The following is a 48,588-nucleotide window of genomic DNA, read 5'->3' as shown; positions in this document are numbered from 1 at the left end:
AGCCGAGCCCCGTCAGCATCAGCGCGAATGGGCCAATGTGCCGTTGAATAGAACTTTTCACGTCTTCTCCTATATCTGAAAGCACGCCGCTGCCGCGGCCGTTAAAGACACGGCTTGAAGTCATAGGAAAGACCAGGGCATACGGCGAGCGATCGCGAACGCGATTGCGAGTTCTGTTTCACAGGTGCAACCGGCCGCGCGCGGGGCGTAGTTTAACGGTTGCACCGCGCTATTGCAGTCAAAATACGATTGAGCCCTACAAAAAAACCGCGAAAATAGCAAGCTTTGTAAGCAATTTAGTACCCAATATCCCCGATCCATATGAGGATTTAAAGATTACGGTTGACCTTCTCTCGAAATGCCCGTATAAAGGACGGGCAGGATTTCAAGCGGCGAGTGAATTGGTTCTTTCGTAGTTCGCCCATCAACGGTACTCCGGTTGGTCCTATTACCCTTCCTTGATTTTCATGCACCCTCGGGCTTCGGCCTTATTCACCATTTTTAGGAAACAGTAATATGGAAACCGGTACCGTCAAGTGGTTCAATGACGCAAAGGGCTTTGGTTTTATCACGCCGGACGCCGGCGGCGAAGATCTGTTCGCGCATTTCTCGGAAATCCGCGTAGAAGGCTTCAAGACGCTGCAGGAAAACCAAAAGGTTACCTACGACGTCAAGACGGGCCCGAAGGGCAAGCAGGCCGCTAACATCAAGCCGGTCTAAGCTTAGCTTCCTTCCGGACGCAGAAAAACCCCGCCAAGGCGGGGTTTTTTCTTTTCTGCGGTTAATCGGGATTTCGGCGCGAAATCCAAAATCTTTACTGGAATACGCGCTGGGCGTGAATACCCAGCCCGGTTGCAACACTGGCAAGACGGTCGCCGAATACGGGACGCGCATCAGGAAACGCCGCAGCCAGCGCGCCCGACAAGAACGCCAGTCCCGTCGATCCCCCCGTGAAGTACAGCGCATCGACATCGCGCGGCGCGACGCCCGCACGCTGCACGGTATCGCGCGCGGCCTGGACGATGCGCTGCGTCTCGTCCTTGCCCGCCGCGATCAGTTGCGCTTCGTCGAATGCGAGGCGCAAATCCTCCTCGACGATTTCCAGATCGATCAGCGTCTCGCCGCCCGCCGCCACGCCAATCTTCGCTTCTTCAGCGTGCGCCGCGAGCGCATGGCCGAAACGCTGCTCCACGACGCGCATCAGCCGGTCGTGATGCCGTGTGTCCGAATACAGATGCCGCATCAACCCGAGTTCGGACACGCGTTTTGGCGTGTAGATCGTGTTGATCAGATGCCAGGTGGCGAGGTCGAAGTAAATACGGTTCGGCACTTCGCGCCCTTCCGGGTCGAGCGATTGATAGCCGAGTTCGCGCAGGATCGTCGCCAGCTCGACGCGCCGGTCGAAGTCCGTTCCGGCGACGTGCACACCGTGATGCGCGAGCACGTCGTCCTTGCGCTCGATACGCTTCATCCGCTCCGGGCCGACGCGCACCAGCGAGAAGTCCGACGTGCCGCCGCCGATATCGGCCACCAGCACCAGCCCTTCCTGCGTCAGATGCGCTTCGTAATCGAAGGCGGCCGCGATCGGCTCGTACTGGAAGTGAATCTCGCTGAGACCGATCGAGCGCGCCGCCGCTTCGAGCTGCTGCTGCGCGAGCTGATCGGCACGCGGATCGTCGTCGACGAAAAACACCGGGCGCCCGAGCACCGCGCGGCTGATCGGCGTACCCGCCGTCTGTTCGGCGCAGCGCTTCAGATGCGTGACGAAGATCGCGATCACGTCGGTGTATTTGATCGCGGAGCCGTCGCCGAGGTCCGTATTGTTGTCGGCGAGTGCCGAGCCGAGGATGCTCTTCATCGAGCGCATCAGCCGGCCGTCGAAGCCGTCGACATACGCTTCCAGCGCCGCGCGGCCGTACTCGCGCCGGTTTTCGTCGGTGTTGAAGAAGACGGCCGTGGGCAGCGTCGTGTAGGCGCCTTCGACAGGCGCCAGCTTCAGCGCCGCCTGACCGGCTGGCGAAGCGCCGACCGGGACGGCAACTGCCGAATTCGACGTGCCGAAGTCAATCGCGCAATAGGTCATGGCAGGATTCGCCGCTCACGCAGGCGCGCACAGAAAAAGGGACGGGCTTTGTAACATGAAAGCTGTGACACCATCAACCGTCGGCGCACCGTGCACGCAGTGGCGATGGGGAATGCGAATTGCTTCATCGAAAGGTCGCGCCGGGCTCGAATGAATCCGACAGGATACGCTGTTCGAAGCCCGCTTACAGAATCCTCAGAAATCTTGCCTGAGCATCGGCTCGCTCATTTGGCTCATTTGGCTCGCTCATTCAGGAGACTCGATGCAGGAACCTTCCGCCGCCACGGTTCGCGCCGAACCGGCCAGCATCGTCGAAACCGATCTGCCTTCGCGGCTCGACCGCCTGCCGTGGGGCCGCTTCCATTCGCTGATCGTCGTCGCGCTCGGGGTGACGTGGCTGCTCGACGGGCTGGAGGTGACGCTCGCGGGTTCCGTCGCGAGCGCGTTGAAGTCGAGCGCGGTGTTGCGCTTCTCGAACGCGGACGTGGGATTGGCCGGCAGCGCGTATATCGCCGGCGCCGTGCTGGGCGCGCTCGGCTTTGGCTGGCTGACTGACCGGCTCGGCAGGCGCAAGCTGTTCTTCGTCACGCTCGCGCTGTATCTCGCGGCGACGGCGGCGACCGCGTTCTCGTGGAATCTCACGAGCTTTTTGCTGTTTCGCTTCCTGACGGGCGCGGGCATCGGCGGCGAGTACACCGCCATCAATTCGACGATCCAGGAATTCACGCCCGCGCGCGTGCGCGGACACACCGATCTCGCGATCAACGGCACATTCTGGATCGGCGCGGCGCTTGGCGCGGTCGGTTCGCTGGTGATGCTCGACCCGCATCTGCTGCCCGGCGACTGGGGCTGGCGCGCGTGCTTCTTTATCGGCGCGGCGCTCGCCCTGGCAATCCTGCCGATGCGCGCATGGATACCCGAAAGTCCGCGCTGGCTGCTCACGCACGGTGACGAAAGGCAAGCGCGCGAAATAGTCGAAGGGATCGAGGCGCGCTTTCGCGCGGAAAATCACGCGCTCGCCGACGATGCACTCATGCGCCTGCGCCTGCGCGCCCGCGAACACACCACGCTGCGCGAGGTCTTCCATACGCTGTTCATGGTGCACCGGCGCCGGGCGCTGGTCGGGCTGTCGCTGATGACGGCGCAAGCGTTCTTCTACAACGCGATTTTCTTCACCTACGCGCTGGTGTTGACCGATTTCTATCACGTGCCCGGCGACCATGTCGGCTGGTACATCCTGCCGTTCGCGCTCGGCAATTTCGCGGGTCCGCTGCTGATCGGCAGGCTGTTCGACGTGATCGGGCGCCGCAAGATGATCACCGCGACTTACGCGATTTCGGCGTTGCTGCTGACCGTGAGCGGTTACCTGTTCGAACAGCAATTGCTCACCGTGACGACGCAGACCATCGCGTGGATGGTGATTTTCTTCTTCGCGTCGGCGGCGGCGAGTTCGGCGTATCTGACCGTCAGCGAATCGTTTCCACTTGAAATCCGTGCGCTCGCGATTGCGGTGTTCTACGCGTTCGGTACCGCGCTCGGCGGTATCGCGGGGCCGGCGTTTTTCGGCCGGCTGATCGACACGCAGCAGCGCAGCGAAGTGTTTTCGGGTTATCTGGTCGGCTCGGCGCTGATGCTGGCCGCCGCGGTGATCGCGGCAATCTGGGGCGTGGACGCGGAACGGCGGCCGCTCGAAAGCGTCGCCGCGCCGCTATCCGTGATCGATGACGAATGAGCCCTGGAGAGCGCCGCGCAATAAAAAACGCGGCCGTCGGCCGCGTTCCATGTCGAACCATTCACGCGCTGACAACCACTCAGAACGCCTTGTTCCATCCGCCCGCAAAAGCGATGTCGCCGAGCGGCACACGCGTGCGCGCCGCCTTTTCGCGCTCGCGCAGCACCGGGTCGAGTTTGTCGACGTCGCCGTAATGGCCGAGTGAAATCATCGCGATCACCTCGATGTCATCGGGCACCGCGAACGCCTTGCGGAATGCGTTGACGTCGAAGCCGCTCATCTGATGCGCAGCGAGCCCGAGTGCATGCGCCTGCAACACCAGCGACAGCGCCGCCGCGCCCGCGTCGTAAGGCGCGCAACGATTGACTTCGCCCTTCGCCGTCAGCGTGTGCGCCGTCACGCAGATCAGCACCGGCGCCTTTGCATTCCAGCCCTGATTGAAGGGCACGAGCGTGTCGAAAGCTTTCTTGAAGGAGACGTCGTCCGTGGTGCGATCGAACACCACGAAGCGCCAAGGCTGCAGGTTGTACGACGAAGGCGCCCAGCGCGCCGCCTCGAGCACCGTGCGCAGCTGCTCGCGCGTCACGGGCTCGCTCGAATACGCGCGCGGGCTCCAGCGGCCGGCGATCAGGTCATGAATGGGAACGTCGGTGCGTGCGGGTTTGGTGGTCATGCGCATTTCTCGGTCGAAATTCATGATCGGCGGGCAGTGGCCCGAGGGCCCACTAGCATAACCCGAGCCGTCCGGTTCGCGCCCCGCTGGTCGCGCACATTTAAAACGCGAAAAGACATAAGAAAAGCGCGCCGCGGCCTTCGACCGCGACGCGCTCTTTCGCACTTCGAAGCGGGTTACCGCATCAAACGGCCTGCGCCGCTACGCTCCGCTCACCACGGTTGATCCGCAGCACGATGATCGACGCGATGATGCACAGTCCGCCGGAAATCATCGACGCCACCGTGTACGTGCCGAGACTCGCGCGCAGCATGCCCGCGCCGAGCGCCGCGAAGGCCGCGCCGAGCTGATGACCCGCAACCACCCAACCGAACACCACGGGCGCCGAGTCCTTGCCGTACACATCGGTGGCGAGACGGACCGTCGGCGGCACGGTCGCGATCCAGTCGAGACCGTAGAACACCGCGAACAGCGGCAAGCCGAAGAAGTCGATGCCGAACGCGTGCGGCAGATACATCAGCGACAGGCCGCGTAGCCCGTAGTACCAGAACAGCAGCACGCGCGCGTTGAACCGGTCCGACAGCCAGCCCGACAGCGTCGTGCCGAACAGATCGAAAATGCCCATGGCCGCGAGCAGGGAAGCGCCCTGCACTTCCGTCATGCCGTAGTCGCCGCACATCGCGATCAAATGAGTGCCGACGTAGCCGTTCGTGCTCGCGCCGCAAATGAAGAAGCTGAAGAACAGCAGCCAGAAGTCGCGCGTCTTGCTCGCCATTGCCAGCGTGCCGAACGCGATTGCGAGCGGATTCTGCTTGCTCATATCGGATTTGACGGGCGAGTCGGCAGGTTCGCCGAACGGACGCAGTGCCATGTCGGCCGGACGCTCCGGCAGCAGGAACGCCACCAGCGGCAGCACGAGGGCCGCCGCGATCGCGACCGTCCACACGACGGGCCGCCAGCCGTGATGCTGCGCGATCGCCGCGAGCAACGGCAGAAACACCAGTTGGCCCGTCGCCGAGCTAGCCGTGAGAATGCCCATCACGAGACCGCGATGCGTGCTGAACCAACGGTTCACGACCGTTGCCGACAGCGTCAGCGCCGCCACGCCCGTCGCGCCGCCGACCATCACGCCCCACACGAGAATCATCTGCCACGGATGCGTCATCAGCGACGACAGACCGACGCCCGCCGCCATCGTGCCGAGCGCCGTCAGAATGGTCGGACGCACGCCGAAACGCTGCATCGCGGCCGCCGCGAACGGCCCCATCAGACCGTACAGCGCGATGTTCACGGAAATGGCCAGCGAGATCGTCGCGCGACTCCAGCCGAAGTCATGTTCGAGCGGCACCATCATCACGCTCGGCGTCGCCCGTGTGCCCGCCGCCGCCAGCAGCACCAGAAACACCACGGCCACGGCTAGCCAGCCGTAGTGGAAACGCCCACCAATTATTCTTGCTGCCCAGTTCATCGGTTCTCCAAGGTTGCCGTCACGGCTCACAGTGCTGCGATGCCAGCCGCATCTGATCTTTACCGCTTTCGTAAAGGATTTGTGACTGACCTGTCACAATCGGTGTTGCGATGTTAGTTACCGATCGGTAACATGTCAAGACGTCGACTCGAGGACCACAACACCATCATGGCTAATTCCGATACCGCCAAACGCGCGCTGAGCCGTCGTTCGCAAACGGCCGGTTCCGAAGCCCAGCAGCATCTCTTACGCGCCGCCGCCGATCTGTTCTACAGGGAAGGCGTGCGCGCGGTGGGCGTCGATGCCGTCGTCGAGCGGGCGGGCGTCAACAAGATGAGTCTGTACCGTCAGTTCTCCTCGAAAGACGATCTGGTGGTTGCGTATCTGGAGCAGTCGGACGAGCAGTTCTTCAGACGTTTCGACGAAAGTCTCGCCAAACATCCCGGTGAACCGAAAAAGCAGATCGCCCAGTATTTCGAGGATCTGGCGCTCCGCGCGTCGAAAGAAGACTATCGCGGCTGTCCGTTCGTCAATGTATCGGCGGAATTTCCGGACCCCGCCCATCCGGCGCGGCTCTGCGTGCTGAACAACAAGACGAAGCTGATGGAGCGGCTCAACGCGCTCTGCACGGAGGCTGGCGCATGCGATCCGGGCGAGCTGGCAAACGCGCTCGCATTGCTGATCGAAGGGATCTACGCGTCCAGCCAGACATACGGCCCGGGTTGTGGACCCATTACGGTCGCGCCGCGAGTGGCGGCGCAACTTGTCGCGCTGGCGTGTGGAGAGGCGTCGGTAGAATAGCGGTTTTGCTTTTCCCGCTGCGCCGCCATGTCTTCAACGTCCCCTGATTCGCACAATGCCATTCTCGACGCCACGCGGCACTGGCTGACGCGAGCCGTGATCGGGCTGAACCTGTGCCCATTCGCGAAGGCCGTGCATGTGAAGAAGCAGATTCGCTACGCGATCAGCGAAGCGACCGGCATGGAAGGCGTATTGGCGGATCTGGAATCCGAACTGCGCACTTTGGCGGATGCCGATCCCGCCGCCATCGACACGACGCTGCTGATCATTCCGCACGCGCTCGGCGAATTCCTCGAATACAACGACTGCCTGTTCTTCGCGGAGCGGATGCTGAAGCAACTGCGCCTCGAAGGCACGCTGCAGATCGCCAGCTTTCACCCTCAGTATCAATTCGAAGGCCACGAGCCGGACGATATCGAAAACTTCACGAATCGCGCGCCCTATCCGATTCTGCATTTGCTGCGGGAAGCCAGTATCGATCGCGCGGTCGACGCCTTTCCGGACGCCGCCGACATCTACGAGCGCAACATGGAAACGTTGCGCCGTCTCGGCCGTGAAGGCTGGCACACATGGATGAGCGAGCCGGCCAAAGACTGACTGGCTACGGCTCGCCCGATCTCAAGCCTCGACGTAAAACCGCTCGCGCAATTCCGCAATGCCGAGCGTGTCCATCACTTCATTGAGCCGCTCGGTGGGCCGCCGGCGCGGCAAATCCTTATAGGTCGCGACGATGAGCTCGTTCTTCATCGAATGCTCCCAGCCGACCAGCTCCGTCACGTTGACCTGATAGCCGTGCGCTTCCAGTTGCAGACAACGCAGCACGTTGGTGATCTGGCTGCCGAACTCACGCGTATGCAGCGGGTGCCGCCAGATCTCCGTCAATGCGTTCGCCAGCGACTTGCCCTTGTTCCTGCGCAGCACGCCCGCCACTTCCGCCTGGCAGCACGGCACGACGACGATGTATTTCGCATGTTTTTCGAGCGCGAAGCGGATGGCGTCGTCGGTGGCGGTATCGCACGCGTGCAAGGCAGTGACGATGTCCACGTTCGGCGGAAGTTTGTCCGATGTGATCGATTCGGCTACGGAAAGATTAAGAAACGACATACCCTTGAAGCCGAGGCGTGCCGCAAGCGCTTCTGACTTCGAGACGAGTTCCTCGCGCGTCTCAATGCCGTAGATATGCGAGTTATCCCGCAGTTCCTTGACGAACAGGTCGTAGAGAATAAAGCCGAGGTAGGACTTGCCCGCGCCGTGATCAACAAGGGACAGTTCGCCTTTCGTCTCTTTCACGTCTTGGAGCAGTGGCTCGATGAACTGAAACAGGTGGTAGACCTGCTTGAGCTTGCGGCGGCTGTCCTGATTCATCTTGCCGTCGCGCGTGAGGATATGGAGTTCCTTCAGTAGCTCGACGGACTGGTTAGGACGGACTTCGTAGGATTTGCTGGACATCGAATGAGCGTGCCACCGATTGCATCGCGAACGTGCGTCAGGTGACGGAAAAAGGGAGAAGTGTCTGTCAGTTTACCCAAAGCGCGAAGGACGGTCCCGATTCTTGCGCGCGGACAGCGACACCGCACCCCGCCTGGAATAGTTCGTGCGTGAGCATTGCCCGGGTTCGAGCATGCTGAGCATGTGTGTCGCAAGGCAGTCGTCAGATGCGAGCCAGATAGCGCATCGCGGCTTGCAGAACGCATAAAGAAAGACAAGCTACCGGTTACTGCAACGTCGAAGAACCGCCGGTACGCCTGGGGGAGGTCGAGCCGGAACAAAGGTTCGAACGTTACGTAACCTGAAGTGCGCCGGGACTGCTACGAAGCGCGCTCGGATCTGATGAGGCGGTAAATGGATACGACACCCAACGGAAACGCCGAGCAGAAGTTTCAGGAGCTCATGGCGAAGCTGCTGGCCACGCCCGAGTGGACAGAAAAGCAGCAACTGGAACTCGAAATGGCGCGCGACATCTCGGTCGAGATGCTGCGGCTCGCGGAAGTCATGCGCGACGGCAGCGTCGATATGGAGACGTGCCTGACCCTGCTCAAATACGCGAAAGTGCTGGACTTCGTGATGACGACGCTCGCGTCGCGCCGCGACATCAAGCCTCAGACGCTGCGCGTAATCTTCAAACTGGCCGGACTCAAAGTCGACGAAGCCTATCCGGGCTGAGTCCGCCGACGGCTGCGCGGCCTGCTCGCGCAGCCGTCTTTCCACTTTTCCACGTCTGCTGCAGCTCGGCGCCGCTTGCGACGGCCTTTGGCCAAGGTTTTGCGCCTCGGCGCACGCGACACTTGCGCGTCACTTCCCTTTCCCCTCGCGTCTCAAATGCTGAGGCCGCTGCGTCGCAGCATGCGCCTGCACGCGATGACTCCTATCATGCCCAACTGGTTCGGCCCAAATTCAATAAGCGCATAAGACGCAAGCCGCCTGTCCGTCCGAATCAGGCACTACGACAGTCCCGCCGCCAGAGCGGGACGCGCACACACAGCATCCGCCACACGCTCGCAGCACGCCCGTAGGAAAGCGGCCACCGGACCGGCATCGCCGAGGGGCGCCAACCATACGACAGATGCCGCCAATGGAGGAGACGTCGTCATGAGGAAAATGCGGTGGGTGGTGATCTTGCTGTGCTTTCTCGCTATCGCGGTGAACTACATCGACCGCGCGAACCTGGCCGTCGCCGCGCCTGAAATCCAGAAGGCGCTCGGCATCGGACCCGCGCAGATGGGCTTCATCCTGAGCGGCTTTTTCTGGACTTACGCGCTGATGCAGATGCCGTTCGGCTGGTTTGTCGATCGCGTCGGTGCGCGCATCGCGTTGCCGCTCGCGGTCGGCTGGTGGTCGTTGTTCACGGCGGCGACGGCGGGCGCGAGCAGCGTCGCGGGGATGTTCGGCTGCCGGCTCATGCTCGGCGTCGGCGAAGCGGGCGCGTATCCGTCGTGCGCGAAGCTCGTCAGCCAGTGGTTCAAGCCGTCGCAGCGCGCGCTCGCGACGAGCATCTTCGATAGCGGTTCGCGCGTCGGCTCGGCGCTGTCGATACCCGTCGTCGCGCTGATCATCGGCACGCTTGGCTGGAAGGCGTCGTTCGTCGTCACCGGGATCATCGGCGCGGTGTGGATTCTGGGCTGGCTCGCGATCTACCGCAGCCCGGCGCATGGCGACATGACGGGCGAACACGACGTCGTGCCCGATACCCGCGCCGCGCGCGCCGCCGACAAGGTCACGTGGGCGTCGCTGTTCCGCCATCGCACGCTGTGGGGCATGATGCTCGGCTTCTTTTGCCTGAACTTCGTGATCTATTTCTTCATCACGTGGTTTCCGAGCTATCTCGTGCAGACGCGCGGCTTTTCGCTGAAGTCGCTCGGCACGCTCGGCATGATTCCCGCGCTGATGTCGATTCCGGGCGGCTGGATCGGCGGGCTGGTGTCGGATGCGCTGTTCCGGCGCGGCTGGAGCCTCACGGCCGCGCGCAAGACGTGCATGGTCGGCGGCATGCTGCTGTCGTCAGTGATCACGCTGTCGGCGTTCACGTCGAATGTTTATCTGATGCTCGCGTTTTTCGGCATTGCGTACGGCAGCCTCGCGTTCGCCGCCGCCAGCATCTGGTCGCTGCCCGCCGACGTCGCGCCCACGCCGCGTCACGTCGCGTCGATCAGCGGCATCCAGAATTTCGCGTCGAACCTGGCGGGAATCGTCATCACCACGTTCACCGGCATCATGGTCGCGTTGACCAAAGGCTCGTTCACGATTCCGCTGGTCGTCGCGGGCGGCTTCTGCTTTCTGGGCGCGTTCAGCTATCTTGTGATCGTCGGCCGCATCGAGCCGTTGCCCGCCGATCCCGAGCGCCCCTACGTGCCGGAAGGCGCGCAACGCTCGCACGTTTGATCTTTCAATAAGGCACCGAATCATGTCGACAGCCATCGCCGCGCACGCCGCCATCCGTCTTCATCCAAACGACGACGTGATCATCGCGACGCGCCAGCTCGTATCGGGCACACGCATCGAATCCGAGGATCTGGTCGTGACGGGTCTGATTCCGCCTGGCCACAAGATCGCGACGCGCGCGATCGCGAAGGGCGAGCCCGTCAAGCGCTACAACCAGATCATCGGTGTCGCGCGCGACGCGATCGCACGCGGTCAGCATGTGCACACGCACAACCTGAGCATGGCCGAATTCGCCCGCGAGCACGAATTCGGCGTCGACACGCATCCGACTGCCACGGCCCGCGAGCCGGCGCATTTCATGGGCATCCGTCGCGCGGACGGCCGCGTCGCGACGCGCAACTACATCGGCATTCTGACGAGCGTGAACTGTTCGGCAACCGTCGCGCGCGCGATCGCCGATCATTTCCGGCGCGACGTGCATCCGGAAGAACTCGCGGCTTTCCCAAACGTCGACGGTGTGATCGCGTTGACACATGGACTTGGCTGCGGCGTCGATCTGCGCGGCGAAGGCATGGCGATCCTGCAGCGCACGCTCGCGGGCTACGCCGCGCATCCGAACTTCGCTTCCGTGCTGTTCGTCGGGCTGGGCTGCGAGACGAACCAGATTGGCGGCGTGCTCGAATCGGGCGGTCTCGCCGACAACACCGCGCAACTGCGCAGCTTCACGATTCAGGACAGCGGCGGCACGCGCAAGACCATCGAACGCGGCATCGCGATGGTGCGCGAGATGCTCGCCGATGCAAACCGCGCGGTGCGAGAAAAGGTGAGCGCGTCGCATCTGACGGTCGGCTTGCAGTGCGGCGGCTCGGATGGCTATTCGGGCATCTCGGCGAATCCGGCGCTGGGCGCGGCCGTCGACCGGCTCGTGCAGCATGGCGGCACGGCAATACTGTCGGAGACGCCCGAAGTCTACGGCGCCGAGCATCTGCTCACGCGCCGCGCGGTAAGCCGCGAAGTCGGCGAGAAGCTGCTGGCGCGCATCGCGTGGTGGCAGGACTACTGCGCGCGCAACGGCGCGGCGCTCGACAACAATCCGTCGGCGGGTAACAAGGTCGGCGGCTTGACGACTATCCTCGAAAAGTCGCTCGGCGCGGTGGCGAAGGGCGGCACGACCAATCTCGTCGATGTGTACGAGTACGCGCAGCCGATTCACGCGAAGGGCTTCGTGTTCATGGATTCGCCCGGCTACGACCCGATGTCCGCGACGGGCCAGGTCGCGTCGGGCGCGAACCTGATCTGCTTCACCACCGGGCGCGGCTCCGCTTATGGCTGCGCGCCGTCGCCCTCGTTGAAGCTCGCGACCAACACCGCGCTGTGGGAACGCCAGGAAGAAGACATCGACATCAACTGCGGCGGCGTGATCGACGGCACGACATCCATCGATCAGCTCGGCGCGGACATCTTTCAGATGATGCTCGACTGCGCGTCAGGTACGCGCTCGAAAAGCGAACTGCACGGCTATGGACAGAACGAGTTCGTGCCGTGGCAAGTCGGCGTGGTGACCTGAGCGCGGACTGACGGGACTGACGTCATGCGGCGGCAGGCGCGCCGAGCGGCGGGGTGCCGTCGTGGAACATGGACTTCAGTTGCGCGCGCAGTTCGGGCGAGTCGCTGTGCTTGTGCGCCTGCATCGCATGCGCGACGGCGGCTTCGAGCAGTTCGGTTTCCGAATCTGCGCACAGGGCGACCGTGCAGTTGATGTCGCTCGGGCATTCGCGGCAATCGATGTATTTGCGGCCCATGACAGACTCCTCAGATCAAAGTGACCGCGCGCAACGCGTGCGTCGGCGTCGCCCCGGCGTCTTTGACGCGAGGCTTCGGGCAGCGGCGAAAATGCGTGAGTCGTGCGCGGCGGGGCGGCGCGGCGTGCGCCGGCAAGGAAGGTGCGTGAGAAAAGTATAGGTCGCGCTGTGTGCCAGCCTGCACCGGGTTTGCCCCGCTTCCAGGCGGGTGGGACAATACCGGCCTTCGCGCCGAGCGCATGTCACCGCCATTCACGTCACTTTCCATCGATGCCGAATTCGTCCGATCACCCCACGCATCACGCCCGCGTTGCCGTCATCGGCGGCGGCCCTGCGGGGCTGATGGCCGCCGAAGCGCTGGCGCGCGGCGGCGCTCGCGTCGACGTGTATGACGCGATGCCGTCCGTCGGACGCAAGTTTCTGATGGCGGGCAAAGGCGGTATGAACATCACGCACTCCGAGCCGATCGAGCCGTTTCTCGGCCGCTACGGCAAGCGCAGCGCCGACATCGCGCCGTTGCTCGATGTGTTCGGCCCGCACGCGCTGCGCGCGTGGCTCGACGAACTGGGCGTCGCGACCTTCGTCGGCAGTTCGGGCCGCGTGTTTCCGACTGACATGAAAGCGGCGCCGATGCTGCGCGCGTGGCTGCATCGGTTGCGGGAAGCGGGCGTGCAATTTCACATGCGGCATAAATGGATCGGCTGGCTTGCGCCCGCTTCGTCCGGCATGCACGGCTTGCGTTTCGCGACGCCCGACGGCGAGCGCGAAGTGAGCGTCGATGCCGTTGTGTTCGCACTGGGCGGCGGCAGCTGGGCGCGGCTCGGCTCCGATGCCGCGTGGGTCACGTTGATGCAGCAACGCGAGATTCCCGTCGCGCCGCTCTTGCCCGCGAACTGCGGCTTCGACGCGAACTGGACCGGGTACTTCCGCGAACGCTACGCGGGCCAGCCGGTGAAGCCGGTTTCGATCGCCGTCGAAAGCGTGGACGGCACGGTCCAGCATCGACAAGGTGAGTTCGTCGTGACCTCGACGGGGATCGAAGGGAGCCTCGTGTATGCGTTGTCTTCAGTGATTCGCGACCGCCTGCTTGCCGATGGCGAAGCGACGATAACGCTCGATCTCGCGCCGGGCCTGAGCGCGCAGCGCGTGATCGACGAAGTGACGCGGCCGCGCGGCTCGCGTTCGATGTCGAGTCATTTGCATAGCCGTATCGGCATTACGGGCGTGAAGCTCGGCTTGCTGCACGAGTGTCTGTCGAAGGAAGACTTCGCCGATGCCGCGAAGCTCGCGCAAGCCATCAAGTCATTGCCGCTGCGGCTGACTCACGCACGGCCCATCGACGAAGCGATCAGCAGTGCGGGCGGCATTCCCTTCGAGGCGCTCGATGACGCGTTGATGCTCCGCCAACTGCCCGGCGCGTTCTGCGCGGGCGAGATGCTCGACTGGGAAGCGCCGACGGGCGGCTATCTGTTGACTGCGTGCTTCGCCAGCGGCCTTGTCGCTGGACAAGGCGCGCTGGCTTATATCGTTCGGCGCTAGATCGCCGGATCAACAGATCACAAGGTCACGGCTTCGTAGTGGCTCTTTTGGCCTTGAGCCGCCACAACGACGTGACTTCGGCTTTACGCGCGGCGTGCAGCGGATCGGCGGCATCCGTTGCTTTCGGATGACGCGGCTTGATGTCCTCGCGTCCGGCGACGACCAGACCCGCATTGTCGATTGCACTCAGCAGCCAGTCGCGTGTGCGCATGCCCAGATGTTCCGCGAAGTCCGACAGGATCAGCCAGCCCTCGCCGCCCGGTGAAAGATGAGCGCTGAGTCCGTTCAGAAAGCCAAGCAGCATCCGGCTTTCGTAGTCGTACACGGCATTCTCGACGGGCGACGCCGGACGCGCCGGCACCCACGGCGGATTGCAGACGACCAGCGGTGCGCGGCCTTCGGGGAACAGATCGGCCGCGATCACCTCGACCTGGCTGTCGTAGCCGAGCCGCGTCAGGTTCTCTTTTGCACAAGCGAGCGCGCGTGGGTCCTGATCGGTCGCGACGATACGCTTGACGCCCCGCTTCGCGAGCACCGCCGACAGCACGCCCGTGCCGACACCGATATCGAACGCCTTTTCGACGGAAGGCAATGGCGTTCGCGCGACCAGATCGACATATTCGCCGCGCACGGGCGAAAACACGCCGTAGTACGGATGGATGCGCTCCTGCAAAGCGGGAATCTCGACGCCCTTCTTGCGCCACTCGTGCGCGCCGATCATACCCAGCAGTTCGCGCAACGAGACCACGGACGGTTCCTGCGCAGGCGGGCCGTAGACTTCTTCGCAGGCCTGCTGGACATTCGGCGCGCGGCGCAATGGAATGGTGTAGTCGGCTTCGAGCGGAATCAGCAGCATGCCGAGCGTGCGCGCGCGTTGCGACTGCGCTTGCCGGTGCAGGTTGAAGGCGTCGAGCGGGGTTTCAGCAACCTGTTTGCGCGGCTTGCGTTCGAGCCGGCGGGTCATCGCTTGCAGCAACTGACGCGCGTTCTGGAAGTCGCCGCGCCAGAGCAGCGCCGTGCCCTCGCAGGCGAGGCGATAGGCGGCGTCGGCTGTCGTGCGGTCGTCTGCGATCACGACGCGCTTCGCGGGCGGAACGGCGGCTTCCGAGCGCCAGCGCGCGGATTGCGGGCCGTCGGCTTCGGGCCAGGTCAGGGTGGGGAAATTGGTCATGTCCGTATTCTATTGAACCGTTGGGCCTCGTCGACATCGTGTCCGTTTTGGAGGGATGAGACGTTTGAGGACGACTGAACGGGAGACTGTGGAGTGGACCAAAGAAAAACGGGTTACACGGAATGCCCGTGTAACCCGTTTTTTGATACTGGTGCCGGCTGCAGGACTCGAACCCGCCACCTCATGATTACAAGTCAAGCGCTCTACCTGATGAGCTAAGCCGGCGTAAGACTTGAGACCGCGATTCTACTTCATTTCACGACTTTGAGGTGGCCTCTTCCGCCACCTTTCGATCCGTCGTCGTCGGGACGCGGATCTTCATCGGTTTCGCTGACTTTCTCAGCAGCCGCAGCCTGTGGCGCCGCTTCCGGCGCTTCGGCGATCACGGCTTCTTCGTCCTCGGAATCCGTCGCCTCGCCGCCCGCCGATTCGACCGGGAACGCCATGCCCTGCCCGTTCTCGCGCGCGTAAATGGCGAGCACGTTGGCAACGGGCACCTCGATCTTGTGCGACTTGCCCGAGAACCGCGCGTTGAACTCGATCCATTCGTTGCCCATCTGCAGCTGGCTCGTCGCCTCGAAGCTGATGTTCAACACGATCTCGTTGTCGCGCACGAACTGGCGCGGCACCCGCGTCTGGTTGTCGACACGCACCGCGATATGCGGCGTATAGCCGTTATCGGTACACCATTCGTACAGCGCGCGCAGCAGGTACGGCTTCGTGGAAATCTCTTGCATCAACGGTCCTTGTGCCGGGCAGGCGCGCGAACCGCAATGGAACGCCGCGCGCCACACCCGATGCCAATCTCAAACTCAGCGGCGCATCACCTTTTCCGACGGCGTCAGCGCTTCGATATAGGCCGGACGGCTGAAAATACGCTCGGCGTACTTCATCAGCGGCGCGGCGTTCTTCGACAGTTCGATGCCGTAGTGATCCAGACGCCACAACAGCGGCGCGATCGCGACGTCGAGCATCGAGAATTCTTCGCCGAGCATGTACTTGTTCTTCAGGAAGATCGGTGCGAGCTGCGTCAGGCGGTCGCGAATAGCCAGGCGCGCCTTTTCGTGGTTCTTCTCAGCCGCCTTGCCCTTCTCGTTTTCGAGCGTGCCGACGTGGACGAACAGCTCTTTCTCGAAATTGAGCAGGAACAGACGCGCGCGAGCACGCTGGACGGGATCGGCGGGCATCAGTTGCGGATGCGGGAAGCGTTCGTCGATGTACTCGTTGATGATGTTCGATTCGTACAGGATCAGATCCCGTTCGACGAGAATCGGCACCTGACCATACGGATTCATCACGGCGATGTCTTCCGGTTTGTTGAACAGGTCGACGTCGCGGATTTCGAAGTCCATGCCCTTTTCGAACAACACCAGCCGGCAGCGCTGGGAGAACGGGCAAGTAGTGCCGGAATACAGAACCATCATGTTTGCGTTTCCTCAAAAAACTTAAAGGGCCAGCGAGCGGGAAAACCGTCATGCAGGTCTTCCCTTGCGCCGGCCCCACACCCGTTACGGTGTGACTATTTGATATCTTTCCAGTACGCGGCGTTCAGTCGCCAGGCGAAAAAGCTCAGAACGCCCAGGAACAGCAGCACCCACACGCCAAGCTGGCGACGGGTCTTCTGCGTCGGTTCGGACATCCATGACAGGTACGACACGAGGTCGGCCACAGCAGAATCATAATCTACCGGCGACATCGCCCCCGGCGTGACCTGCTGGTATCCCACGAATTTCTTGACCTTTTCCTTCGTGTGTTCGTCGATTTCGTCTTCGAACTTCGCCGTTCTTTGCCCCTGAAGCTCCCACAGCACGTGAGGCATGCTCACGTTCTCGTACACCATATTGTTCCAGCCGGTCGGCCGTGTGTCATCGCGGTAGAAACTGCGCAAATACGTATACAGCCAGTCGCGGTTTCTTGCCCGCGCTTCCACCGACAGATCCGGCGGCGTCGCACCGAACCACGCTTTCGCGTCGTCGGGGCGCATGGCGACCGTCATCGTGTTACCGACTTTATCTGTCGTGAACAGCAGGTTTTTTTCAATTTCCTTCTGCGAAATACCGATATCTTGCAATCGGCTGTAGCGCATCAGGTTCGCACTATGACAATTCAGGCAGTAGTTTACAAACAATTGGGCGCCGTGCTGCAACGAAGCAATATTGTCCGCGTTGTCGGGCGCACGGTCGAGCGGGAATTCGCCTTCCGCGCGAACGGACGCCGCGGATAGCGCCAGCACGGTTGCACCGAGCAGCGCGAGCGTCGAAAGCAGTTTTCTCATTTTCGTTTTCTCCTGGCTCGCGGTTAGTGGGGTTTGAACCGCACTCGTTCGGGCGGCTGCTTGAACTTGCCAAGCGGCGTCCAGAACGGCATGCCGAGGAAAAACGCGAAATAGATCAGCGCGCAGATCTGCGCAATCAGCGTCGCTGCCGGAGACGGCGGCTTGGTTCCGAGGAACGCGAGCGTCAGGAAGGCCAGCACGAAGATCCCGTAAAACACCTTGTGGAAGAACGGCCGGTAGCGGATCGATTTCACCGGCGACCGGTCGAGCCACGGCAGGAAGAACAGCGACACCACCGCGCTGCCCATCACCACGACGCCCCAGAACTTGGATTCCGTGAACGCCATCGCGAGGATTACCAGAACGGCGAGCACGGGAAGGCCGAGCTTCCACTTGCCGCGCGCCCGGATCAGCGCGAACAGCCCGAGCAGGCCGATCACGATCATCAGCACGATCTTGAACGGGTCGGTCGTGGCGCGCAGCATCGCGTAGAACGCGGTGAAGTACCAGACAGGCGCGATTTCCGGCGGCGTTTGCAGCGGGTTCGCCGGGACGAAATTGTTCGACTCGAGGAAATAGCCGCCCATTTCCGGCGCGAAGAAGATGATCGCCGCGAACACCATCAGGAACACGCACACGCCCATGAAGTCGTGCACCGAGTAGTACGGGTGGAACGGAATGCCATCCAGCGGAATGCCGTTCGCGTCCTTCTTCGCCTTGATCTCGATGCCGTCCGGGTTGTTCGACCCCACTTCATGCAGCGCGACGATGTGCGCCACCACCAGCCCGAGCAGCACCAGCGGAATCGCGATCACATGGAACGCGAAGAAGCGGTTCAGCGTGACGTCGGACACGACGTAGTCGCCGCGAATCCACAGCGACAGGTCCGGGCCGATAAACGGAATTGCCGAGAACAGGTTGACGATGACCTGTGCGCCCCAGTACGACATCTGGCCCCACGGCAGCAGATAGCCGAAGAACGCTTCGGCCATCAGGCACAGGAAAATCGCGCAGCCGAAGATCCACACCAGTTCGCGCGGTTTACGGTACGACCCATACAGCAGCCCGCGGAACATATGCAGATACACGACCACGAAGAACATCGACGCGCCCGTGGAGTGCATGTAGCGGATCAGCCAGCCCCACGGCACCTCGCGCATGATGTACTCGACCGATGCGAACGCGAGCAGCGAATCGGGCTTGTAGTTCATCGTCAGGAAGATGCCCGTGACGATCTGATTGACCAGCACCAGCAGCGCCAGCGAGCCGAAGAAGTACCAGAAGTTGAAGTTCTTCGGCGCGTAGTACTCGGAGACGTGCGCTTTCCAGGTCGCCGTCATCGGAAAGCGGCGATCGATCCAGCCCGCGAGTCCCGTTGTTTCTACCTCTTTTTCGGTCGTCGCCATTACGCTTCTCCTTTCTCGTCCTTGCCGATCACGAGCGTGTTGCCGGTGATCATGTAAGGCGGGATGTCGAGGTTTTGCGGCGCAGGTTTGTTCTTGAAGACGCGGCCGGCCATGTCGTAGGTCGAGCCGTGGCAGGGACAGAGAAAACCGCCCGGCCAGTCATCGGGAAGATTGGGCTGCGCGCCTTCCTGAAAGCGTGGAGTCGGCGTGCAGCCCAGATGGGTGCACACCGCGACAGCAACGAAAAGATTCTTGTGCTCGGGACGCGAGCGAAACTCGTTCTTGGTGTAGTCCGGCTCCGGCATCGAAAACGGGTTCTTGCTTTCCGGATCGGCGACTTCCTTGTCGGCCTTCTGGACGTCGGCCAACTGCTTGTCGGTGCGATTGATGATCCAGACGGGCTTGCCTCGCCATGCGACCGTCATCATGTCGCCGGGCTTGAGGTTGGAGATATCGACTTCGACGGGGGCTCCCGCCGCTTTGGCTTTTTCGGATGGTGCAAACGAACTAACAAAGGGTACGACGGTGGCGACTCCTCCGATGCCACCTGCTACGGTCGTCGCAATCAGCCAGGAACGGCGGCCGCCATCGACGCGTTCATCTTCCTTGTCTCGCATCACACGCCCCACTTCTGAGTTGGATTTTTCCTTCACGTCGGGTCTACCGCCGCTAGTTTGCTCGAATGGAGTCGGCATTTACAAGGGCCGATTGCCAAAAACCGTGCGAAGTCATTGATAAATCAGGGTTTCCCCGCACGGATCGCAAACATTTTCACGGCTTTTATTAAGCATTTCCTCCGTTTTTCAATCCTTTTCTGCGCCTAATCCGGCCAGCATTCAAACTGGATTATGAATATCGATAAAAAGGTGTTCGAGCTCGAACTGCTCGGACAGATGCGCGCCCAGCGCCTGCACGCCGTAGCGCTCGGTCGCGTGATGACCGGCCGAGATGAACGCTACACCGCTTTCCGCCGCCGTGTGCACGGTCGGCTCGGAGATTTCCCCCGTCAGATAGACGTCCGCGCCGGCGTCGATCGCCGCGTCGAAATAGCCCTGTGCCGCGCCCGTGCACCACGCGACGCGGCGCAAGCTCTTGTCCGGGTCGCCGAATACGAGCGGCGTGCGGCCGAGGGTCTGCTCGACCTCTGCGGTGAAATGCGCGAGCGTGATCGGCATCGGCAACGTGCTCATCCAGCCGATGTCGTTGTCGCCGAAACGGCCGTCGGCGATCAGACCGAACTTCGCGCCGAGCTGCGCGTTGTTGCCGTACAGCGGATGATCGTCCAGCGGCAGATGAAAAGCGAACAGATTCAGGTCGTTCGCGAGCAGCGCCTTGAGCCGCTGATATTTGCGGCCGGTGATCTGCGGCGCCTCGTTGCGCCAGAAGTAGCCGTGATGGACCAGCACGGCGTCCGCGCCCCACTCCAGCGCGGCCTCCAGAAAGGCCAGCGACGCGGTCACGCCCGTCGCGATTTTCTCGACCTTGCGCCGCCCTTCGACCTGCAGACCATTGGGGCAATAGTCCTTGAACCGCGAAGTTTCAAGGAGATTGTTCAAGTACAATTCGAGTTCGATCCGATCCATATCACCCTCTAATTTTTCAGATGCTCAGACGCTTTTGGCTGTTCTTCGCCCAGGCGGTGACCGTGCTGCTGGCGCTGATGTTCATCATTGCGACCCTCAAACCGCAATGGCTGCAGCGTCAAGGGCAGTTCGGTAAGCAACTGGCCGAGCCGATCGTCGCGCTCCGAGAAGTGGCACCCGGGATCGGCAGCGGGGGCAATGTCCAGAATTCCTACGCGGACGCGGCGCAAAAGGCGATGCCTGCCGTCGTCAACGTGTTCTCCAGCAAGGACGGCTCGCTTCCGCCCGACCCGCGCGCCAAAGATCCGCTGTTCCGCTACTTCTTCGGCGACAAGAACAAAAAGCAGCAAGAGCAACCCGCAGCCAATCTCGGCTCGGGCGTTATCGTGAGTTCGGAAGGTTACATTCTAACGAACCAGCACGTCGTGGACGGCGCCGATCAGATCGAAATCGCGCTCGCCGACGGACGCACGACGAACGCGAAGGTGATCGGCGTCGATCCCGAGACCGATCTTGCCGTGCTGAAGGTCAACATGACCAACCTTCCCACCATCACGCTCGGCCGCATGGACCAGACGCGCGTCGGCGATGTGGTGCTCGCGATCGGCAATCCGTTCGGCGTCGGGCAGACGGTGACGATGGGCATCGTCAGCGCGCTCGGCCGCAATCACCTCGGCATCAATACATTCGAAAACTTCATCCAGACCGACGCGCCGATCAATCCCGGCAACTCGGGTGGCGCGCTCGTCGACGTGAACGGTAACCTGCTCGGCATCAATACGGCGATCTACTCGCGCTCGGGCGGCTCGCTCGGCATCGGTTTCGCGATTCCCGTTTCAACGGCGCGCAGCGTGCTCGAAAGCATCATCACGACGGGCACCGTGACGCGCGGCTGGATCGGCGTCGAGCCGCAGGACGTGACGCCGGAGATCGCAGAATCGTTCGGGCTCGATCAGAAGTCGGGCGCGATCGTCGCGGGCGTACTCAAGGGCGGCCCCGCCGACAAGGCAGGCATCAAGCCCGGCGACATTCTGGTGTCGGTCAACGGCCTGGACATCACCGACACCACGCGTCTCCTGAACGTAATCGCGCAGATCAAGCCCGGCACCGACGCGAAGGTGCATCTGGTGCGCAAGAACAAGGAAATGGATCTGAACGTGATGATCGGCAAGCGCCCGCCGCCGCCGAAGCAGCCTTCGGACGAAGGCGATGACGACGATGGTGGTTGAGCGATCAATCGGTCGGCCGCTCAGTTAGCGAATTAGCGAATTAGCGAATTAGCGAAGTCAAACAAAAAGGGCAGTCTCCAACGGAGCACTGCCCTTTTTGCTGTCGGGCGCGGCCCGAGCGGCACGAGGTTCGCTCAGCTTGCCGCCCCGCCCTCGTTTTCAGCCGTGGCAACCGGCTTGCTGACGAAGAGCCGCGCCGCGATGATGCCCGCTTCGTACAGCACGATCAGCGGGATCGCGAGAATCAGCTGCGAGAACACGTCGGGCGGCGTCACCACGGCCGAGATCACGAACGCGCCGACGATCACATACGGCCGGATCTCCTTGAGCTTCTTGATCGTCAGCACGTTCATGCGTACGAGCAGCACGACGACGATCGGCACTTCGAACGTCACGCCGAAGGCGAGGAACATCGTCAGCACGAAACTCAGGTAATTGTCGATATCGGTGGTCATCTCCGCGCCAAGCGGCGCGTTGTAGTGCGCCATCACGCGGAAAATAGTCGGAAACACGACGAAATACGCGAACGCCATCCCGCACAGAAACAGCGTATAGCTGCTGCCGACCAGCGGACCGACCAGCTTCTTCTCGTGCTGGTACAAACCCGGCGCGACGAACGCCCAGATCTGGTACAGCACGATTGGCAGCGCGATCACGAAGGCGACGAGCATCGTCACTTTCATCGGCACGAAGAACGAGCCGGTGACGTCGGTGACGATCATCTTGCCATCCTTCGGCAGATTGTTCATCAGCGGACGCGCGAGCAGCCGGAAGATGTCGGGCGCCCAGTAGACGAGCCCGACGAACACGACAATCACCGAAATGCCCGCGCGGATGATGCGGTCGCGCAGTTCGACGAGATGCGAGATGAAGGTCTCTTCAGTGCCTTCGTTCTGGTTTTGGGGGTCGCTCACGCCGGCCCTCGGTAAGAGATTGATGCGCGGGACATCGGACGATCAGAAAAAACGTGTCGGCCGACGCAGGCTGACGGGCGTATGGCGCGCGACGCGCGCGGCGCCCGACTGTACGCGCGTACGCCGCAACGTCGCGCGTTTGTACCAGTTTGGCGTGGCCGCCTGCTTCAAGCGCCAGTTTTTGCGTTTGGACGCGGCGGCGTCGGTGCTGCGCCACGACGTCCCGCCCGTTGTGGTGGCGGAACCGTCGGTCGCGCTCATCAGGCTGTCGGTCGCGCCGCCCGCAATACTCGGCGACACCGACGTGCCCTGCGTCCACGCTTCGTTCAGTTCCGTCTCGTGCTTGCGCATGTTGTCGTGAATCGTGCTTTCGACGTTATGCGCCGCCGATTCGAACTCGGTCTTCATGCGACGCAATTCGTCGAGTTCGATTTCACGCGTGACTTCGGCCTTCACGTCGTTGATATAGCGCTGCGCGCGGCCGAACAGCGCGCCCGCCGTGCGAGCCACGCGCGGCAGGCGTTCGGGGCCGAGCACGACCAGCGCGACCACGCCGATCAACGCCATCTTGGTTAAACCGAGGTCCAGCATGGATAGGGCTTCCCGTCAGTGCGCGCGTGTCAGCGCAAGCTCGGCTGGCGCCGGATTAGCGGGAATCGCCGGAATGCGGCGCCTTTTCCTTTGCGTCGACATCGACGGTATTGGTGCGCGAAAGCTGGTCGCGCTGCTGGCCTTCAGGCGTTTCGCCGTCCTTCATGCCTTCCTTGAAGCCCTTCACCGCGCCGCCCAGATCAGTGCCGATATTGCGCAGCTTCTTCGTGCCGAACACCAGTGCGACGATCAGCAGAACGATCAGCCAATGCCAAATACTCAACGAACCCATGAAAATCTCCTTAACCCCCACCGTCGTGCCTGGCGACGGCGACTATGCGCCTTGCGGCTGAATCGAAGCGCGCCACAAGAACGCACCCCGTGTGCAAAACTACCGCCGACGCCGCCTTATTGCGTCAGCGCCCTCGGTCCCATTATGAACATGTCTGCGAGTCGCTGTCGTTACATCCCTACATTAAATAACGACGTCGCGATGCCCGGCCCGCCATTGTGCGTAGTCAAAAAGCGGATGCGGCGAATCTTTGTCGCTCGTTTCTCACCGAACGTCCGCCAACGCGCCTGTTTGACCCGCCCTCAGCCCATCCTCAACCACGGGCGCGGTCCCGCCAGCAGATGCGCGTGCAGGTGATAGACCTCCTGCCCACCGCCAGGCCCCGTATTGATGACCGTGCGGAAACCGGTCTGCCCACCTTTGTACGCGACGCCCAGCTGATCGGCGAGACGTGCAACCAATATGAGCATTTTACCAAGCAGGGCCGAATCGCTCTCGGTACAGTTCGAGAGCGTCTCGATGTGCTTGCGCGGTATCACGAGCACATGCGTTTCGGCCGCCGGACGGATGTCGCGGAACGCGACGAACTCGTCGTCTTCGTGGACTTTCGTCGACGGGATCTCGCCCGCGGCGATCTTGCAGAACAGGCAATTGGGATCGTGGCTCATGGTCTAGGTGGACAGCGAACGCGGCGCTGCTCAGAACCAGCCGCGTGGATTCGTCAGCGGCTTGTTGTCGTACAGATACAGCCAGCCTTTGATGATACGGTACAAGGTCCATATCGCGACAGCCCACAGAATAGGCACGCCGATCAGCACGATGAACAGCGCAACGCCGATCAGATGCCCAATCAGTCCCATCCAGAACGTGCGGATCTGCCAGTCGAAATGCGCTTCGTATGGCGTGCCGATGGTCTCAGGCCGCTTGATGTAGTTGATGATGATCGCGACCAGCACCGAGATGCCGCCCGTCAGCCAGTACACGGCATAGAGCGCGTAGATGATGTGCGTCAGCGTGCGCAGGCTGCGCTGCCGGTCGATTTCGACTGCGCTCTGATACGACGGTGGCGGATAACCGCCGTGCGACTGTTCCATGCTTGCGTCCTCCTGGAGCGTGCGAATGGATACTGTTGCTGTGCCGGTGCTGCGTGTCTCGTCTCTTCGCCGTGTTTCGCCGCGCGTGCATCTGCGCGCGCGGTCATGTCCTGCGCGTGCTCAGTCGCCGTTCTGCTCGCGCTCGCGGCTCTTGCGCAATGCTTTTTCTTCGATGCCCGACAGCCCTTCGCGGCGTTCCAGCTCGGCCAGAACGTCGGCGGGATTCAGGTCGAAGTGCGACAGCATCACGAGGCAATGAAACCACAGATCGGCCACTTCGCCGACCAGCGCCTTGCGCTCCGCACCGAGGCGCACGTCCTTCGCGGCCAGCACGACTTCCGTGGCTTCCTCGCCGATCTTCTTCAGCACCGCGTCGTCGCCTTTGTGGAACAGGCGAGACACGTACGAAGCGTCGGGATCGCCGCCCTTGCGGCTGTCGATAACGGCAGCGAGACGCCGAAGCGTATCGTTCGTCGATTGCGAGTTTTGCGTCATTTGTAGATGTGTTCGGGGTCTTTCAGCACGGGATCGACGGCAACCCAGTTGCCGGCATCGACCGAGCCTTCGAATTTCTGGAAAAAGCACGAATGCCGGCCCGTGTGGCAGGCGATGCCCGACACCTGCTCGACCTTCAGCAGCACGACGTCTTCGTCGCAATCGAGCCGCACCTCATGCACATGCTGCACATGGCCCGACTCTTCGCCCTTGAACCACAGGCGCTGGCGCGAGCGGGAAAAATAGACCGCGCGCCCCGTTTCGATCGTCTTCGACAGCGCTTCGCGGTTCATCCACGCGAACATCAGCACGTCGTTAGTCGACGCTTCCTGCGCGATCACGGGCACGAGGCCGTTCGCGTCCCACTTCACCTTGTCGAGCCAGCCGACTTCAGACGGATTCACGTTACAACCTCACCGAAATGCCCTGATCGGCCATGAAGTGCTTGCACTCGCCGACCGTGTGCTCGCCATAGTGGAAGATGCTCGCGGCGAGCACAGCGTCCGCGCGGCCTTCCTTGATGCCGTCGGCCAGATGCTGCAGCGAACCGACGCCGCCCGACGCGATGACGGGAATGGACACCGCGTCCGACACGGCGCGCGTCAGCGCGATGTCGAAGCCGCTTTTCGTGCCGTCGCGGTCCATGCTGGTCAGCAGGATTTCGCCCGCGCCGAGTTCGGCCATCTTGCGCGCCCATTGGACGGCGTCGAGGCCCGTCTTCTTGCGCCCGCCGTGCGTGAAGACTTCCCAGCGAGGCGCTTCGCCGTCGGCCGACACGCGCTTCGCGTCGATCGCGACGACGATGCACTGCGAACCGTATTTGTCGGTCGAATCGCGCACGAGCTGCGGATTCGCCACTGCCGACGAATTCATGCTGACCTTGTCCGCGCCCGCGTTCAGCAACCGCCGCACGTCTTCGACGGCGCGCACGCCGCCGCCGACCGTCAGCGGAATGAACACCTGCGAAGCCACGGCTTCGATGATCGGGAGGATCAGGTCGCGCTGGTCCGACGTGGCGGTGATATCGAGGAACGTGAGTTCGTCCGCGCCCTGCTCGTCGTAGCGGCGCGCGATTTCGACAGGGTCACCCGCGTCGCGCAATTCGACGAAGTTGACGCCCTTGACCACGCGGCCAGCCGTGACGTCCAGACAGGGAATGATGCGTTTAGCTAAAGCCATGATCTTGCTATTTCTTGCCAATACCGCTGGTGAGGCCGTTCGCCCATGCGTGAATTGCAGGAGAACGGCGCAAGGCCGGCATGCCGGACGCTCCGCGCGCCTGTGAACGATGCTTCAGGCGCGCGCGATGCGCGGAAAACCCGACGCTCAGGCGTCGTCCGATTCGCGCAAACGGTCCGCGTGTGTCTGCGCCGCGGCGAAGTCCAGGTCGCCCGAATAGATCGCACGGCCGCAGATCACGCCTTCGATGCCTTCGGCTTCCACTTCGCACAGCGCGTCGATATCGCCCATGTTCGACAGGCCGCCGCTCGCGATCACGGGAATCTTCACCGCGCGCGCAAGGCGCACCGTCGCCTCGATGTTGATGCCCTGAAGCATGCCGTCGCGACCGATGTCCGTGTAGATGATCGACTCGCAGCCGTAGTCCTCGAACTTGCGCGCGAGGTCCGCGACTTCGTGGCCCGTCAGCTTGCTCCAGCCGTCGGTGGCGACCTTGCCGTCCTTCGCATCGAGGCCGACGATGATATGGCCGCCGAACGCCGTGCACGCTTCGAGCAGGAAGCCGGGGTTCTTCACCGCCGCCGTGCCGATGATCACGTACTCGAGGCCGTCGTCCAGATAGCGTTCGATCGTGTTCAGGTCGCGGATGCCGCCGCCCAGTTGCACGGGAATCTCGCCGCCGACTTCTTCGATGATCGCGCGAATCGCGTCTTCGTTCTTCGGCTTGCCGGCGAACGCGCCGTTCAGGTCGACGAGGTGCAGGCGCCGCGCGCCGCGGTCGACCCAATGTCGGGCCATCACCGCCGGTTCCTCGTGGAAAATCGTCGCCTGGTCCATATCGCCCTGTTTGAGGCGTACACACTGACCGTCTTTCAGGTCGATGGCGGGGATCAGCAGCATAGCAATCGGGTGTTGTCAGGAAAAAAATTGAAGTTCGGCTGGCGGCAAATCCGGCCGGGGCCGGGGCCGGCGCCAGGCCGTTCCGCTAGTTTAGTACATGTCTTTCGGCGACCTTGCCGACGGGCTTCGAATGCATAGGCACATGAGCGAGGCAGCAAGGCCGGACGGAGGACATGGACGGTTAAAGATGCTGACGGCCGGGGATCAGGGATTCCAGTGCACGAAGTTGCGATACACGCGCAGGCCCGCGTCGGCGCTCTTTTCCGGGTGGAATTGGGTCGCAAAAATGTTATCCCGCGCCACTGCCGAGGTAAAGGGCACGCCGTACACGGTTTCGCCCGACGTATGCGCGGCGTTTTCCGGCACGACGTAATAGCTGTGCACGAAGTAGAAGAACGCGTTGTCGGCGACGCCGTCCCACAACGGGTGCGGCTGCGCCTGACGGACACGGTTCCAGCCCATCTGCGGGACCTTGAAGCGCGAGCCGTCGTCCTGCAACTGGCCTTCGAGATCGAAGCGCACAACCTTGCCCGGCAACAGGCCCAGGCCCTTCGTATCGCCTTCCGCGCTCCAGTCGAACAGCATCTGCTCGCCGACGCACACGCCCATCAGGGGCTTGCTGCGCGACGCTTCGACGACGGCGTCCTGCAAGCCGGACTCGCCGAGCGAGCGCATGCAGTCGGGCATCGCGCCCTGGCCCGGCAGCACCACGCGGTCCGCCGCGCGGATCGCTTCGGGCTTGTCGACGATCGCCACGTCCGCTTCCGGCGCGGCCTTCTTCAACGCCTGGGCGACCGAGCGCAGGTTGCCCATTCCGTAATCCACAATCGCAATCGAAGTTTTCATTTCAAATTAGGCAGCAACGCCTTCAATCCGTTGACGATGAACTCCACCGCCAGCGCCGACAACATCAAACCCATCAGCCGGGTACCGATGTTGATTCCCGTCCGACCGACCCAGCGGGCAATCGGTTCGGCAAGACTCAGCGATCCGAAGCACAGCGCCGCAATCACAGCGCCGATGCCAATCAGAGTAATCCGCTCGTACCAATGAGGATAGCTGGCCGAATAGACTAGGACAGTACTGATAGAGCCCGGTCCCGTCAGCAGCGGGATCGCCAGCGGCACGACGGCGATGTTGTCCTTCATCTCCGCCTCGTGACGCTCTTCGGGCGTCGAGCGCGCATTGCCGACCTGCGCGTTCAGCATGCTGATCGACATCAGCAGCATGATGATGCCGCCGCCCACTTCGAGCGCGCCGATCGAAATGCCGAAAAAGCGGATGATCTGCTGCCCGAGCAACGTGCTCACGGCAATCACGCAGAACACCGAAATCGACGCGATACGGATCGTGCGGCGCTGTTCGGCGGACGATTGCTGCGACGTCAGGCTCAGAAAGAACGGTATCGCGCCCACCGGGTTGATCAACGCCAGCAGCGAAATAAACGACTTGATGATGTCCATCTCAAGCCGGCCGCGCGCCGCGCAGCCGGTCCTTTGGGTGGCATGGGTGGCTACGCGTCGCTCAGAGGCTGCCCTTGGTCGACGGAATCTGCCCCGCCGCGCGCTCATCCAGCTCGACGGCCATGCGCAATGCGCGGCCGAAAGCCTTGAACACCGTTTCCATCTGATGATGCGCGTTCAGGCCGCGCAGGTTGTCGATATGCAGCGTAACGCCGGCATGATTGACGAAGCCGCGGAAAAATTCGATAGAGAGATCGACGTCGAACGTGCCGATGCGCGCACGCGTGAACGGCACGTGGAATTCGAGCCCCGGCCGTCCGGAAAAATCGATCACGACGCGCGACAGCGCTTCGTCGAGCGGCACGTACGAATGTCCGTAGCGGCGAATGCCCTTCTTGTCGCCGACGGCCTTTGCAACGGCCTGGCCAAGCGTGATGCCGACGTCTTCGACGGTATGGTGGTCGTCGATATGCGTATCGCCATGCGCTTCGATGTCCAGATCGATCAGCCCGTGACGTGCGATCTGGTCGAGCATGTGATCGAGGAACGGCACGCCCGTGGCCAGCTTCTGCTGACCGGTGCCGTCCAGGTTGATCGTTGCACGGATCTGCGTTTCGCTGGTGTTGCGAACGACTTCCGCAAGGCGCATGGCAATTCCTCGAATCTGACTTTGAAAAAAGTGGGGTTGTGAAAGTGCTGGCTTCAGTTCAGCACAAGTTTTAGCGCGGCGAGCATTTGCGCGTTTTCTTCCGGCGAGCCGACCGTCAAACGCACGCAATTCGCGAGCAATGGATGCATTTTACTCACGTTTTTGATCAAAACCCGCGAAGTTAGAAGGGTTTCGAACGTCGCCGATGCATCCGGCACGCGCACGAGCAGGAAATTGCCCGCGCTCGGGAACACTTTGGCGCCCGGCAGCGCGGCGACGGCTTGCGCCAGCTTCGCGCGTTCGTCGCGCAATTGCGCAGCCTGCGCGTCGAGCACGTCGATGTGATCGAGCAGGAAATCGGCCGTTGCCTGCGTCAGCACGTTGACGTTGTACGGCGGGCGCACCTTGTCGAATTCGTTGATCCATTCCATGCGGCCCGCCATGTAACCCAGGCGGATGCCCGCGAGGCCCAGCTTCGACACGGTACGCATCACGACGACGTTGTCGAAGTCTGCCGCGCGCGGCATCCAGCTCTCTTGCGCGAACGGCTGATACGCTTCGTCGATCACGACGAGGCTTCCGCTCGCCCCTTCGATGATGCGCTCCATATCGGCCGGATCGAACAGCGTGCCCGTCGGGTTGTTCGGAAACGCCAGGTAGATCACGGCAGGCCGGTGTTCAGCGATAGCGGCGAGCATCGACTCCACGTCGAGCGTGAAGTCGGCGTTCAACGGCACGCCGACGAACTCCATGCCCGCGAGCTTCGCCGACATTGCGTACATCACGAAGCCCGGCACGGGCGCCAGCACCTTTGCGCCCGGCGTCGCGCAGGCCACGGAGACGATGCTGATCAGTTCGTCCGAGCCGTTGCCGAGCAGCACCTCGCAGTTCGCCGGCACGTTCATCACGCGCTTGAGCTTCTCGATGAGCGCCTGCGGACGCGGCGCCGGATAGCGGTTCAGCGCGACGCCCGCCAGATGCTCGCCGAGTTGCGCGGCCAGCGCTTCCGGAAGCGGAAACGGATTCTCCATTGCATCGAGCTTCACGAGGCCCGTCGCATCGGCAACGGGGTAGCTCGTCATCGCGAGCACGTCGCGGCGAATGATGTCTTGAGGTGTCGTCATGGCGTGGGGCGCGCCCGCCCTCTGGCAGGCGACAGCGCAATAGGGGCGGCTCGCAGCCGACCCGGGTTGAGTTCTCTGCTTTCGTGAAAACGGAGCCGTCTCGAAATCAGCGCGGGGGTTGCCCGCGTGAAAAGGCGGCTCGCCGCAAGGTCAGCCTGGGTTCTTCATCCGGTACTCGGCGCTGCGTGCATGCGCCTGCAGGCCTTCGCCATACGCCAGTTCAGCGGCGATTTCACCGAGCGTCTGCGCACCGTCCGCGCTCACTTCGATCAGGCTGGAACGCTTGAAGAAATCATAGACGCCGAGGGGCGACGAGAAACGTGCGGTACGAGACGTAGGCAGCACGTGATTTGGCCCCGCGCAGTAATCGCCGAGGCTTTCGCTCGTGTAGCGGCCGAGGAAGATCGCGCCCGCATGGCGAATCTGTTGCGCCCACTGCTGCGGCTCCAGCGCGGAAATTTCGAGGTGTTCCGGCGCGATGTCGTTGGCGATCGCGCATGCCTGCTCCATGTCGCGCACCTTGATCAGCGCGCCACGCCCTTCGAGCGACGCCTGGATCACGTCGCGGCGCGGCATCGTCGGCAGCAGTTCGTTGATGGCGTCTTCGACGCGCGCGATGAAACCTTCGTCCGGGCACAGCAGAATGGATTGCGCGAGCTCGTCGTGCTCGGCCTGCGAGAACAGGTCCATCGCGACCCAGCGCGGATCGGTCGTGCCGTCGCACAGCACGAGAATTTCCGACGGACCGGCGATCATATCGATCCCGACCGTGCCGAACACGCGGCGCTTTGCCGACGCGACATACGCATTGCCGGGACCGCAGATCTTGTCGACGGCGGGAATGCTCTGCGTGCCGTAGGCGAGCGCGCCGACCGCCTGCGCGCCGCCAATCGTGAACACGCGGTCCACACCGCCCAGCAGCGCCGCCGCTAGCACGAGCGGGTTCTTCACGCCGTCCGGGGTCGGCACGACCATGACGATTTCGCGCACGCCGGCCACACGCGCCGGAATCGCGTTCATCAGCACCGACGACGGATACGCCGCCTTGCCGCCCGGCACGTAAATACCCGCACGGTCTAGCGGCGTCACCTTCTGGCCAAGCACGGTGCCGTCGGCTTCCGTGTACTGCCAGCTATGGCTGCCGCATTCGATCTTCTGCTTCTCGTGATAGCCGCGCACGCGCGCCGCCGCCGCTTCGAGCGCCGCGCGGCGCTTCGGTTCCAGGCCTTCCAGTGCCGCTTCCAGTTCCGCCATCGGCAGTTCGAGCGCGCCGACATCTTTCGCATTCAGGCGGTCGAACTGGTTCGTATAGTCGAGCACGGCGGCATCGCCGCGCGCCTTCACGTCGGCCAGAATCTGCGCGACCGAGCGTTCGATCGCTTCGTCTTCGCTCGCTTCGAACGCGAGCACCGCATGCAGCGACTTCTGGAAATTCTCAGTGCTGGAATCGAGTTTGCGAATCTTGATAGACATGCTGGTATCCGTTTCGGTAAGGCGCGCGAGTCAGACTCGGCTGCGGGCCTTTGCGTCAGGCCGTTGCGTCGGTGCGTTGCGACGCGCGCTCGAACGCGTTGAGAATGGGCGCCAGCGCGGCGCGCTTGAGCTTCAGCGCCGCCTGGTTCACTACGAGGCGCGACGAGATCTGCATGATCTCCTCGACCTCGACAAGATTGTTGGCGCGCAGCGTGCCGCCCGAGCTGACCAGGTCGACGATCGCGTCGGCGAGACCCACCAGCGGCGCGAGCTCCATCGATCCATACAGCTTGATCAGATCGACGTGCACGCCCTTGGCTGCGAAGTGTTCGCGCGCCACCTGCACATACTTCGTGGCGACGCGCAGGCGCGCGCCCTGGCGCACCGCGTTCGCGTAGTCGAAGCCGGCGGCGACCGCCACCGACATCCGGCAGCGCGCGATGTCCAGATCGATCGGCTGATACAAACCGCCGCCGCCGTGCTCGATCAGCACGTCCTTGCCCGCGACGCCGAAATCGGCGGCACCGTATTCGACGTACGTCGGCACGTCGGTGGCGCGCACGATGATGACGCGCAGGTTCGGATCTGTGGTCGGCAGAATCAGCTTGCGCGACGTTTCCGGGTCTTCCGTCACTTCGATGCCCGCTGCCGCGAGCAGCGGCACCGTTTCCTCGAAGATGCGGCCCTTCGACAGCGCGAGCGTCAGCGGCTTGCCCACTGCTGGCGACGACGACGTTTGCGGCAATTCGCTCATGCCTGATTACCCTTGATGCGGCGCACCTTCGCGCCGACTGCGGTGAGTTTCGATTCCATCCGGTCGTAGCCGCGATCCAGGTGGTAGATGCGGTCGATCAGCGTTTCGCCATCGGCGCACAGGCCCGCGATCACCAGACTCGCCGACGCGCGCAGATCGGTGGCCATCACCTTCGCGCCCGACAGTTTCTCGACGCCGTTGACGAGCGCCGTCTTGCCGTCGATCGTGATGTTCGCGCCGAGACGGTTCAGTTCCTGCACGTGCATGAAGCGGTTTTCGAAGATCGTTTCGACCACTTGCGACGTGCCTTCCGCCAGTGCGTTGAGCGCCATGAACTGTGCCTGCATGTCGGTCGGGAACGCCGGGTATTCCGACGTGCGGAACGACACGGCCTTCGGACGCTGGCTCATGCGCACGCGCATCCAGTCGTCGCCCTCTTCGATCGTCACGCCTGCTTCGCGCAGCTTGTCGGTCACGGCTTCGAGAATCTGCGGACGCACGTGACGCAACGTGACGTCGCCGCCCGCCGCCGCGACCGCGCACAGGAACGTGCCCGCTTCGATACGATCCGGTACGACCGTGTGCGTGGCGCCGTGCAGCTTGTCGACGCCCTGAATCACGAGGCGGTCCGTACCGATGCCGTCGATCTTCGCGCCCATCGCGACCAGCAGATTGGCCAGATCGCCGACTTCCGGCTCGCGCGCGGCGTTCTCGATGACCGTCTCGCCTTCCGCGAGCACGGCTGCCATCAGCAGGTTTTCGGTGCCCGTGACGGTGATCATGTCGGTGATGATGCGCGCGCCCTTCAGACGCTTCGCGCGCGCTTCGATGAAGCCGTGCTCGATGTTGATCTCGGCGCCCATCGCCTGCAGGCCCTTGATGTGCTGGTCGACCGGACGTGCGCCGATTGCGCAGCCGCCCGGCAGCGACACCTTCGCCTCGCCGAAGCGCGCGACCAGCGGGCCGAGCACCAGAATCGACGCGCGCATCGTCTTCACGAGTTCGTACGGCGCGACCAGATTGTCGACCTTCGAAGCGTCGAGCAGCACCTTTCCGTCGCTGCTTTCCGTGCGGACGCCCATCTGGCCGAGCAGTTTGAGCGTCGTGCGCACGTCCTGCAGATCGGGCACGTTCTCGAGATGAACGGGCTCCGCGCTCAACAAGCCTGCGCAAAGGATCGGCAACGCCGCGTTCTTCGCACCCGAAACAACGATCTCACCAGCGAGCTTTTGCCCGCCTTCAATCACGAGTTTGTCCATGCCTGTTTGTTCCTGATCTGCCCGTCCGCCTGCGGGCGTCTTGTTGTGGGCGGTTGCTGCGGCGCCGTTTGCGGCGTCGCGATTCTCTTGTGTAAGTCGCACTAATGTTCCAGCTAATTTGCAGCCACGTCTAAAGCTTTTTTGTGCAGCTTGTTCTTCCGCTCTTGCAGCCAGGTTATCGAGCGCCGTCCTCCGACAGACAGCAGGTGTTTCCGCGTAGTGTCGATACGCGAGTCAGGCGCTTTGCCATTCGGTGGGCGTCAGCGTTTTCATGCTGAGCGCGTGGATCTCTTCGCGCATGCGGTCGCCAAGCGCCGCATAGACGAGTTGATGCCGTTGAATCAGTCGCTTGCCTTCGAAATTCGGCGACACGATGGTCGCGAAGAAATGCTGGCCGTCGCCTTCCACTTCGAGATGCTCGCAAGGAAGGCCGGCCGCGATGTAATTCTTGACCTGTTCGGGAGTGGGTAGCATGAGTGCTCCTAGTGACGCAGCTTGAAGCCGGAAGCGAGCATGCGCATCGCCAGCACGGCCACCACGACGAAGAAACCGCCGACAATCAGAAGGCTCCATAGCGGATTGATATCCGACATACCGAAGAAGCCATAACGAAAGCCGTCGATCATGTAGAAAAACGGGTTCAGCCGCGAGATTTCGCGCCACACGGGCGGCAGCGTATGCGTCGAGTAGAACACGCCCGACAAAAACGTGAGCGGCATGATCAGAAAATTCTGGAACGCGGCGAGCTGGTCGAACTTCTCGGCCCAGATGCCCGCGATCAGACCGAGCGTGCCGAGAATCGCCGAACCGAGCACCGCGAACGCGATGATATAAAGCGGCGCGCTGAAGCTCATCGGAATGAACCAGACCGTGACGATGAATACGCCCAGCCCGACGCTCAATCCGCGCACCACAGCCGCGAGCACATACGCGCCGTACATTTCCCAATGCGAGAGCGGCGGCAGCAGCACGAACACCAGATTGCCCGTGATCTTCGACTGGATCAGCGACGACGAACTGTTCGCGAACGCGTTCTGCAGCACGCTCATCATCACGAGGCCCGGCACGAGAAAGCTCGTGTACAGCACACCCGGATAGACCTGCACGTGATCGCGCAGCGCGTGGCCAAAAATGGTCAGATACAGCAATGCCGTAACGACGGGCGCGAGCACCGTCTGGAACGAGACTTTCCAGAAGCGCAGTAGCTCCTTGTAGAACAACGTACGGAAACCGCTCATGCCAACCCCTCGACCACTTCCGGCCCGTTCATCACCTGCATGAACACGTCTTCGAGGTCGGCCTTGCGGACCTCGATTTCCTCGAACGTACAACCCGCCGTGCGGCATTGCGCGAGGATGCGCTCCACGTCGTCGTAGCTCGACAGGCGCAGCAGATGTTGACGTCCGTTGACATTGGTGGGATCGACTTCGAGCGCCCGCAATTCGGCGGGCAGCACGCCCTGCGCGAAACGGATGAACAGTTGCGTGCCGGCGAAACGTTCAAGCAGCGTGCTCGTGCGTTCCAGCGCGACGACTTCACCGCGCCGCAGCATCGCGATGCGGTCGCACAGCGATTCGGCTTCTTCCAGATAGTGCGTGGTCAGCACGATCGTGTGCCCTTCGCGGTTCAGGCGCGAGATGAATTTCCACAGCGTCTGGCGCAGTTCGACATCGACGCCTGCCGTCGGCTCGTCGAGCACGATCACGGGTGGCCGGTGCACCAGCGCCTGCGCGACCAGCACGCGGCGCTTCATCCCGCCCGACAGCGCGCGCATGTTCGCGTCGGCTTTTTCGGTGAGATCGAGATTGGCCATCACTTCGTCGATCCAGTCGTCGTTCTTGCGCAAGCCGAAGTAGCCCGACTGGATGCGCAGCGTCTCGCGCACGGTGAAGAACGGATCGAACACGAGTTCCTGCGGCACGACGCCGAGCGCGCGGCGCGCAAGACGAAAGTCGTCGACGACGTGGTGGCCGTGAACCGTGATGCTGCCTTCATCGGCGCGGGCGAGACCGGCGAGGATGCTGATGAGCGTCGTCTTGCCGGCGCCGTTCGGACCGAGCAGCCCGAAGAATTCGCCTTGTTCGACGGTGAAGCTGACGCCTTTGAGCGCTTGCAGATCCTTGTAGCGCTTCCTGACGTTACGAATTTCAATCGCTGACATGACTGTGCGCCGTCAAGGTGGACAGCGCCTGATAGGTCGCCCGGCAAGGGCGCGAAAGCATGGGGGAACGAAATTGGGGCCGGGTGCAAAAGACCGCTTGCGCTATCTTGCAACCTCTACGGCCGTTTCCGCGATGCGGGATGAAACGGCCACGCGCCAAAAAACGTTTGATTATAGGGCAAAAGTCGAACCGGCCGACTTGCCTTGGGAGAACGTGAGCCAGCGCAAAGCTTGAAACGCGGCGCGACTCACTGACGCGTGAGCGTCAATGTCGTACGGTGATGAGGGTATCGACACCGTAGGCTTGCGCGAGACTGGACAGCCCCGCAGGGAGGTTGACGACGACGAGCGGCGTGCCGCGCGCGCTCGCCGCGCGTTGCCATGCGAGCAGCACGGCAAGCGCCGACGAATCGAATTGCGTGAGTGCCGCGCAGTCGACCGCCGTCGCGCCGCCGCCGATGCGCGCGAGACCGGCCTCGAGCGCGGCCTTCGCGCTCGCGTGGGTCAAGGTGCTGCCGGTTTCGAACGTGTTGACGGGCGTGCTCACCGGCGCGCTGACGAAGTTGTTCACGACTGTTTGCCGTTCGCGAGTTGCTGGTTGCGTGCCGTCAGGAACTGGATCAGACCGTCGACGCCGCTCTTCTGGATCTGCTCGTTGAACTGCTGCTGGTACGCCTGGATCAGCCATGCGCCGAGCACGTTCAGGTCATACACGCGCCAGCCTTGCGGCGTCTTGTACAGACGGTAGTCGAGTTCGACGGGCGAGCCGTTGTTCATCACGACCGAGCGGACCACCACGTCGGTGTCTTCCGGGCTCGCGCGGAACGGCTTGTACTGGATTTCCTGATCCCTCACCTGAGCCAGCGCGCCAGAATACGTACGGATCAACAGCGTCTTGAACTGCTCGACGACGGCGTTCTGCTGCTCCGGCGTCGCCGTGCGCCAGTTGCGGCCCATCGCGAGCTGCGTCGTGCGGCGGAAGTCCGTGTACGGAAGAATCTTCTCGTTCACGAGCTTCGTGACGGCGCCGATATTGCCGCTCTGGATCGTCTTGTCGGCGCGCACGGCGTCGATCACCTGCTGCGTGACGGTCTTGACCATCGTGTCCGGGTTGCTGCTGTCGACGGCTTGCGCGGACGCCGCGCCGCTGAACGCAAAGAGAGCTGCAATAAACGGGATAAAGAAGAAGAATTTTTTCATTTCCAGTCCTGCAAAAAAAATAAGCTTAGGTTGGAGGCGACGATATCACGCGAGTTCAGCCGCAATCCACGCCCAAACTGCGAGAAACGTATCCGAGTGTTACGACAGACGGATACGCCGCTCGCATGTGCCATGCCTCAGTGCAGCTTCAGCGACGGGTAGCCGAAGTGCGCCGGCGGCACGATCTGGCCGCCGGGGACCGTCGGCGGCGCGTCGGTTTCCGACGCGGGCTGCGCGGCGCCCGCTGCATCGTTGGAAGACGCGCCCGAAGCCGCCTGCGGCGCCGAAGCCGGCGCGGGCGCAGGCGTCGTTGCCGCGCCGCCGTCGACGTCTTCGTATTTCGGCAGCGGTGCTTCGCTACCGTAGTCCGGCAGCCCCGTGGACGCATTGCCGCCCGTCAGCAGATAGCGGCGGCGCTGCAGATACGCGTTACGCACGAACGAGTATTTGTCGAGCGCCGCACCTTCGAGCACGTCGCTTGCGTTCAGCAGGTTCGCGCGCGTGTTGACCACGTTCAGACCGTAGAGCGCCCAGCTCACGCTGTCCGGCTGCACGTACGTGAGCGGGTTGATGAAGTAGTTGCCCACCATGCCCACGCCGTCGCGCACCGTGCTCGGCCCGAACAGCGGCAACACCAGATACGGACCCGCCGGCACGCCGTAGTGGCCGAGCGTCAGGCCGAGGTCGTTGTCGTGCTTGGGCAGCTTCGCGAGCGTCGCGACGTCGAACAGACCGCCGACGCCGAAGATCGTGTTGATCACGATCCGCATGATGTCCGATACGCCGTCGGCGATCTTCAGCTGCAGCAGATTGTTCGCCGCGATGTACACGTCGCCGATGTTCGAGAAGAAGTTCGTGACGCTGTCACGCACCGGTTGCGGCGTGACGAACACATAGCCCTTCGCGACCGGCTTCAACGCGTACTTGTCGAGCGTGTCGTTGAAGGTGAAGACCGTACGGTTGAAGCCCTCGATCGGATCTTCCTTCGTCGGATTCTGAACGGTTGCGCAACCCGCCAGGGCTGCCACCGCCAGCGTGATCCCCGCGACACGTAAGCGTGTCGTGTTCATTGTTGTTCTCCTTATTGGCCGGATGCACCCGAAGCAGCCGCAGCCGGCGCTGCAGGAGCCGGCTCCGCAGGCGCAGGTGCCGCAGCGGACGCACCGGGTTTGGCAGCGCCCGAATCCGCTGCCTTGCTATACAGGAACTGCCCGATCAGATTCTCCAGGACGATTGCCGATTGGGTCATCGTGATCGTGTCGCCGGCTTTCAGCATTTCGCTGTCGCCACCCGGCTCAAGACCGATGTACTGCTCGCCCAACAGGCCCGACGTCAGAATCTTCGCGGACGTGTCTTTCGGAAACTGATACTGCTTGTCGAGATCGAGCGTCACGAGCGCCTGATACGAATTGCTGTCGAAGCCGATCGATTCGACGCGGCCCACCGTCACGCCCGCGCTCTTCACGGGCGCGCGCACCTTGAGGCCGCCGATATTGTCGAACTTCAGCTTGACCGGGTATGTCGCCTGAAACGACAGCGAGCTCATGTTGCCGGCCTTCAGCGCGAGGAACAGCAACGCAATGAAGCCGAGCACCACGAACAGACCTACCCAGAAATCGAGAGCAGTTTTTTTCATCGTCATCCCAAAGAGAATCTATGCCGCCGCGGCGTGAGCGCTGCGCGGCGCACCGCGCGAAGCCTGGCTCGCCACCGCCTAGCTGAACATCAGCGCGGTCAGCAGGAAATCGAGGCCGAGCACGGCCAGCGACGCGTAGACGACTGTCTTGGTCGTCGCGCGCGACACGCCTTCCGGCGTGGGCTTCGCTTCGTAGCCTTGGTAGAGCGCGATGAACGTCACCGCGAAGCCGAACACGATGCTCTTGATCACACCGTTGCCGACGTCGCGATACGCATCGACCCCACCCTGCATCTGCGACCAGAACGCGCCGGCGTCGACGCCGATCATCAGCACGCCCACCACGTAACCGCCGAGCACGCCCACCGCACTGAAAATCGCCGCGAGAATCGGCATCGAAATGATGCCCGCCCACATGCGCGGCGCGACGACCACTTTCAGAGGATCGACGGCCATCATCTCCATCGCCGTCAGTTGCTCGCCCGCCTTCATCAGGCCGATTTCGGCCGTGAGCGACGTGCCCGCGCGACCGGCGAACAGCAGCGCCGTCACGACGGGACCGAGCTCGCGCACCAGCGACAGCGCGACGAGCAGCCCGAGCGCCTGTTCGGAACCGTAGCGGTTGAGCGTGTAGTAACCCTGCAAGCCGAGCACGAAGCCGACGAACAGCCCCGACACAGCGATGATCACCAGCGAATAGTTACCCACGAAGTGGATCTGCTTCGTGACAAGACGCGGACGGCGCAGCAGCGGGAAAAATTCGAGCACGAGGCGCAGAAACATGCGCGTCGCATAACCCGTTTGCCCGAGCCCGCAAATGACGGAACGGCCGATGAAGCTGATCATGCGCGGCCTCCGCCAATGCCGAAATCCGCAGCGAGCGGCGTGTTGCTCGGATAGTGAAATTTGAACGGGCCGTCGGGCGTGCCGTCGATGAACTGGCGCACGGTCGGGTCGGTCGACGCGCGCAGCTCGGCCGGCGTGCCTTCCGCGAGGACGCCGCCGTTGGCGAGGAAGTAGACGTAGTCGGCGATCGCGAACGATTCGGGCACGTCGTGCGTGACGAGGATCGACGTCGCGCCGAGCGCCGTGTTGAGCGCGCGGATCAGGTTGGCCGTGATGCCGAGCGAAATGGGGTCGAGACCGGCGAACGGCTCGTCGTACATCATCAGTTCGGGATCGAGTGCGATGGCGCGGGCCAGCGCCACGCGGCGGGCCATGCCGCCCGAAATCTCCGACGGCGCGAGGTCGCGTGCGCCGCGCAGGCCGACCGCGTTGAGCTTCATCAACACGAGGTCGCGGATCAGTTCTTCGGGGAGATCGGTGTGCTCGCGCAGGGCGAAGGCGACGTTTTCGAACACCGACATGTCGGTGAACAGCGCGCCGAACTGAAACAGCATGCCCATCTTGCGACGCAGCGCGTACAGGCCGTCACGCGTCTGCGCGCCGATGTCCTGCCCGTGGAACATCACCTGGCCGCGCTGCGCGCGCACCAGGCCGCCGATCAGCCGCAGCACGGTCGTCTTGCCGCATCCCGAGCCGCCCATGACCGCGACCACCTGGCCGCGTTTGAAGCGCAGATTCAGGTTCGACAGGACGAGCCGCTCGCCATAGCCGAAGTCGACGTCGCGCAGCTCAAGGAGGGTCTCGGAAGAGGAAGGCACGTAGCTGACAGTCCTTTTACACGGAAGGCCGAATTATAGGGCCTTCGTGCAAACCCTGCCTTGACGACGCTAACGATTTAACTTTTCTAAACTTTTTGTTGTAAAAACGCTTTCTGTAACGTCGCAGCGGCCGATGCGGGATCGGCAGCTTCCGTGATCGCGCGCACCACGGCGGCGCTTTTCACGCCGGTAGCGAGCACTTGCGGCAGCACATCGCCGCTGATCCCGCCGATCGCGACGAGCGGCACGACGCCGTCCAGAAGTTTCACGTAGCGTGCGAGCCTTGCCAGACCTTGCGGCGCGGTCGGCATCACTTTCGTCGTGGTCGGGAACACTGCGCCGAGCGCGATGTAGCTCGGACGGAAGTGCAGCGCGGTCAGCATTTCGTAGTAACCGTGCGTCGACAGGCCGAGGCGCACGCCCGCCTTCGACAGCGCATGCAGATCCGCCGTATGCACGTCTTCCTGACCGAGGTGCACGCCGTACGCGCCCGCGTCGATGGCCGCCTGCCAGTGATCGTTGATGAAAACGCACGCGCCATGCTCGCGGCCCGCCGCGACCGAACGTGCGATTTCCCGCTTCAGTTCTTCCGGCTCAGCCGTCTTGCGACGCAGTTGCAACGTCTTCACGCCGAACCCGGCCACGCGCTCGACCCATTCCGCGGTCGGCAGCACGGCGTAGAGGCCGAGTGCGTCCGGACATGCAGCGAAAGCTTGCGCAGGCGCGTCCGGCAAACCGGCGACGCGCGGGAAGTGCGACATGTCGCAAGGCCACGCATCGTCGGACCTTGTTTCGTCGCCGTCACGCCACGCGAGCGCGAGCACCAGCGCATCGTGCGGATCGAAGCCGCAATCGAGGAACGCTGCGAGCGCGGCAATCCAGTCTTCCGCGAGATGGCCTTCCAGCTGATAGCGCACGCCGCCCAGATGCAGCACCGCCCGACCTTCGGCGGCCTCGATCACACCCGCGCCCTGGGTCTGCCAGCGCGCGATCTGCTCGACATGCTGCGCGCTGCTTTGCTTCAGGTCGGTGAAGACGATCAGGTCGCCGCCATTCGCGTCGTCGGGCGGCGTCAGGCAGATACGCCAGTCGACGTGCGTCGGCGGCCAGTCGCCGAGGTGCGCCCGGATGCGTTCGGCCGCTTCCGTGAGTTCGTCGGCGGGTGGCCAGAACAGATCGCGGCCCGCGAGTTTCAGTGTCTCCGTCATGCCGCAGCGCTCCCATCCTGATGCCAGAACGGCATGCCGACGACAGGCGTGCTCGCGTGGGCAGTTTCACGTTCGGCCATCGGGCCGGCGAGATAAGCCTCGCGGCCGGCTTCGACGCCCATTGCAAAGGCGCGTGCCATCGTCTCCGGATGCGTGGCCTGCGACACGGCCGTGTTCAGCAGCACGCCGTCGAAGCCCCATTCCATCACCTGGCATGCATGCGACGGCACGCCGAGGCCCGCGTCGACGATCAGCGGCACGTCGGGCAAACGCTCGCGCAGCACGCGCAAGCCATACGGATTCACGACGCCCTTGCCCGTGCCGATCGGCGCACCCCACGGCATCAGCGCTTCACAGCCCGCATCGAGCAGACGCCGTCCGATCACGAGATCTTCCGTGCAATACGGCAGCACCTTGAAGCCGTCCTTCACCAGTTGCGCGGCCGCTTCGATCAGGCCGACCGGGTCGGGCTGCAGCGTGTAGTCGTCGCCGATCAGTTCGAGCTTGATCCAGTCGGTATCGAAGACTTCGCGCGCCATGTGCGCCGTCGTCACCGCCTCGCTCACCGTCTGGCAGCCGGCCGTGTTCGGCAGCAGCGGCACGCCGTGGCGCTTGAGCAGATCGAAGAAGCCGGCTTCCGCGCCGCCCTCGCTCATCTGCCGGCGCAGCGCGACCGTCACCATGCCCGGCTTCGACGCCGCGATCGAATCCGACAGCGACTGCAGCGACGGATAGCGCGACGTGCCCAGCAGCACGCGGCTCTGGAAGGTTTCGCCGTAAAGCGTGAGCGCGTCGGCGGGTGCGTTCGCGTGTGAGTTCATGTGTGATTCCTTGTCAGTGGCTTGCGTCTCGTGGCCTGGCTTTGGCTGCAACTTCAGCTTCAGCCGCCCGCGACGGGATGCACGACGTCGAGCTTGTCGCCCGCCTGCAGCGCGCGCGCCGCATGCTGCCCACGCGCGACGAAATTGCCGTTCAGCGCGACGGCGAACGGGGGCCGCGCGCCGTACGCGCTGAGCGCGTCGGCGACGGTCGCGCCTTCGGGCAGCGACAGCGGCTTCTGATTGATCTGAATGTCCATGTCTATGAGTTCAAACATTGAGAGTGACGGCGGGCTCGCGGTCCAGCCGGAACAGCTCGCTCCAGCGCGCGTTGCGCTGCCAGTCGGCAAAACCGTCGGAATCGGCGACCCGGCCATCGAGCAGCGCCGACGCGAGCCGCACTGCTTCGCCCGCGACTTCGGGCACGATCATGTAGCCGTGCCGGTACAGCCCGTTCACGCGCAGCGTGCTCGCGCCGTCCCACAGCAGCACGGGACGATGGTCGGGCAAGGTGGGCCGGCATTGCGAGTTCAGTTCGAGAATGCGCGCCTCGCCGAAACCGGGATGAACCGAAAATGCCGCGCTCAGCAATTCGAGCGCCGAGCGCACGCTGACGGGCGACATATCCTCGCCCTCCACTTCCGTCGCGCCGATCACATAGAGATCGTCCTGCTTCGGCGCGATATAGAGCGGATAGCGCGGATGCAGCAGGCGCACCGGGCGCGTCAGATCGATGCCGGGCGCGTGCACGCGCGCGACTTCGCCGCGGATGCCGCGCAGCGTCGGCATGACGGGCTTCGCGCCCAGCCCGCGGCAATCGATCGTAACCTTCGCGGGCGGCAACGCGCCGTCGTCGACGGACGTGTTCCAGTGTGTCTCGACACCCCGTTGCGCCAGTCCCGCAGCCAGCGCCGACAGCACCTGGCGGTTATCGAGCTGGCCCTCGTGCGGCAGCAGCCAGCCTTGCGTGAAGCGGCCGGCGAGCGCGGGCTCGGCCGCGCCGACCTGCGCGCCTGCCAGCGCGACGAGTCCGCCGTCGAGCAGTTCGGCGGGCGCGTTGGCGCGCAGCCGCCGCTCGAAGAGCGGCGCCTCGGCGCGATCGCTGTGATGCCAGACGATCAGCGAGCCGTTGCGCTGGAAAAACACCGGCTCGGGCAATTGCGCGAGCAAGGTCGGCCACGTTTCCAGCGACGCCGCGCCCAGCCGCGTAATCAGCAGTTCAGCGCTGGCGGCCTCGGCGAGCGGCGCGAGCATCGCGGCGGCCACCCACGCGGCCGCCTGCGAGCCCGCCGCGTCGCCGCGCTCATAAAGCGCCACGCGATGCCCTTCGCCCGCGAGTTGCCACGCGACGAGACGCCCGCACAGCCCGCCGCCGATTACGGCGAAATCCGGTTGAGCAGAAGTCCTCATCGTGCGGCTCCAAAGCGAACCTGCCGCGCCGCAAACCGCGCGCCGACGACGAAGCGACGGGCGTAACCCGCAGCCATAAAGCGAATAGGTGAAAAATGAGCGGTCATCGAATCCTTTCCGTACGGCAAAGTGCGCACGTACCCAAGGACGAAACCGGCGGGCAAGGCCAGCCGGGCATGGGCGCTCACGAAAAACGGGAACGCTGCCCCGGCGGAAGGAGAACTTCCAGGAAATACTTCCCGAAAACTTCCCGCGCCGGTATTACCCGGATCGGGTGCGAAGGGTCTCTCTCAGCCTCGCTGCAGCGACTGCCAGCGCACGAAGCACCCCTGTTTCGTCCGGACCATTAGACCATAAAAGCTGCGCGCGCCGCAAACCCGGGCAGACCTCAATCGGCCGCGGCTGATTTTGGCGAGGTTCCCTGTTGCTCTGGCACAATGGCACGCGTCAATGCGGACGGAATGCCGCGCCAGTGCAAGGCCTTTGTCGGGTTTGCGCGGCTGTGCCGAGGCGAGGTGAAACGTCCGCTTAAGTTCAGATTAAGTCGGTGCCGGAACAATCGCAGCCGGGCCATCAACCCGGCGGGATGCGACAGCAGCACCAAGCCGCTGCGCAATGCGTCCCGTCGCCGCCCGGCTGACCGTATGAAAGGATGCTTATGATCGACAACTCGAAAAATCCGGCGGACATCACCGCGTGGGGCCTCATCAAGCCCTACTGGGTGTCCGAGGATCGATGGAAAGCGCGGGGCCTGCTCGCGCTCGTCATCGCGATGAATATGACGATGGTCGCGGCCAACGTCTGGTTCAACAGCTGGCAGCGCACGTTCTTCGACGCGATCCAGCAGTACAACTATCCCGTCTTCAAATATTCGCTGCTGCAGTTCACGGTCATTGCGCTCGCGCTGATCCTGCTCGGCTCGTACCGGACCTACTTCCGGCAAATGCTCGAATTCCGCTGGCGGCAGTGGCTCACCAACCGCTATCTGAACGACTGGCTGGGTGATCGCGCGTACTACCGGATCGAGCGCGACAATCTCGCCGACAACCCCGACCAGCGGGTTTCCGCCGACCTGCAAGGGTTGGCCAGCGCTTCGCTGAATCTGTCGCTCGGCCTGCTGTCGACCACGGTCACGCTGTTCTCGTTCATCGTGATCCTGTGGAATCTGTCGGGCGCGTTCGCGTTCCACATGTTCGGCACGGAGTTTTCGATTCCGGGTTACATGGTGTGGGCGGCGCTGATCTACGCGGCCGTCGGCTCGTGGGTCACGCATAAGGTCAACCATCCGCTGGTGTCGATCAACTACCAGCAACAGCGTGTGGAAGCCGACTTCCGTTTCTCGCTGATCCGCATCCGCGAAAACGCCGATCAGATCGCGCTGTATCAGGGCGAGCGCTCGGAAGAGCAGCAGCTCAAGGGCGTGTTCTCGCACATCCGCGAAAACTGGCGCCTCATCATGCGCTTCACGCGGCGCTTCAATATCGTCGTCATCAGTTACTCGCAGCTGGCTATCGTCTTTCCGTACATCGCGGCGGCGCCGAAATACTTTTCGAAGAGCATCTCGTTCGGCATGTACCAGCAGGTGACGGGCGCGTTCGGCACGGTCAGCGATTCATTCTCCTGGTTCATCAACAATTACGATTCACTCGCCGAGTGGCGCGCCACCGTCAACCGTCTGCGGGAATTCCATCGCGTGATGCGCTCGCAGCATCTGCATGAGTCGGTCGTCGAAGGCACCGCGCACGGCGGCATCAACGTGCACGTCACGGATACCGATTCGATCGAAGTGACGAATCTCCGTCTGCAGCGTCCCAACGGCGAGCCGATGGCGAACGTCGGCTCGTTCACCATCGCGCCGAAAACGCGCTGGCTGGTGCGCGGGCCTTCGGGCGCGGGCAAGAGCACCTTGATGCGCACGCTCGCGGGCCTGTGGCCATTCGGCGAAGGCACGATCGAAAAGCCCGCGGATGCAAAGCTGCTGTTCATCCCTCAACGCAGCTATCTGCCCATCGGCACGCTGAAGGCGGCGCTCTGTTATCCGTCGGAGGCTTCCGCCTATTCGGACGAAGCGTGCCGCGACGTGCTCGCGGTGTGCCGCTTGCCTGAACTAGCGGAGCGCCTCGGCGAATCGGCGCATTGGGAACGCTCGCTGTCGCCGGGCGAGCAGCAACGTCTTGCCGCAGCGCGCGCGTTGCTGCAACAGCCTGACTTCCTGTTCCTCGACGAAGCGACGAGCGCGCTCGATCCCGAGAACGAAAGCATCATCTACAACGCGCTGATCGAGCGTCTGCCGAACGCGGCGATTGTCAGCGTCGCGCATCGCAAGACGCTCGAAGCGTTCCACGACCATACGCTGTTCATCGAGCGCGCGGTCGAGCGCGAGGCCGCGTGAGCGACGCGTCGTTCGAGAGCGTCGTGCTGGTGACGGGCGCGGGCTCCGGCATCGGCGCCGCGCTCGCCCGGCGCATCGCCGCGCCGCGCGTCGCGCTGATGCTGCACGCGCGCGGCGCCGACGATGCATCGCGTGCGCGGCTCGATCAGGTCGCGGCGACCTGCGCGGCGAGCGGCGCGACGTGCGCAACGGTGCTCGCCGATCTCGCCGAACGCGGCGCGTCCGAACATGCCGTTCATCAGACGCTCGCGCGTTTTGGCGCGCTCGACCAGATCGTGGCCAACGCGGGACACGCCCAGCGTCAAACCATCGGCACGCTGGATTTCGATGCGCTCGCGGAGTCGTTCGCGGCGATGCCCGCTGCGTTCGCCGCGCTCGTCAAACGGGCGGCGCCTGCGCTCGAAACATCGAAACGCGGGCGCGTCGTGGCCGTGAGTTCGTTCGTCGCGCATCGCTATCGCGCGGACTCGGCGTTTGCCGGCACGGCTGCCGCGAAAGCCGCGCTCGAGTCGCTGGCAAAAACGGCGGCCGCCGAACTTGCGCAGCACGGGGTCACGGTGAATTGCGTCGCGCCGGGTTATACGCGCAAGGACCGCGGACCTAGCGCGGAGAATGCGCCCGCGTGGGCACGTGCGGCGGAAGCGACGCCGCTCGGGCAGGTCGCCGAACCCGACGACGTTGCCGCGCTGATCGCCTTTCTGCTTTCCGACTCCGCGCGCCACATCACGGGTCAGGTGATTCATGTCGATGGCGGGCTGACGCTCGGTTGAGCGGCGCGCGAGTCTTACGCACTCGCAGCCGGCGCAACATCCTGAAAGACTCTCGAACAGTTCGAAAGCACTTTCGAAGCGCATGCGCTGTTCCGTGCTTTGCGCGCGGGCATTTCCAGCGACGATTGCATCGTGGGCCAAACGCTCCCCTGGCGCAGCCCGCGACGCAATTTCAACGTCACTGGAAATACCTGCCATGTCATTCGACCGCCGCCTCCCCTCGCTTTCCCGTTTGTCTCTTCGTCTCACGCAGTCCGGCCGCGACGCCGCGCTGACGGCCACGGCCGCGCTACTGTTTGCGACGGCTGCGAACGCCGCGCAGACCACGCCTGTGAAGCAGGCCGAGCCCGCCGACGTCTGCCCTGCGCTGTCGCACATCGTGTCGTCCGCCGACTTCAAGAAGCTGCGCGACGAGCCTGCCGCGACGCTGCCGGGCGTCGATCCGATCGACGACTGCCGCGCCAACGCGCATTCGTACGACTGCCGCTGGCGCGCGCACTGGGAAGCCGACGGCTTCGTTAACGATCCGCTCGAAGAAATCGGCGCGGATATCGCTGCGTGCTTCCCGAACGTCGTGCACGACATCAACACGCCGACGCGCCAGCACTTCATCGTGAAGACGGCCGATCGCCGCGTGAGCGTCACGGCGAGCGTGCAAGGCCAGAACGAACTGCGTCTGCGCATTGCGCGCTGAGCGTTCCTGACACGGCCCGACGTTATCTCACTCAGTCTGCTCGCGAGCGCATCGTGATCGTCACTTCATTCGCGCATGTTTTGCGGTTCTCGCTCGCGGCGTGTTGTTTGATGTCGCTGGGCGGTTGCGCGTGGACGCTGATCACGGCCGCCGATGCGACGGGTTCCGTGATTCAGGCGGGCTACGCGATCGCGTCGAATTATTCGTCGCCGACGTTCATCAACGGACGGCGCGCGAAGATCAGCGCGGTTTGCATCGAGGTGAACCAGCTGGTTTCGGTTGGCGACTTCGTGCCTGCGTTGCAGCTTGCGCTCGATAAGCGCGGGATTCGCTCGGATGTGTATAACCCGGGGACGTCGCCGGCCGGGTGCGAGGCGCGGCTCGTGTACAACGCGTCTGTCGACTACGGGCGCCGCTCGTTCAGCGACGAACCGACTCAGTATCTTTCCATGATCGATCTCACGCTGATTCAGCATGGGCGGATTCTTGTCACCGCGCGGTATCAGACGGGTGGGCTTGGGGTTGATCGGTATTCGAGTGCTTCGGTCAAGCTTGATGGGTTGATCGGTAAGATGGTCGTCGATCAGATCGCTGAGTTGCAGCCTGAAAGTATTCAGGCTTCTTCTATTGGGAAGTGATGCTGTGTAGCGTTTTGGTTTGCATTGCTTTGCTTTGCTTTGCTTTGCTTTGCGATGGCAACGCCGCGTGGTGTGCTTGTCTTTACTTTGGCATCCGCGATTCGTTAGCTCGCCTCAAGCGTCGCCCCTGTGCGGGGCGGCACCTACTTTTCTTTGCCGCCGCAAAGAA

54 protein-coding genes, 1 tRNA gene and 1 riboswitch are annotated in these 48,588 nt (G+C 63.1%); of the genes, 13 read left to right on the top strand and 42 right to left on the bottom strand.

Features of this window, described 5'->3' with window-relative positions; genetic code table 11:
• Positions 1–516 precede the first annotated feature (516 nt).
• Positions 517–720, top strand: coding sequence for a cold-shock protein (locus KFO72_RS26230; protein ID WP_007731769.1), 204 nt, complete (start codon positions 517–519; stop codon positions 718–720).
• A gap of 94 nt (positions 721–814) precedes the next feature.
• Here the strand turns inward: KFO72_RS26230 and KFO72_RS26225 are convergent, their stop codons facing one another.
• Positions 815–2,083 carry an Hsp70 family protein gene (locus KFO72_RS26225; protein WP_060599624.1) on the bottom strand — a complete coding sequence of 423 codons (1,269 nt, stop codon included), beginning with the start codon at positions 2,081–2,083 and terminating at the stop codon, positions 815–817.
• Between the two features lie 262 nt (positions 2,084–2,345).
• On the opposite strand from KFO72_RS26225, the gene KFO72_RS26220 reads away from it, so the two are divergent.
• Complete coding sequence (locus tag KFO72_RS26220; protein ID WP_224100683.1) at positions 2,346–3,815, top strand: MFS transporter; 1,470 nt, start codon at positions 2,346–2,348, stop codon at positions 3,813–3,815.
• 79 nt (positions 3,816–3,894) lie between these two features.
• Here the strand turns inward: KFO72_RS26220 and KFO72_RS26215 are convergent, their stop codons facing one another.
• Positions 3,895–4,488, bottom strand: coding sequence for a nitroreductase family protein (locus tag KFO72_RS26215; RefSeq protein ID WP_060602449.1), 594 nt, complete (start codon positions 4,486–4,488; stop codon positions 3,895–3,897).
• A 184-nt stretch (positions 4,489–4,672) separates the two neighbouring features.
• Entirely contained in the window at positions 4,673–5,956 is a 1,284-nt protein-coding gene (locus KFO72_RS26210; protein WP_224100684.1) for an MFS transporter, read from the bottom strand.
• Positions 5,957–6,124: 168 nt separating this feature from the next.
• Between KFO72_RS26210 and KFO72_RS26205 the strand changes: the two genes are divergently transcribed.
• Both KFO72_RS26205 and KFO72_RS26200 read left to right on the top strand, forming a co-directional pair.
• Positions 6,125–6,757, top strand: coding sequence for a TetR/AcrR family transcriptional regulator (locus KFO72_RS26205; RefSeq protein ID WP_225033371.1), 633 nt, complete (start codon positions 6,125–6,127; stop codon positions 6,755–6,757).
• Positions 6,758–6,784: 27 nt separating this feature from the next.
• On the top strand, positions 6,785–7,354 hold the full coding sequence (locus KFO72_RS26200; protein ID WP_224100685.1) for a DUF1415 domain-containing protein: 570 nt from the start codon (positions 6,785–6,787) through the stop codon (positions 7,352–7,354).
• Between the two features lie 21 nt (positions 7,355–7,375).
• Here the strand turns inward: KFO72_RS26200 and KFO72_RS26195 are convergent, their stop codons facing one another.
• Positions 7,376–8,206, bottom strand: a complete 831-nt coding sequence (locus KFO72_RS26195) for a class I SAM-dependent methyltransferase (protein ID WP_054929101.1) — start codon at positions 8,204–8,206, stop codon at positions 7,376–7,378.
• Between the two features lie 393 nt (positions 8,207–8,599).
• On the opposite strand from KFO72_RS26195, the gene KFO72_RS26190 reads away from it, so the two are divergent.
• From KFO72_RS26190 to KFO72_RS26180, 3 genes are all read left to right on the top strand, one after another.
• Positions 8,600–8,920, top strand: a complete 321-nt coding sequence (locus KFO72_RS26190) for a hypothetical protein (protein WP_007731784.1) — start codon at positions 8,600–8,602, stop codon at positions 8,918–8,920.
• Between the two features lie 426 nt (positions 8,921–9,346).
• Positions 9,347–10,636 carry an MFS transporter gene (locus tag KFO72_RS26185; RefSeq protein WP_035989029.1) on the top strand — a complete coding sequence of 430 codons (1,290 nt, stop codon included), beginning with the start codon at positions 9,347–9,349 and terminating at the stop codon, positions 10,634–10,636.
• A 22-nt stretch (positions 10,637–10,658) separates the two neighbouring features.
• Positions 10,659–12,203 (top strand): UxaA family hydrolase, encoded by a 1,545-nt coding sequence (locus KFO72_RS26180; protein ID WP_225033369.1) that lies wholly within the window; start codon positions 10,659–10,661, stop codon positions 12,201–12,203.
• A 22-nt stretch (positions 12,204–12,225) separates the two neighbouring features.
• Here the strand turns inward: KFO72_RS26180 and KFO72_RS26175 are convergent, their stop codons facing one another.
• Positions 12,226–12,438: a DUF1059 domain-containing protein gene (locus KFO72_RS26175; RefSeq protein ID WP_054929103.1), complete on the bottom strand. Its 213-nt coding sequence runs from the start codon at positions 12,436–12,438 to the stop codon at positions 12,226–12,228.
• A gap of 270 nt (positions 12,439–12,708) precedes the next feature.
• Between KFO72_RS26175 and KFO72_RS26170 the strand changes: the two genes are divergently transcribed.
• On the top strand, positions 12,709–13,977 hold the full coding sequence (locus KFO72_RS26170) for a TIGR03862 family flavoprotein (protein ID WP_225033368.1): 1,269 nt from the start codon (positions 12,709–12,711) through the stop codon (positions 13,975–13,977).
• Between the two features lie 25 nt (positions 13,978–14,002).
• Here the strand turns inward: KFO72_RS26170 and KFO72_RS26165 are convergent, their stop codons facing one another.
• The 8 genes from KFO72_RS26165 to KFO72_RS26130 all read right to left on the bottom strand — a co-directional run bounded on the left by KFO72_RS26165 (position 14,003) and on the right by KFO72_RS26130 (position 20,412).
• Positions 14,003–15,148 (bottom strand): methyltransferase, encoded by a 1,146-nt coding sequence (locus KFO72_RS26165; protein WP_225033367.1) that lies wholly within the window; start codon positions 15,146–15,148, stop codon positions 14,003–14,005.
• 149 nt (positions 15,149–15,297) lie between these two features.
• Positions 15,298–15,373 (bottom strand) — tRNA-Thr (locus tag KFO72_RS26160).
• 26 nt (positions 15,374–15,399) lie between these two features.
• Positions 15,400–15,885, bottom strand: a complete 486-nt coding sequence (locus KFO72_RS26155; protein WP_054929106.1) for a ClpXP protease specificity-enhancing factor — start codon at positions 15,883–15,885, stop codon at positions 15,400–15,402.
• A gap of 75 nt (positions 15,886–15,960) precedes the next feature.
• Positions 15,961–16,572, bottom strand: coding sequence for a glutathione S-transferase N-terminal domain-containing protein (locus KFO72_RS26150; protein WP_006052302.1), 612 nt, complete (start codon positions 16,570–16,572; stop codon positions 15,961–15,963).
• A 95-nt stretch (positions 16,573–16,667) separates the two neighbouring features.
• Entirely contained in the window at positions 16,668–17,423 is a 756-nt protein-coding gene (locus KFO72_RS26145; RefSeq protein WP_054929107.1) for a cytochrome c1, read from the bottom strand.
• A 23-nt stretch (positions 17,424–17,446) separates the two neighbouring features.
• Positions 17,447–18,829, bottom strand: a complete 1,383-nt coding sequence (locus tag KFO72_RS26140; RefSeq protein ID WP_225033366.1) for a cytochrome b — start codon at positions 18,827–18,829, stop codon at positions 17,447–17,449.
• Positions 18,829–19,446, bottom strand: coding sequence for a ubiquinol-cytochrome c reductase iron-sulfur subunit (gene petA, locus KFO72_RS26135; protein WP_054929108.1), 618 nt, complete (start codon positions 19,444–19,446; stop codon positions 18,829–18,831). The genes KFO72_RS26140 and petA overlap by 1 nt, the downstream gene beginning before the upstream one ends.
• 219 nt (positions 19,447–19,665) lie before the next feature.
• Positions 19,666–20,412 (bottom strand): Nif3-like dinuclear metal center hexameric protein, encoded by a 747-nt coding sequence (locus tag KFO72_RS26130; protein ID WP_054929109.1) that lies wholly within the window; start codon positions 20,410–20,412, stop codon positions 19,666–19,668.
• A gap of 20 nt (positions 20,413–20,432) precedes the next feature.
• Between KFO72_RS26130 and KFO72_RS26125 the strand changes: the two genes are divergently transcribed.
• A complete protein-coding gene (locus tag KFO72_RS26125; RefSeq protein ID WP_225033365.1) occupies positions 20,433–21,641 on the top strand; it encodes a Do family serine endopeptidase in 1,209 nt (402 codons plus the stop codon).
• A gap of 134 nt (positions 21,642–21,775) precedes the next feature.
• Here KFO72_RS26125 and tatC read toward each other — a convergent pair whose 3' ends face one another.
• The 29 genes from tatC to KFO72_RS25980 all read right to left on the bottom strand — a co-directional run bounded on the left by tatC (position 21,776) and on the right by KFO72_RS25980 (position 43,925).
• Positions 21,776–22,555, bottom strand: coding sequence for a twin-arginine translocase subunit TatC (gene tatC / locus KFO72_RS26120; protein WP_035988995.1), 780 nt, complete (start codon positions 22,553–22,555; stop codon positions 21,776–21,778).
• A gap of 42 nt (positions 22,556–22,597) precedes the next feature.
• Positions 22,598–23,146, bottom strand: a complete 549-nt coding sequence (tatB, locus tag KFO72_RS26115; RefSeq protein WP_225033364.1) for a Sec-independent protein translocase protein TatB — start codon at positions 23,144–23,146, stop codon at positions 22,598–22,600.
• A gap of 55 nt (positions 23,147–23,201) precedes the next feature.
• The gene (tatA, locus tag KFO72_RS26110) at positions 23,202–23,438 is read right to left on the bottom strand and encodes a Sec-independent protein translocase subunit TatA (RefSeq protein WP_007731834.1); all 237 of its coding nucleotides are present in this window, start codon (positions 23,436–23,438) and stop codon (positions 23,202–23,204) included.
• 302 nt (positions 23,439–23,740) lie between these two features.
• Positions 23,741–24,106: a histidine triad nucleotide-binding protein gene (locus KFO72_RS26105; RefSeq protein ID WP_007731835.1), complete on the bottom strand. Its 366-nt coding sequence runs from the start codon at positions 24,104–24,106 to the stop codon at positions 23,741–23,743.
• A 30-nt stretch (positions 24,107–24,136) separates the two neighbouring features.
• On the bottom strand, positions 24,137–24,532 hold the full coding sequence (locus KFO72_RS26100) for a DUF4870 family protein (RefSeq protein ID WP_054929110.1): 396 nt from the start codon (positions 24,530–24,532) through the stop codon (positions 24,137–24,139).
• Positions 24,533–24,652: 120 nt separating this feature from the next.
• Complete coding sequence (locus tag KFO72_RS26095) at positions 24,653–25,027, bottom strand: phosphoribosyl-ATP diphosphatase (RefSeq protein WP_054929111.1); 375 nt, start codon at positions 25,025–25,027, stop codon at positions 24,653–24,655.
• Positions 25,024–25,431 (bottom strand): phosphoribosyl-AMP cyclohydrolase, encoded by a 408-nt coding sequence (gene hisI, locus KFO72_RS26090; RefSeq protein WP_009771325.1) that lies wholly within the window; start codon positions 25,429–25,431, stop codon positions 25,024–25,026. Before hisI ends, KFO72_RS26095 begins: the two co-directional genes overlap by 4 nt.
• Position 25,432: 1 nt before the next feature.
• Positions 25,433–26,206 carry an imidazole glycerol phosphate synthase subunit HisF gene (hisF, locus tag KFO72_RS26085; protein ID WP_225033363.1) on the bottom strand — a complete coding sequence of 258 codons (774 nt, stop codon included), beginning with the start codon at positions 26,204–26,206 and terminating at the stop codon, positions 25,433–25,435.
• Positions 26,207–26,353: 147 nt separating this feature from the next.
• Positions 26,354–27,106, bottom strand: a complete 753-nt coding sequence (gene hisA / locus KFO72_RS26080) for a 1-(5-phosphoribosyl)-5-[(5-phosphoribosylamino)methylideneamino]imidazole-4-carboxamide isomerase (protein WP_054929112.1) — start codon at positions 27,104–27,106, stop codon at positions 26,354–26,356.
• Positions 27,107–27,310: 204 nt separating this feature from the next.
• Complete coding sequence (gene hisH / locus KFO72_RS26075; protein WP_035988975.1) at positions 27,311–27,952, bottom strand: imidazole glycerol phosphate synthase subunit HisH; 642 nt, start codon at positions 27,950–27,952, stop codon at positions 27,311–27,313.
• Entirely contained in the window at positions 27,949–28,569 is a 621-nt protein-coding gene (locus tag KFO72_RS26070) for a MarC family protein (RefSeq protein WP_054929113.1), read from the bottom strand. Before KFO72_RS26070 ends, hisH begins: the two co-directional genes overlap by 4 nt.
• 61 nt (positions 28,570–28,630) lie before the next feature.
• Positions 28,631–29,218, bottom strand: a complete 588-nt coding sequence (gene hisB, locus KFO72_RS26065) for an imidazoleglycerol-phosphate dehydratase HisB (RefSeq protein ID WP_054929114.1) — start codon at positions 29,216–29,218, stop codon at positions 28,631–28,633.
• 53 nt (positions 29,219–29,271) lie between these two features.
• Positions 29,272–30,342: a histidinol-phosphate transaminase gene (gene hisC / locus KFO72_RS26060; protein WP_225033362.1), complete on the bottom strand. Its 1,071-nt coding sequence runs from the start codon at positions 30,340–30,342 to the stop codon at positions 29,272–29,274.
• A gap of 150 nt (positions 30,343–30,492) precedes the next feature.
• Positions 30,493–31,815 carry a histidinol dehydrogenase gene (gene hisD, locus KFO72_RS26055; protein ID WP_054929116.1) on the bottom strand — a complete coding sequence of 441 codons (1,323 nt, stop codon included), beginning with the start codon at positions 31,813–31,815 and terminating at the stop codon, positions 30,493–30,495.
• Between the two features lie 55 nt (positions 31,816–31,870).
• Positions 31,871–32,569, bottom strand: a complete 699-nt coding sequence (gene hisG, locus KFO72_RS26050) for an ATP phosphoribosyltransferase (protein ID WP_054929117.1) — start codon at positions 32,567–32,569, stop codon at positions 31,871–31,873.
• The gene (gene murA / locus KFO72_RS26045; protein ID WP_054929118.1) at positions 32,566–33,828 is read right to left on the bottom strand and encodes a UDP-N-acetylglucosamine 1-carboxyvinyltransferase; all 1,263 of its coding nucleotides are present in this window, start codon (positions 33,826–33,828) and stop codon (positions 32,566–32,568) included. Before murA ends, hisG begins: the two co-directional genes overlap by 4 nt.
• 234 nt (positions 33,829–34,062) lie before the next feature.
• Positions 34,063–34,302 carry a BolA family protein gene (locus KFO72_RS26040; RefSeq protein ID WP_007731848.1) on the bottom strand — a complete coding sequence of 80 codons (240 nt, stop codon included), beginning with the start codon at positions 34,300–34,302 and terminating at the stop codon, positions 34,063–34,065.
• Positions 34,303–34,310: 8 nt separating this feature from the next.
• Positions 34,311–35,066 (bottom strand): ABC transporter permease, encoded by a 756-nt coding sequence (locus KFO72_RS26035; protein ID WP_225033361.1) that lies wholly within the window; start codon positions 35,064–35,066, stop codon positions 34,311–34,313.
• Complete coding sequence (locus KFO72_RS26030) at positions 35,063–35,989, bottom strand: ABC transporter ATP-binding protein (RefSeq protein ID WP_054929120.1); 927 nt, start codon at positions 35,987–35,989, stop codon at positions 35,063–35,065. The genes KFO72_RS26035 and KFO72_RS26030 overlap by 4 nt, the downstream gene beginning before the upstream one ends.
• Before the next feature lie 265 nt (positions 35,990–36,254).
• Positions 36,255–36,560 (bottom strand): lipid asymmetry maintenance protein MlaB, encoded by a 306-nt coding sequence (locus tag KFO72_RS26025; RefSeq protein ID WP_054929121.1) that lies wholly within the window; start codon positions 36,558–36,560, stop codon positions 36,255–36,257.
• Positions 36,557–37,189: a phospholipid-binding protein MlaC gene (locus tag KFO72_RS26020; protein WP_054929122.1), complete on the bottom strand. Its 633-nt coding sequence runs from the start codon at positions 37,187–37,189 to the stop codon at positions 36,557–36,559. The genes KFO72_RS26025 and KFO72_RS26020 overlap by 4 nt, the downstream gene beginning before the upstream one ends.
• A 137-nt stretch (positions 37,190–37,326) precedes the next feature.
• Positions 37,327–38,259 carry a VacJ family lipoprotein gene (locus tag KFO72_RS26015; RefSeq protein WP_062915813.1) on the bottom strand — a complete coding sequence of 311 codons (933 nt, stop codon included), beginning with the start codon at positions 38,257–38,259 and terminating at the stop codon, positions 37,327–37,329.
• A gap of 11 nt (positions 38,260–38,270) precedes the next feature.
• Positions 38,271–38,825: an outer membrane lipid asymmetry maintenance protein MlaD gene (mlaD, locus tag KFO72_RS26010; RefSeq protein ID WP_035991115.1), complete on the bottom strand. Its 555-nt coding sequence runs from the start codon at positions 38,823–38,825 to the stop codon at positions 38,271–38,273.
• A 78-nt stretch (positions 38,826–38,903) separates the two neighbouring features.
• On the bottom strand, positions 38,904–39,671 hold the full coding sequence (gene mlaE, locus KFO72_RS26005) for a lipid asymmetry maintenance ABC transporter permease subunit MlaE (protein WP_035988938.1): 768 nt from the start codon (positions 39,669–39,671) through the stop codon (positions 38,904–38,906).
• Positions 39,668–40,489 carry an ABC transporter ATP-binding protein gene (locus KFO72_RS26000; RefSeq protein ID WP_054929124.1) on the bottom strand — a complete coding sequence of 274 codons (822 nt, stop codon included), beginning with the start codon at positions 40,487–40,489 and terminating at the stop codon, positions 39,668–39,670. Before KFO72_RS26000 ends, mlaE begins: the two co-directional genes overlap by 4 nt.
• A gap of 86 nt (positions 40,490–40,575) precedes the next feature.
• Entirely contained in the window at positions 40,576–41,697 is a 1,122-nt protein-coding gene (gene thiE / locus KFO72_RS25995; RefSeq protein ID WP_082670306.1) for a thiamine phosphate synthase, read from the bottom strand.
• Positions 41,694–42,518: a thiazole synthase gene (locus tag KFO72_RS25990; RefSeq protein ID WP_035988932.1), complete on the bottom strand. Its 825-nt coding sequence runs from the start codon at positions 42,516–42,518 to the stop codon at positions 41,694–41,696. The genes thiE and KFO72_RS25990 overlap by 4 nt, the downstream gene beginning before the upstream one ends.
• A gap of 59 nt (positions 42,519–42,577) precedes the next feature.
• On the bottom strand, positions 42,578–42,775 hold the full coding sequence (thiS, locus tag KFO72_RS25985; protein WP_009771314.1) for a sulfur carrier protein ThiS: 198 nt from the start codon (positions 42,773–42,775) through the stop codon (positions 42,578–42,580).
• Between the two features lie 10 nt (positions 42,776–42,785).
• Entirely contained in the window at positions 42,786–43,925 is a 1,140-nt protein-coding gene (locus tag KFO72_RS25980; protein WP_035988929.1) for an FAD-dependent oxidoreductase, read from the bottom strand.
• 230 nt (positions 43,926–44,155) lie between these two features.
• A riboswitch (TPP riboswitch) is annotated at positions 44,156–44,266 on the bottom strand.
• Between the two features lie 317 nt (positions 44,267–44,583).
• Here KFO72_RS25980 and KFO72_RS25975 point away from each other — a divergent pair.
• The 4 genes from KFO72_RS25975 (at position 44,584) to KFO72_RS25960 (ending at position 48,419) form a co-directional block, all read left to right on the top strand.
• Complete coding sequence (locus KFO72_RS25975) at positions 44,584–46,317, top strand: ABC transporter ATP-binding protein/permease (protein ID WP_054929125.1); 1,734 nt, start codon at positions 44,584–44,586, stop codon at positions 46,315–46,317.
• Entirely contained in the window at positions 46,314–47,087 is a 774-nt protein-coding gene (locus KFO72_RS25970) for an SDR family NAD(P)-dependent oxidoreductase (protein ID WP_060599608.1), read from the top strand. Before KFO72_RS25975 ends, KFO72_RS25970 begins: the two co-directional genes overlap by 4 nt.
• 196 nt (positions 47,088–47,283) lie before the next feature.
• On the top strand, positions 47,284–47,781 hold the full coding sequence (locus tag KFO72_RS25965; protein WP_054929127.1) for a hypothetical protein: 498 nt from the start codon (positions 47,284–47,286) through the stop codon (positions 47,779–47,781).
• Between the two features lie 110 nt (positions 47,782–47,891).
• Positions 47,892–48,419, top strand: a complete 528-nt coding sequence (locus KFO72_RS25960; protein ID WP_225033370.1) for a hypothetical protein — start codon at positions 47,892–47,894, stop codon at positions 48,417–48,419.
• Positions 48,420–48,588 lie beyond the last annotated feature (169 nt).

The sequence above is a fragment of the Paraburkholderia sp. XV genome (assembly GCF_020177535.1).
GTDB classification, from domain to species: Bacteria; Pseudomonadota; Gammaproteobacteria; order Burkholderiales; family Burkholderiaceae; genus Paraburkholderia; species Paraburkholderia caribensis.
Note: the sequence above shows the minus strand (reverse complement) of the source record. Positions and strands in the feature narration are given on the sequence as shown.

Bases quoted from the DNA above. Each gene is read 5' to 3' on its own strand.
- tatA (WP_007731834.1), bottom strand. From the start codon at position 23,438: ATGGGTTCGTTGAGTATTTGGCATTGGCTGATCGTTCTGCTGATCGTC.
- hisB (WP_054929114.1), bottom strand. From the start codon at position 29,218: ATGCGCCTTGCGGAAGTCGTTCGCAACACCAGCGAAACGCAGATCCGT.
- KFO72_RS25990 (WP_035988932.1), bottom strand. From the start codon at position 42,518: ATGAACTCACACGCGAACGCACCCGCCGACGCGCTCACGCTTTACGGC.
- KFO72_RS26180 (WP_225033369.1), top strand. From the start codon at position 10,659: ATGTCGACAGCCATCGCCGCGCACGCCGCCATCCGTCTTCATCCAAAC.
- KFO72_RS26175 (WP_054929103.1), bottom strand. From the start codon at position 12,438: ATGGGCCGCAAATACATCGATTGCCGCGAATGCCCGAGCGACATCAAC.
- murA (WP_054929118.1), bottom strand. From the start codon at position 33,828: ATGGACAAACTCGTGATTGAAGGCGGGCAAAAGCTCGCTGGTGAGATC.
- KFO72_RS26190 (WP_007731784.1), top strand. From the start codon at position 8,600: ATGGATACGACACCCAACGGAAACGCCGAGCAGAAGTTTCAGGAGCTC.
- KFO72_RS26015 (WP_062915813.1), bottom strand. From the start codon at position 38,259: ATGAACACGACACGCTTACGTGTCGCGGGGATCACGCTGGCGGTGGCA.
- KFO72_RS26205 (WP_225033371.1), top strand. From the start codon at position 6,125: ATGGCTAATTCCGATACCGCCAAACGCGCGCTGAGCCGTCGTTCGCAA.
- KFO72_RS26230 (WP_007731769.1), top strand. From the start codon at position 517: ATGGAAACCGGTACCGTCAAGTGGTTCAATGACGCAAAGGGCTTTGGT.
- hisG (WP_054929117.1), bottom strand. From the start codon at position 32,569: ATGAGCGAATTGCCGCAAACGTCGTCGTCGCCAGCAGTGGGCAAGCCG.
- hisA (WP_054929112.1), bottom strand. From the start codon at position 27,106: ATGCTGCTGATCCCCGCCATCGACCTGAAAGACGGTCAGTGTGTACGC.
- KFO72_RS26100 (WP_054929110.1), bottom strand. From the start codon at position 24,532: ATGGAACAGTCGCACGGCGGTTATCCGCCACCGTCGTATCAGAGCGCA.
- KFO72_RS26195 (WP_054929101.1), bottom strand. From the start codon at position 8,206: ATGTCCAGCAAATCCTACGAAGTCCGTCCTAACCAGTCCGTCGAGCTA.
- KFO72_RS26210 (WP_224100684.1), bottom strand. From the start codon at position 5,956: ATGAACTGGGCAGCAAGAATAATTGGTGGGCGTTTCCACTACGGCTGG.
- KFO72_RS26215 (WP_060602449.1), bottom strand. From the start codon at position 4,488: ATGACCACCAAACCCGCACGCACCGACGTTCCCATTCATGACCTGATC.
- KFO72_RS25960 (WP_225033370.1), top strand. From the start codon at position 47,892: ATGTCGCTGGGCGGTTGCGCGTGGACGCTGATCACGGCCGCCGATGCG.
- KFO72_RS26070 (WP_054929113.1), bottom strand. From the start codon at position 28,569: ATGGACATCATCAAGTCGTTTATTTCGCTGCTGGCGTTGATCAACCCG.
- KFO72_RS26040 (WP_007731848.1), bottom strand. From the start codon at position 34,302: ATGCTACCCACTCCCGAACAGGTCAAGAATTACATCGCGGCCGGCCTT.
- KFO72_RS26200 (WP_224100685.1), top strand. From the start codon at position 6,785: ATGTCTTCAACGTCCCCTGATTCGCACAATGCCATTCTCGACGCCACG.
- mlaD (WP_035991115.1), bottom strand. From the start codon at position 38,825: ATGAAAAAAACTGCTCTCGATTTCTGGGTAGGTCTGTTCGTGGTGCTC.
- hisH (WP_035988975.1), bottom strand. From the start codon at position 27,952: ATGAAAACTTCGATTGCGATTGTGGATTACGGAATGGGCAACCTGCGC.
- petA (WP_054929108.1), bottom strand. From the start codon at position 19,446: ATGCGAGACAAGGAAGATGAACGCGTCGATGGCGGCCGCCGTTCCTGG.
- tatB (WP_225033364.1), bottom strand. From the start codon at position 23,146: ATGCTGGACCTCGGTTTAACCAAGATGGCGTTGATCGGCGTGGTCGCG.
- KFO72_RS25975 (WP_054929125.1), top strand. From the start codon at position 44,584: ATGATCGACAACTCGAAAAATCCGGCGGACATCACCGCGTGGGGCCTC.
- KFO72_RS26170 (WP_225033368.1), top strand. From the start codon at position 12,709: ATGCCGAATTCGTCCGATCACCCCACGCATCACGCCCGCGTTGCCGTC.
- KFO72_RS26155 (WP_054929106.1), bottom strand. From the start codon at position 15,885: ATGCAAGAGATTTCCACGAAGCCGTACCTGCTGCGCGCGCTGTACGAA.
- KFO72_RS26140 (WP_225033366.1), bottom strand. From the start codon at position 18,829: ATGGCGACGACCGAAAAAGAGGTAGAAACAACGGGACTCGCGGGCTGG.
- KFO72_RS26105 (WP_007731835.1), bottom strand. From the start codon at position 24,106: ATGAGCCACGATCCCAATTGCCTGTTCTGCAAGATCGCCGCGGGCGAG.
- KFO72_RS26220 (WP_224100683.1), top strand. From the start codon at position 2,346: ATGCAGGAACCTTCCGCCGCCACGGTTCGCGCCGAACCGGCCAGCATC.
- KFO72_RS25965 (WP_054929127.1), top strand. From the start codon at position 47,284: ATGTCATTCGACCGCCGCCTCCCCTCGCTTTCCCGTTTGTCTCTTCGT.
- KFO72_RS26020 (WP_054929122.1), bottom strand. From the start codon at position 37,189: ATGAAAAAATTCTTCTTCTTTATCCCGTTTATTGCAGCTCTCTTTGCG.
- KFO72_RS26130 (WP_054929109.1), bottom strand. From the start codon at position 20,412: ATGGATCGGATCGAACTCGAATTGTACTTGAACAATCTCCTTGAAACT.
- KFO72_RS26225 (WP_060599624.1), bottom strand. From the start codon at position 2,083: ATGACCTATTGCGCGATTGACTTCGGCACGTCGAATTCGGCAGTTGCC.
- KFO72_RS26150 (WP_006052302.1), bottom strand. From the start codon at position 16,572: ATGATGGTTCTGTATTCCGGCACTACTTGCCCGTTCTCCCAGCGCTGC.
- KFO72_RS25980 (WP_035988929.1), bottom strand. From the start codon at position 43,925: ATGAGGACTTCTGCTCAACCGGATTTCGCCGTAATCGGCGGCGGGCTG.
- hisD (WP_054929116.1), bottom strand. From the start codon at position 31,815: ATGTCTATCAAGATTCGCAAACTCGATTCCAGCACTGAGAATTTCCAG.
- KFO72_RS26030 (WP_054929120.1), bottom strand. From the start codon at position 35,989: ATGTCAGCGATTGAAATTCGTAACGTCAGGAAGCGCTACAAGGATCTG.
- KFO72_RS26125 (WP_225033365.1), top strand. From the start codon at position 20,433: ATGCTCAGACGCTTTTGGCTGTTCTTCGCCCAGGCGGTGACCGTGCTG.
- hisF (WP_225033363.1), bottom strand. From the start codon at position 26,206: ATGGCTTTAGCTAAACGCATCATTCCCTGTCTGGACGTCACGGCTGGC.
- KFO72_RS26165 (WP_225033367.1), bottom strand. From the start codon at position 15,148: ATGACCAATTTCCCCACCCTGACCTGGCCCGAAGCCGACGGCCCGCAA.
- KFO72_RS26035 (WP_225033361.1), bottom strand. From the start codon at position 35,066: ATGAGCGGTTTCCGTACGTTGTTCTACAAGGAGCTACTGCGCTTCTGG.
- thiE (WP_082670306.1), bottom strand. From the start codon at position 41,697: ATGACGGAGACACTGAAACTCGCGGGCCGCGATCTGTTCTGGCCACCC.
- KFO72_RS26095 (WP_054929111.1), bottom strand. From the start codon at position 25,027: ATGACGCAAAACTCGCAATCGACGAACGATACGCTTCGGCGTCTCGCT.
- thiS (WP_009771314.1), bottom strand. From the start codon at position 42,775: ATGGACATTCAGATCAATCAGAAGCCGCTGTCGCTGCCCGAAGGCGCG.
- KFO72_RS26185 (WP_035989029.1), top strand. From the start codon at position 9,347: ATGAGGAAAATGCGGTGGGTGGTGATCTTGCTGTGCTTTCTCGCTATC.
- mlaE (WP_035988938.1), bottom strand. From the start codon at position 39,671: ATGATCAGCTTCATCGGCCGTTCCGTCATTTGCGGGCTCGGGCAAACG.
- KFO72_RS26145 (WP_054929107.1), bottom strand. From the start codon at position 17,423: ATGAGAAAACTGCTTTCGACGCTCGCGCTGCTCGGTGCAACCGTGCTG.
- hisC (WP_225033362.1), bottom strand. From the start codon at position 30,342: ATGACGACACCTCAAGACATCATTCGCCGCGACGTGCTCGCGATGACG.